Origin of the sequence: Micromonospora sp. KC721, assembly GCF_004348355.1 — a bacterium.
GTDB lineage: Bacteria > Actinomycetota > Actinomycetes > Mycobacteriales > Micromonosporaceae > Micromonospora.
In genome coordinates, this window is the sequence record NZ_SMJY01000027.1 from 1 (window position 1) to 41,611 (window position 41,611).

Annotated in this window: 25 protein-coding genes and 2 pseudogenes; 7 read left to right on the forward strand and 20 right to left on the reverse strand. The window is 72.7% G+C overall.

What is annotated here, in order from left to right:
* On the forward strand, positions 1-1,766 hold a 1,766-nt coding region (locus E1182_RS07565; RefSeq protein ID WP_207921308.1), incomplete at its 5' end, for a hypothetical protein.
* 122 nt (positions 1,767-1,888) lie between these two features.
* Here the strand turns inward: E1182_RS07565 and E1182_RS07570 are convergent.
* Both E1182_RS07570 and E1182_RS07575 read right to left on the reverse strand, forming a co-directional pair.
* Complete coding sequence (locus tag E1182_RS07570; protein WP_132262395.1) at positions 1,889-3,622, reverse strand: ABC transporter permease subunit; 1,734 nt, start codon at positions 3,620-3,622, stop codon at positions 1,889-1,891.
* Positions 3,619-5,109 carry an ABC transporter substrate-binding protein gene (locus E1182_RS07575; protein ID WP_132262397.1) on the reverse strand — a complete coding sequence of 497 codons (1,491 nt, stop codon included), beginning with the start codon at positions 5,107-5,109 and terminating at the stop codon, positions 3,619-3,621. Before E1182_RS07575 ends, E1182_RS07570 begins: the two co-directional genes overlap by 4 nt.
* A gap of 211 nt (positions 5,110-5,320) precedes the next feature.
* On the opposite strand from E1182_RS07575, the gene E1182_RS07580 reads away from it, so the two are divergent.
* Both E1182_RS07580 and E1182_RS07585 read left to right on the forward strand, forming a co-directional pair.
* On the forward strand, positions 5,321-6,835 hold the full coding sequence (locus E1182_RS07580; RefSeq protein ID WP_132262400.1) for an ABC transporter substrate-binding protein: 1,515 nt from the start codon (positions 5,321-5,323) through the stop codon (positions 6,833-6,835).
* A gap of 3 nt (positions 6,836-6,838) precedes the next feature.
* Complete coding sequence (locus tag E1182_RS07585) at positions 6,839-8,605, forward strand: ABC transporter permease subunit (RefSeq protein WP_132262402.1); 1,767 nt, start codon at positions 6,839-6,841, stop codon at positions 8,603-8,605.
* Between the two features lie 248 nt (positions 8,606-8,853).
* Here E1182_RS07585 and E1182_RS31990 read toward each other — a convergent pair.
* A pseudogene (locus tag E1182_RS31990) lies at positions 8,854-9,192 on the reverse strand (GNAT family N-acetyltransferase); the annotation flags it as partial.
* Positions 9,193-9,340: 148 nt separating this feature from the next.
* A complete protein-coding gene (locus E1182_RS07595; protein ID WP_207921309.1) occupies positions 9,341-12,262 on the reverse strand; it encodes a LamG-like jellyroll fold domain-containing protein in 2,922 nt (973 codons plus the stop codon).
* A 273-nt stretch (positions 12,263-12,535) separates the two neighbouring features.
* Here E1182_RS07595 and E1182_RS07600 point away from each other — a divergent pair, with 273 nt between their 5' ends.
* Both E1182_RS07600 and E1182_RS07605 read left to right on the forward strand, forming a co-directional pair.
* Positions 12,536-13,543 carry an SDR family oxidoreductase gene (locus E1182_RS07600; RefSeq protein WP_132262406.1) on the forward strand — a complete coding sequence of 336 codons (1,008 nt, stop codon included), beginning with the start codon at positions 12,536-12,538 and terminating at the stop codon, positions 13,541-13,543.
* A gap of 5 nt (positions 13,544-13,548) precedes the next feature.
* Complete coding sequence (locus E1182_RS07605) at positions 13,549-15,729, forward strand: glycogen debranching N-terminal domain-containing protein (protein ID WP_132262408.1); 2,181 nt, start codon at positions 13,549-13,551, stop codon at positions 15,727-15,729.
* Positions 15,730-15,754: 25 nt separating this feature from the next.
* Here the strand turns inward: E1182_RS07605 and E1182_RS07610 are convergent, their stop codons facing one another.
* The 10 genes from E1182_RS07610 to iolC form a co-directional block, all read right to left on the reverse strand.
* Complete coding sequence (locus tag E1182_RS07610) at positions 15,755-20,107, reverse strand: glycoside hydrolase family 38 C-terminal domain-containing protein (RefSeq protein ID WP_132262410.1); 4,353 nt, start codon at positions 20,105-20,107, stop codon at positions 15,755-15,757.
* 55 nt (positions 20,108-20,162) lie between these two features.
* Positions 20,163-21,308, reverse strand: coding sequence for a Gfo/Idh/MocA family protein (locus E1182_RS07615; protein ID WP_132262412.1), 1,146 nt, complete (start codon positions 21,306-21,308; stop codon positions 20,163-20,165).
* Positions 21,309-21,327: 19 nt separating this feature from the next.
* Positions 21,328-23,190 carry a phosphatase PAP2 family protein gene (locus tag E1182_RS07620; RefSeq protein WP_243706082.1) on the reverse strand — a complete coding sequence of 621 codons (1,863 nt, stop codon included), beginning with the start codon at positions 23,188-23,190 and terminating at the stop codon, positions 21,328-21,330.
* A 101-nt stretch (positions 23,191-23,291) separates the two neighbouring features.
* Positions 23,292-24,374 (reverse strand): Gfo/Idh/MocA family protein, encoded by a 1,083-nt coding sequence (locus E1182_RS07625; RefSeq protein WP_243706083.1) that lies wholly within the window; start codon positions 24,372-24,374, stop codon positions 23,292-23,294.
* The gene (locus E1182_RS07630; protein ID WP_132262416.1) at positions 24,371-25,270 is read right to left on the reverse strand and encodes a TIM barrel protein; all 900 of its coding nucleotides are present in this window, start codon (positions 25,268-25,270) and stop codon (positions 24,371-24,373) included. The genes E1182_RS07625 and E1182_RS07630 overlap by 4 nt, the downstream gene beginning before the upstream one ends.
* Before the next feature lie 79 nt (positions 25,271-25,349).
* The gene (locus tag E1182_RS07635; RefSeq protein ID WP_132262418.1) at positions 25,350-26,846 is read right to left on the reverse strand and encodes a CoA-acylating methylmalonate-semialdehyde dehydrogenase; all 1,497 of its coding nucleotides are present in this window, start codon (positions 26,844-26,846) and stop codon (positions 25,350-25,352) included.
* Positions 26,843-28,708: a 3D-(3,5/4)-trihydroxycyclohexane-1,2-dione acylhydrolase (decyclizing) gene (iolD, locus tag E1182_RS07640; RefSeq protein WP_132262420.1), complete on the reverse strand. Its 1,866-nt coding sequence runs from the start codon at positions 28,706-28,708 to the stop codon at positions 26,843-26,845. Before iolD ends, E1182_RS07635 begins: the two co-directional genes overlap by 4 nt.
* On the reverse strand, positions 28,705-29,541 hold the full coding sequence (gene iolB / locus E1182_RS07645) for a 5-deoxy-glucuronate isomerase (protein ID WP_132262422.1): 837 nt from the start codon (positions 29,539-29,541) through the stop codon (positions 28,705-28,707). Before iolB ends, iolD begins: the two co-directional genes overlap by 4 nt.
* Complete coding sequence (locus E1182_RS07650; RefSeq protein ID WP_132262424.1) at positions 29,538-30,440, reverse strand: deoxyribose-phosphate aldolase; 903 nt, start codon at positions 30,438-30,440, stop codon at positions 29,538-29,540. Before E1182_RS07650 ends, iolB begins: the two co-directional genes overlap by 4 nt.
* Complete coding sequence (gene iolC, locus E1182_RS07655; RefSeq protein ID WP_132262426.1) at positions 30,433-31,380, reverse strand: 5-dehydro-2-deoxygluconokinase; 948 nt, start codon at positions 31,378-31,380, stop codon at positions 30,433-30,435. The genes E1182_RS07650 and iolC overlap by 8 nt, the downstream gene beginning before the upstream one ends.
* A gap of 197 nt (positions 31,381-31,577) precedes the next feature.
* Here iolC and E1182_RS07660 point away from each other — a divergent pair, with 197 nt between their 5' ends.
* Positions 31,578-32,315, forward strand: coding sequence for a GntR family transcriptional regulator (locus E1182_RS07660; RefSeq protein WP_132262428.1), 738 nt, complete (start codon positions 31,578-31,580; stop codon positions 32,313-32,315).
* A 20-nt stretch (positions 32,316-32,335) separates the two neighbouring features.
* On the opposite strand, the gene E1182_RS07665 is transcribed toward E1182_RS07660, so the two are convergent.
* The 6 genes and pseudogenes from E1182_RS07665 to E1182_RS31995 all read right to left on the reverse strand — a co-directional run.
* Entirely contained in the window at positions 32,336-33,217 is an 882-nt protein-coding gene (locus E1182_RS07665) for a carbohydrate ABC transporter permease (RefSeq protein WP_132262430.1), read from the reverse strand.
* A gap of 1 nt (position 33,218) precedes the next feature.
* Positions 33,219-34,187: a carbohydrate ABC transporter permease gene (locus E1182_RS07670; protein WP_132262432.1), complete on the reverse strand. Its 969-nt coding sequence runs from the start codon at positions 34,185-34,187 to the stop codon at positions 33,219-33,221.
* A gap of 72 nt (positions 34,188-34,259) precedes the next feature.
* A complete protein-coding gene (locus E1182_RS07675) occupies positions 34,260-35,555 on the reverse strand; it encodes an ABC transporter substrate-binding protein (protein WP_132262434.1) in 1,296 nt (431 codons plus the stop codon).
* A 199-nt stretch (positions 35,556-35,754) separates the two neighbouring features.
* Entirely contained in the window at positions 35,755-37,533 is a 1,779-nt protein-coding gene (locus E1182_RS07680; protein ID WP_132262436.1) for a hypothetical protein, read from the reverse strand.
* A gap of 114 nt (positions 37,534-37,647) precedes the next feature.
* Positions 37,648-39,153 (reverse strand): alpha-N-arabinofuranosidase, encoded by a 1,506-nt coding sequence (locus E1182_RS07685; RefSeq protein WP_132262438.1) that lies wholly within the window; start codon positions 39,151-39,153, stop codon positions 37,648-37,650.
* A gap of 707 nt (positions 39,154-39,860) precedes the next feature.
* A pseudogene (locus tag E1182_RS31995) lies at positions 39,861-40,385 on the reverse strand (SIS domain-containing protein); the annotation flags it as partial.
* A gap of 220 nt (positions 40,386-40,605) precedes the next feature.
* On the opposite strand from E1182_RS31995, the gene E1182_RS07695 reads away from it, so the two are divergent.
* Positions 40,606-41,592 (forward strand): N-acetylglucosamine kinase, encoded by a 987-nt coding sequence (locus tag E1182_RS07695; RefSeq protein WP_132262442.1) that lies wholly within the window; start codon positions 40,606-40,608, stop codon positions 41,590-41,592.
* Positions 41,593-41,611: the final 19 nt, after the last annotated feature.

Here is a 41,611-nt window from a genome sequence, read left to right on the forward strand (position 1 = left end):
GTTCGGGGCGGTGGCGAATGAGCAGGGCATCGTGGCTCGGGCTGCTGACCGCCGCGCTCCTGGTGGCGTCCGGCGCCACCGTGGTAGACGCTGCCGACGGCCCGACGGGCGGCCGACCGACCGGATCGGCCCTGCTCGGTAGGCCTGGCGCGGGCTCCGCTCACGACCGCCTGGTGCCGGCCGGAACCAGGCCCTTCGCCGGCATCCGCCGGTGGGAGGCCGACCTGAACACGCGGCGCGCGGTCGCCGGTCCGCCTTCGCCGGTAGCCGGAGAACCGGAGCCGAGCCCGCAGGTGTGGAGCGTCGCGCTGCGTGCCGTCGACCGCGCCGGCCAGCCGGCCGTCGACGGACAGTCCGGGTACGCCGTCTACGACCTGCAGACCGCCCGGCAGGTCGCGTTCGGACGGTTCGCCCCGGACACGGTGGTCGAACTGCCGGCCGGCCGGTACGCGGTCCGGGCCACGATCGTGACGCCGGCGTCGGCGGACGGCGCGGAATCGTCGACCATGGCCCTGCGTCCGGAGATCACCGTGGCGGGCCCCGTGGACGTCGTGCTCGACGCCCGCCCGGCCAGACGGGTCACCGTACGGCTCGCCGACGTCGACGCGGTGCCGGTGAGCGCCAGCGTCACGGTCCTGCAGGAGGCGTCCAACGGCCGGTTCGTCAGGCACGAGTTCGGCGACGTGAACTTCGACGACCGTCCCGTCTTCGTGACCCCCACTGCCGGACGGGCCGACACCACCTCGTACGTCTACACCGTGTGGCAGGGCGCGGCGGGTCTGTACAACCTCGTCCACCGCACGGCGGGGCGGGTTCCGGACCGGCTCGACCTCCGGGTCCGCCGCGCCGACCTCGCCGCGGTCCGCACCAGGTACGCGGCGCAGACCACCGAGGCGTGCGGCGGCACCTACATCGGGCCGATCTACCGCAACGGGCCTGCCACGGTGTCGTTCGGCACCAGCTTCGCCCTGCCGACCCGGCGCACGGAGTACTACCTGCCCGACCCGGAGGTCGCCTGGTACACCGAGTTCGCCCAGGCCGCCGACTGCGGGTTCGCGGAACTGGACGTGCAGACGGGCGCACCGCGCACGTACCACCGCGCCGGGGCGTCGGAGGAGATCTGGAACGCCGCCCCGCTGACCCCGGCGGTCGCCGGACCCACAGGCGAGCCGCTGGCGACGCGGGACGGCGACGTGGTGACGGCGCGGGTGCCGCTCTACTCCGACACGCAACGCCGCCGCGTCGACTTCGGCGGCCCGTACGTCGGGGTCACCGGGAGCCTGGCCCTCACCGCCGCCGACATGACGCCGTGTGTGTCCGCGACGTTCGAGCCGTTGAGCTGCGTGGTGCCGCCGGGCACGCGCGACTTCCGGCTGACCGCCTCGGCGCGACGCGACGTACCGTGGTCGGCGTTGAGCACCCGGAGCGAGACGACGTGGATGTTCCGCACCGGCACCGGCACCGGCCGCCTGCCGCTCATCGGCACCCGCTACGACCTGCGGCTCGACGACCTCAACCGGGCACCGGCCGGGCGCCCGTTCGGGTTCACCGTCGCGACGGACCCGCCGGTACCGGCAGCGACGTTGTCCGCCTCGACCGACGGCGGTGTCACCTGGCGGACCGTTGCGCTGACCCCGAGCCGTGACGGGTGGCGCGCGTTGGTGGCCAACCCGGTGAAGGGCGGCGTGTCACTGCGGTTCACCGCGACCGACTCGTCCGGCTCCACGGTGACCCAGCAGGTGAACGACGCGTACCTGGTCGGCTGACCGGGCGGCATCGGCGACGGATGCTCGGCATCCCGATGATGAGGACCTCCCCGAGCAGATGTGGGCAGGCACACCTGCTCGGGGAGGTCCTCGCGCCCCACCGCCCTGATCGCCTCCTGCGCCTAGCGGGGGTGGGCACGGGCGGCGCCGAACGCGGTCGACGCGGTGATCGACACGGCGCCGAGCAGCACGAGTGCCGCCGCTGCGGTGAGCGCCGCCCACGGGGCACGCTCCACGTACGGCATCGCCTCGGCGAGGATGCGGCCCCACTCCGGCGTGGGCGGTTGGGTGCCGAGGCCGACGAAACCGAGCGAGGCGATGGCCAGCGCGACGCCGGGTAGGCGCAGCATCGCGTGCCGGACCACCGGTGGCAGCACGCCGGGCAGCACGTGGACGAGGAGCACCCGGATCCGGCTCGCCCCCAGCAGCCAGCACGCCTGCACGTACCCGCTGGCCAGTTCCTCCCGGACGAGGGCGGCCACGTGCAGGGCGAGCGGTGCCCACGCGGTCGCCGCCACCGCCACCGCCGCTCCCCCGGTGCTCGGACCGAACGCCGCCGCGGTGATCAGCCCGACCAGCACCGGCGGCACCGCGTTGGCCAACTCGGCCGCGCCCTGCGTCAGCCGTGGCAGCAGGCCGGCCGCCACCCCCAGCGCGAACGCGACCGCGCTGACCGCGACGGCGACACCCACGGTACGCAGAGCGCCGTGCGCGAGCCGGGCGAGCAGATCACGGCCGAGCGCGTCGCGGCCCAACGCGGCGTCCCACGACGGCGAGGCGAGCCGCAGGCCGGTGTCCACCTGGGTGGGGTCACGCAGCAGCCCAGCCAGCACCGCTGCCAGCAGCAGCCCGCCGAGGACGCCGGGGACCAGCCAGACCCGGCGGCCCGGCTGCCCGGGTTCCGGCGGCGGTGGCTGGAGCCCGGCGGCGTCCAGCGCCGGCCCCACGACCAGCCGCTGTGCCGTGGTGGCGAGGATGCTCGCCACCACGGCGAGCACGGCCAGGGCGAGCACCGCGCCCTGGACCACCGGCAGGTCCTGGGCCGCGGCGGCGCCGAGCGCGAGCCGGCCCAGGCCGGGGATGGCGAACAGCTGCTCGATCGCGACAGCGCCGCCGGTCAGCCCCACCACGACGATGGTGAGCTGCGGGAACAGCGCCGGCAGGCTACGGCGCAGCACCCCGTACGCGATGGTGCGCCGGGGCAGACCACTGGTGGTCCAGGTACGCACCCACGACTCCCGGAACGCGCCCGGGATCGCGTCGTCGGCCAATCGGCCGAGCAGCCCACCGGCCGGGATCCCGAGCGCGAGGGCCGGCAGCGCCACGTGCTGCGGACCGGACCAGCCGTACGGCTCCGCCCACCCCAGCCACACCGCCACGATCAGCAGCAACGCGGTCCCGAGGAGGAACTCCGGTGTCGACGTGAGCGCCGCACCCAGCGCACCACCGCGCCGGGTGGTGCCGCCGCGCCACAGCCCGCGCAGCACCAGCAGTGCGGCGACGACCAGCGCCACGGCCAGGGCCGCGCCCATCAGGGCCAGCGACACGCCGAGCGCGGACCAGACGCCGGGCGCCACCGGCGCACCGGTCACCCACGAGGTGCCGAGGTCGCCGCGGGGCACGCCGGCCAGCCACCGGCCGAACAGCACCAGTGGCCCGTCGTCGAGCCGCAACTTCTCCCGGATCGCTGCCAGCGCGACCGGGTCGGGGACGCTCTCGCCGTACTGGGCGCGCAGGATGCTGCGGGCCGGGTCACGCCCGGACAGCCACGGCAGCGCACCGACCAGGGCGAGGAGGGCGGCCAGCGCGACCACCCGCGAGCACACTGCCAGGAGCAGGCCGTTGGCGCGGGTCATTCGGTACGGCGGGTGGTGAGGCCGACCAGCAACCGCTCCCGCGGGTCGAACAGGGCGTCGACCACTCCCGGGGCGTTGCCCTGTGCCACCCGCTCGTGCAGCATCGGCACCGCGGCGTCGGTCTCCAGCACCGCCTTCTCGGCGGCCAGGATCAGGGCCCGCCGCTTGCTCAGGTCGCCTTCCACGGAAGCCGCCCTGATCGCCTGGTCCACGGCCGGGTCGCAGAGCTGCGCGATGTTGAACCCGCCTTCGCAGGTGAAGTCGCTGGCGAGGTACGCGACCGGGTCACCGGAGTCGAGCGTGGTGGCGCGGGACAGGATGAAGGCGTCGAACTGCCCGGCCAGCGCGTCGGCTTCGATGTGGGCGTACTCGCGCACCACCTGCTCGACCACGAAGCCGACTGCTTCGAGCTGCTGGGCGACGGTCGCGGCGACCTCGGGCAGTTCCGGGCGGTCGCTGAAGGTGGCCAGCACGATCTTCTTGCCGGTCGCGGGTCCGGCCGGCCGTTCGGTGCGTGCCGGCCGCTGCGCGGCCCACGGCAGCGCCGGTCCGAGCAGGCCGCGGGCGGCGTCGGCGTTGCCTTCGTACACGCCGGAGACCAGCGGGTCGCGCTGCACGGCGGCGCGGGCCGCGGCCCGGACGGCGGGGTCGGCGAAGGGTCCCTTGCGGCTGTTGAGGTAGATGGTGTTGGTGCGGGGCATCGACACGGTGCGGTACCGCTGCTTGTCCAGCACCGCCAGCTGGGACGCCGGTACGGCTTCGACGATGTCGGCGGTGCCGGTGCGCAGGGCGGCGGTCCGGGCGGTGCCGTCGGGTACGAACGAGACGTCGATGCCGGTCGAGGCGGCCTGGCCTCCCCAGTACTCGGCGTAGCGGTCCAGCTTGGCGCCCTGCGTGCCGTCCAGCCGGGTCAGTACGAACGGGCCGGTGCCGGCCCGGAGCGGGTTCACGGCGTCTGCCTGGTACGCCGCCGCGGCCAGGATTGACAGCTGCGGGCTGGACAGACGCTGCGGCAGCAGTGGGTCCGGTGCCGCGGTCCGGACGACGACCGCTCCGTTCTCCGCTTCGGCGGACAGCTCGACCCCGTCCAGGATTCGCGGCTTGGGTCGTGCCGCGCCCGCCCGCCGCAGTACGTCGACGACCCGGGCGGCGTCCAGCGTCGTACCGTCGTGGAACCGCACCGCCTCCCGCAGCGTGAACCGCCAGGTGGTGCCGTCGACCTGGGACCACGCGGTGGCAAGTCCCGGCTGGGGCGCACCGCCCTCGTCGAGGTTGACCAACGTCTCGGCGATGCCCAGGCGGGAGAGCTTGAACGCATCGTCGCTGAACGGCGACAGCCCGGACCGCGGCGGTAGCAGCATCACCACCCGCAGCCGCCCGTCGTCGGTCCGGTCGGCGACGGCGTCGCCAGCACACCCGGCGGTGAACAGGAGGACGAACACCGACGCGGCAAGTCCGGCACGTCGGGCGGCTGAGGCAGTAATCATGGCCGGGAGGTTATTGAGACCGGTTTTCATTCCTTGAAGAGGGGATGCCGAATGTAAGCCTCTTCACATCGCAGCAGGTCACAGTCCTCTGGGGCCGCGGCTTGCCGGCAAGCTTCCGGCGGCACCCGGCGAGTTCCTTCCTCGGCCGCAGGTTGAGACCTGCCTCACCCGCGGAAGCTTTGGTAAGGCTATCCTTATAAGCTCCCGCACCATGCGCACCACGTTCCGTCCCCTCCTCGCGGCGCTCGCCGTCACCCCGCTGCTGGCCGGCTGTTTCGCCACCGGCGAAGGCGGCTCGTCCCAGGAGGCCAGCGCCGGTCGGCTCCGGGTCGCCCTCGCGGTCCCGCCGGCGCAGGCCCTCTCCCCCTACAGCAACGACGCCACCGTGCTGAGCAAGCTCTCCGTGGCCGAAGGACTCACCGCGCTCGGCGAGGACGGGGCCGCCGCCCCGGCGCTGGCCAGCTCCTGGATGAGGAAGGACGCCACCACCTGGGTCTTCGAGCTGCGCAAAGCCACCTTCCAGGACGGCACCGAGTTCACCGCCGAGTCCGTCGTCAACGCGCTCGACCACGCCAACGCGGCCAAGACCAAGCCCCGCGTGCTCAGCGACGTGACGTTGACCGCCACGGCCGACGACGCCGACACCGTCACGATCAGCACGAAGAACCCCGATCCAGTGCTCCCGCTGCGACTCGCCAGTCCCGCACTGGCCATCCTCTCCGCCAAGGCGTACGCGGCGGACGCGACGGTCAGCCCGGTCGGCACCGGAACCGGCCCCTTCCGGATCACCAAGCTGACCGGGAAGACCGAGGTGACCCTGGACCGCTTCGACGGCTACTGGGGCGGCCGGGCCAAGGCGGCCGGCATCGACGTGACCTGGATCGCCGACGGCACCGCCCGGGCCAACGCGCTGCGCTCCGGCGAGGTCGACATCGCCGAATGGATCCCCACCGCCCAGGCGAAACTGCTGGACCCCGCGACCCGCCACGAGGTGCCCTCGGTGCGGACCGACAGCCTGATCCTCAACACCCGCGGCGGCGTCTTCGCCGACCCGGCGCTGCGGGGTGCCGCCCGCCAGGCGGTGAACGGCTCCGCCCTCGTCGACTCGGTCTTCGGCGGGTACGCCGACCCGGCGCAGGGTCTGTTCGGGCCCGCCGTGGCCTGGGCGGCCGGCAAGCGGGTCGAGGTGACCGGCCGCGCGCAGGCCGCCACCCCCGCCCAGGTCCGCTCGAAGACCAGGGGCCGGACGGTACGCCTGGCCACGTACACCAACCGGGCCGAGCTGCCCGAGGCCGCCAGCGTCCTGCAGCAGCAACTGGAGAAGGCCGGGTTCACGGTCCGGCAGGACGTCCGCGAGTACACCCAGATGGAGGCCGACCTGCTCGCCGGCCGGTACGACGCGCTCGTCTTCTCCCGGGTGACGCTCCTGGACACCGGCGACGCCGTCGCGTACCTCGCCAGCGACTTCACCAGCACCGGCGTCTACAACATCGCCGGGCTGAAGGACGCCAAGGTCGACCAGGCCATCGCCACGGCCGCGACGGAAGCCGACAGCGCGAAGCGGCAGCAGGACATCATGCGGGCCGAGGCGGAGATCCTGCGCACCGACGCCGTCGTGCCGCTGGTCCACGAGAAGGTGGTGCAGGGCGTCAGCCCGGACGTCGAGGGGGTGCTCCTCGACCCCCGCGAACGTTCGCTGATCGACATCGACACCCACCTGAAGTAGTCGATGAGCACCGCCACGTTGACTGCCGTCGACGCCCGCGCGGACCGGTGGCGCGCGGGCGTCGGCCGGGTCGTCGCCGGGGCCGCCCTGCTGGCGGCGGTCGCCCTGCTGCCCTGGCTGTCGGGGACGGACCCCGCACGGGCCGTCCTGCGCGCCCGTTCCGCCGACCAGGATCCCACCCCCGCCCAACTGGCCGCCGTCCGCGAGCAGTTGGGCCTGGACCAGGGCCCGGTCCGGCATCTCGCGACCTGGCTGGCCGGGCTGCCGCGCGGCGACGCGGGCACCTCCTGGGTCTCGGGTGAACCGGTCCTGCCCCAGGTGGCGACCGCGTTGGGGGTGTCCGTCACGGTGATGCTCGGCGCGCTCGTGGTGACCATCGTGGTGGCCGCGCTGGTCAGCGCCCGCACCCTGTTCCTCGGGTCCCGGCGGCGGCTGCGGCGGGGGCGCGCGGGCACCGGGGCGGCCGTGCTCGCCGCGCTGCCCAAGTTCCTCCTGGCCGCGCTGCTCGCCACCCTGTTCGGGGTGTGGCTGGGCTGGTTCCCGTCCAGCGGCTGGACCGGTCCGGAGTCGATGGTGCTGCCCGCGCTCGCTCTCGGCGTACCCTCCGGGGCGATGATCGGCGGTCTGCTCGACCAGGCGCTGCCCGCCGCCCTCAACGAGCCCTGGGTGCGGACCTGGCACGGTTGCGGATTCCCGCCCGGCTACCTCGCCCGGCACGCGCTACGGCGCACCCTGTCCGGGGTGCTCCCCCAACTCCTGCCGACCGTCGTCGCCCTCGTCGGCGGCGCGGTCGCGGTGGAGAAGATCTTCAACATCCCGGGGCTCGGCCGGCTCGCCCTGGACGCCGCCGTGGCGCAGGACCTTCCGCCGCTACAGACCGCGACCCTGGTCCTCGTCCTGCTCGGCGTCGCCGCCGGCCTGCTCATCCAGGCCCTGCGCCGGGCCCTGCTCGGCCCCGCCCTGCGCGACGGAGCCCTACCCGCCCTGCACGCGCCGACCCTGGCGCGCTCACGGGCCACCGGATGGGTCCTCGGATGCTGCGGGCTCGCCCTGCTCACGCTGGTCGTGGCCGGGCTGCTGCGCGATCCCCTACAGGTGGACACCGCGGCCCGGCTGCTGCCGCCGTCGGCCGCGCACCCGTTGGGCACCGACGCGCTCGGCCGTGATCTGCTGGCCCGCCTGGGCCACGGCGCGGTGCGTACGACCGCCGTGGCCGTCGCGGTAACGGCGATCAGCATCGTCGTCGGGCTGCTGCTGGCCACCGCTGGCAAGGTGAGCGCCGGCCTGACCGAGGTGCTGTCGACCCTGCCGGCCGTCCTCGTCGGCCTGCTCACCACCGCGATCACCGGACCGTCGGTGTGGGGTGCCGCCGGCGCGGTGTGCCTGGTGGCCTGGACCCCGTACGCCGCCCAGGCCGCGGCACTGCTGGAGCAGGAACGGGCGAGCGGACACCTGCACGCGGCGATCGCGCTCGGCGCCGGCCCGGCGCACCTGCTGCGCCGCCACCTGCTGCCCGCGGTGCTGCCCGCCGTGCTGCGCAACGCCCTGCTGCGGCTGCCCACCACGGTCCTCGTGCTGGCCTCGCTCGGCTTCCTCGGTCTCGGCGAGCAGCCGCCCACCCCGGAGTGGGGCCGCCTGCTGGTGGAGAACCAGCCGTACGCGGAACTGGCGCCCTGGACCGTACTCGGCCCGGCCGGCGCGCTCGTGCTGCTCTCCGTACTCGCCGTGTCCGGGGTGGCCTCGGGACGCCGGGCATCCCAGGCCGGGTAGAGGCCGTCGCGGCTTTGGCCGCGGGCGGCTTGCGGCAGATCGTGGCTTCTCCCGTCCGGGGCTCGGGGGCGGAGAGCGGGCTCCAGGTCGCGACGCATGCACACGCGGGGCCATCGGTCCAGTCCGTGTGCGGCCTCGCGGGTGCGGATGGCCCGTAGACCTGGGGTGAGGTCGCTGTCGTCGAGCGTGACGAACCCGAGCCGCGTGTAGTACGGGCCGTTCCACGGCACGTCGACGAACGTGGTGAGGGTCAGGGCCGGCACGCCGGTCGCCCTCGCGTGGTCCGCGAGATGGTCGAGCAGCCATCGCCCCACCCCACGGCGGGCGCGGCGGGGATGGACCGACACCTGCTCGATGTGCAGGTTGCCGTCGACCACGTCGGCGATGAGGTAACCGGCGGCCACGTCCATGACGTCAGTGGCGACCCAGGCGCGTCCCGCCTCGTGATAGCCGGCGAGCACGTCGAGGGACAGGGGCTCGTCCTCGGCTATCTGTGGCATGCCGATGTCGCGAAAGCATGCTCCGGCGGCACGCTCGATGTCCTGCAGGACGGGCAGCTCGGTCTGACGGACCGCTCGGATGCGCATCGCGCCATTGTCGCCGGCAGGATCAGGGGTGCTCGCGATACTTACCTACCCCGTACCCGGGCGCCCACTCCGTGTTACGCGAACAGGCCGGCGGCCCGGCACCGGTGCTTCCGGTGCCGGGCCGCCGCCCGGTGAGGGGGACCTGCGCTCAGCTGTTGCTGCTGGCCAGTGCGGCGATCTCGGACGCCGACAGGGCCGTCCGGTAGATCCGGAAGTTGTCGACCTCGCCGGAGAAGTACGGGTCCGCCGGGTACAGCGACTTGCCGATGTACCCGCCGAAGCCCTTCGTCGGGTCGAACAGGTCCGCCCCTTGGATGCCGATTCCGGCTGCCGTGGCGATCGCGGTGCCGTTGAGATACACCGTCATGGTCCTGCTGACCGCGTCGATGGTCACCGCGACGTGCTGCCAACTGTCACCCGGCAACGCCGCGTTGTGCACCAGGGAGTACTCGCCCCGGTTGCCGTCTGTGGTGACCGCCGTGCGCAGCAGTCCGGCGTTGTTACGCGGTGTGGTGAACAGATACCGGGTGGTGTCCGCTCCCAGCGCGCAGATCCACTGGTTGATCGTGGTCGAGGCGTTCCACTTCACCCAGTACGACACGGTGGTGCTGCCGACCCCGTTGAGCACGCCGTTGGGGATGGTGACGTACGGCGCCGTGCTGGAGTTGCTGGCGCCACCGGCCATCTTGAACGAGCCGCCCTGCACACCGGTGCCCCACGCCGGGGTCCGGTTGTACGTGCCGTTGAAGCCACGCCCCGACGAGTCCTGGACGACGGTGCCGCTGCTCTCGTCGAACTTGTAGTGCAGCAGCAGGTGCGACACCGGCTGGGACTGCACGGTCACCGTCGCGGTGACCCGCAGGTTGGCGTTGCCGATCGGGGTGCCCTGCACGGTGAACGTGCCGACCTGCGCGTACGCCGAGGCCGGCACCGCGTCCCAGGTCACCTGGGTCGCGCCGGTCGAGCCGTCGGCGAGGGTCGCCGGGACCGTGGCCGGCAGGACCGGCGCCTGGTTGACCCCGGTGGTCGCCGACACGTTCTGCGCGCTCACCGCCGCCTGGTTCGGCTGGTACGCGCTCAGCAGGCGGTTGTACTCGGCCGCCGTCACCGGCAGCACCGTGCCGTGACGCGGTTTGCCGGGCATCGAGTAGTTGGTCGACATCGTCCAGTTCCCGGAGGTGGGGTCGGTGGACTCGAACGGAACGTAGCCCCGGTCGACGAACTCGTCGATGAACAGGTACCACTTGTCCTCGGTGTTCGACTTGAACACCAGCGGCCCCTCGCCCGCCTTGATCGACGGCCGGCCGATGCAGTCCTTGACGAAGTCCCAGCTCAGGTTGCGCAGCGTGGTCGACTTCTGCTCGATGATGTACTTGCTGCACGGCGTGGACGAGGTGTTGTTGCGCTCGTCCTTGGTGAACCGGTAGTAGCTGCCGTTGTGCTTGAGCACGGTCGAGTCGATCACCGAGTAGCCCGGGTCCACCCAGATCTTCGGCTCGCTGAAGGTGTAGAAGTCGCGGGTGGTCGCGTACATCATCTTGTTGTAGGTGTTCGCGGTGTGGTTCGGGTCGCTCTCGGCGTAGAGCTTCGAGGCCCAGATGACCACGTACGCGCCGATCGTGTCGTCCCAGTACGCCTCCGGCGCCCAGGTGTTGCCCGCGGTGTCCGGCGAGATTTTCACCAGCCGGGGCGGGCTCCAGTTCACCAGGTCGGTCGACTCCCAGACCAGGATCGACTTGCTGCCGGTGCGCTGCGCGGCGTCCCAGTTGGTGCTGCCGATCCTCAGGTCGGTGGCGATCTGGTAGAACTTGTCGCCCTCCGGCGAGCGGACGATGTACGGGTCCCGGGCGCCCTTCTCGCCAAGGGCGGAGACCAGCACCGGGTTGCCGTTGTTCAACTGCCGGTAGTTGAGCGGGTCGTTGCCCTCGCTGAGCCCGAAGTAGACCTGCTCGGTCGGGGCGAAGTAGCTGAACAGGTAGCCCTTGAACGGCTCGACGGCGGGCCGCGGGGGCACCGTGGCGGTGAAGGTCCGGGTGGAGATCGCCGCGTTCTTCGTCACCGTCGCGGTCAACGTCACCGTGGCGCTCGCCGCGCCGGTGGCCGGCCGGTTGACCTCGCCGGTGGTGGTGATGACCTGCGGGTTGCTCGACGACCAGCTCACCGTGGTGCCGTCGGCGCCGGTGGTGGGCAGGGTCAGGTTTCCGCGTACGTCGTTGATGTTGCGGACGACGAGCGCCGCCGCGGCGGCGTCCGCGGTCTGCTGGTCGGCGGACTGGGCGACCTGCGCCACCTCGGCCGCGCTCAGGGCCCGGTTGTAGACGCGGAAGTCGCGCATCTTGCCCTTGAAGAGCTTGTCGGCCGAGTACAGCGAGCGGCCGATGTAGTCGGCGGTGGTGGTGCCGTTGCCGATGGAGCCGGGGGTGAGTGTCACGGAGGTGTTGCGGCCGACCTCCACGCCGTCCTCGTACAGGACGCCGGTGGTGCCGGTCTGGGTGTACGTGACGTGCTTCCACACGCCACGGGCCAGGTTGCGCGAGGGCGACGGCCGGGTGCTCTGCTCCCCCACCCAGTACGAGTTGGAGATCGCGGTACGGAAGTCGTCACCGGTGGTGAACAGGTAGCCGTTGCCCCGGGCTCCGCTGACGTTGCCGAACCCGTACAGGAAGTACGGCGCGCCCTGGGTGGTGTCGACGAAGACGTTGAACGCGACGCTGATCGAGTTCAACCCCGCCATGATGTTGTTCGGCGCCTGGATGTACGTGCTGCTGCCGTCGAAGGCCAGCCCCTCGGTGCCGCCCCACGTGGCGGTGCCGTTGACCGTGCCGTTTCGGCCGTTGCCGGAGGAGTCGACGGCGACCGTGCCGGAGGTCTCGTCGAGCTTGTACCGCAGCACGAGGCCGTTGGTGACCTCCGCCGCCTGTGCCGGTGCGGTGGCGACCAGCCCGCCGGCGACCAGAGCCAGGGACAGGGCGGCACGAAGACCGGCGACGCGGCGTCGGCGCGGGGTGGCGATGGCGCTGACGGGCAGAAGACGGGAACCGACCCGCCGATGCGATGTTAGCGCTAACAATCTGGGGAGCATATCGCCCCTTCTCTAGGACGAGCAGGGATGCCGCGCCGAGGCGGGGCACACCGTCGCGTGGCGCCGCCCCCCAGCGGCCGCCACGGTGCCTCGCCTCTGTGACGCAGTGGTTGCGAGAGTGTTAACCACCACATCTGCCCACGTCAAGGGGCTGGTAGTAACCCGCGCGGCCCTTCCCCGGCTCGTTGGTGTGTCCGAGCAGCAGCGGGGAAGTCACCCGCGCGGACCACCGGCCACCATGAGCCAGGAAGGAAGTGCGTCGTGCCCCGCTCACTGCCCGAGCAGGTCGTGGTCATCACCGGCGCGTCGTCCGGGATCGGCCGGGAGACCGCACTGCTGCTCGCCGAGCAGCACGCCACGGTGGTGCTGGCCGCCCGGAACACCGCGGCGCTGGACACCCTGTACGACGAGGTGACCCGCCTCGGCGGCACCGCCCTGGTCTGCCCCACCGACGTCGCCGAATGGGACCAGGTGCGCCGGCTCGCCACCACCGCCGTACGGCGGTTCGGGCGGATCGACACCTGGGTCAACTGCGCGGCCACCTCCCTCTACGGCCCCGTCCACCGCCTGACGTCCGAGGAGATCACCCGGGCGATCCAGGTGATCCTGCTCGGGCAGGTGTACGGGATGAAGGCTGCCCTCGACCAGATGCGCGCCCAGGGCCAGGGCGGCATCGTCAACGTGGCCAGCGGCCTGTCCGTGCAGGCGGTGCCGCTCCAGGCGGCGTACGTGGCCGCCAAGCAGGGCGTCCTCGGCTTCGCCGAGTCGCTGCGGATGGAACTGCGCCACGAGGGCAGCCCGATCACCGTCAGCACCCTGCTGCCGTCATCGGTCAACACCCCGCTGTTCCAGCACGCCCGGTCCAGGCTCGGGGTGCTGCCGCAGCCGATCCCACCGATCTACCACCCCCGGGTGGTCGCCGAGGCGGTGCGGCACGCCATCGTTCACCCGCAGCCACGGATGCTGGTCGGGGGCGGCGCGAAACTGCTCGAACTGGTCCACCGGGCGGCACCCCGACTGGCCGGGACCCTGCTGCTCACGGCCGGCCGGGTGGTGGACAAACAACACTCCGGCCGCCCGGACGACGGTGTCGACAACCTGTTCGCCCCCAGCGTCGGCCCCGGCGACACCGACGGGGCGTTCGGGCAACGCGTCAAGTCCACCAGCCTCTACACCACGCTCCTCGAACAGCATCCGCACCGCCTGCGCGCCCTGGCCGCCGGCGCCACGGTGCTCGCCGTGACCGCCCTGCGCCGGCGAGGACGGTGACCGGCGTGGAGCTACGCACCCGCCCCCACCAGCGGTTCGTCTACCGAGCGCAGACCATGCTGGTCACCAACCCGCTCGGGCTGGTGACCGGCGAGGGCGCCGAGGGCCTGTACGTCCACAACAGCCGCCTGCTGTCCCGGCTCACCTGGAGCATCGACGGACACCCGGTGGCGCCGTTCGCGGTCAGCGACGTCGGCCCCGACGCCATGCTGTCCTACGCCGAGGCGCCCGACGCCACCGCCCGTCACGAGAACGACGTCTACCGCGAGGCCAGCGCCGTCCACCTCGAACTCGCGGCGTTCCTCGACAACGGCCTGCGGCTGCGCGCCGACATCGTCAACCACAGCCACCACGACCGGTCGCTGACCCTCGGGCTGCACCTGGCGGCGGACTTCAGCGGCCCCGCCGAGGCCGACGACGGCCACCCGCAGCGCCTCGGCGGTACCGCCGTCGAGTGGGATCCGGCGCGTCGGCAGGTCCGGTTTCGCCTCGACCACCCGTACCTGAAACGTGCCGTACGGGTGCGGCTGGAGACCGAGGCGGACAGCGACTGGCGCGACGACGCCCTGCTGGTGTCGCTGTCGGTGCCCGCACGAGACCGCCGCCGGGTGGAGATCAGCGTGGCCGGAATCCTGGACGGCCGGGAGCACACCCCCGGCCCGGGGCGGTTCACCGTCGGCCCGCCGGCCGACGTCGTCGCCGAACGCCTCGGCGACGACCTGCCCGAGTTGCGGGTCGCCGACCCCGGTGTGCAGCGGACCTGGGACACCGCGATCCAGGATCTGGCCAGTCTGCCCCTCGGTCGGCCGCAGGGACCGACGGCGCTGGTCGCCGGAATCCCGCTGTACGACCAGTTCTTCGGCCGTGACACGCTGACCACCGGCTGGCAGGCCCTGCTCGCCCTGCGCAGCCCGCTGCGCGACGCGCTGCGGGCCAACGCCGCCCTTCAGGGCACCCGGATCGACGACTGGCGCGACGAGGAACCCGGTGCCATGATCCACCAGGCCGGTGACCCGCCCTCCTCGGTGCTCGGCGAGGACCCGTTCGACCGCTACTACGGCGACTACGCCACGCCCGTGGACTACGTCGCGATGCTGGGGCAGTACCACGCGTGGACCGGGGACACCGCCACCGCGCTCGAACTGCTTCCCGCGGCGCGACGCGCCCTGACCTGGCTGGACCGCTACGGTGACCTCGACCGCGACGGGCTGCTCGAATACCGGCAACGCGCCCCGCGGGGAGTGCGCCACCAGGGCTGGAAGGACGCCCCGGACGCCATCGTGGACGCCGACGGCCGCGAACAGAAGGACCCGATCGCCACCTGCGAGTTGCAGGCCTACTGGTACGGCGCGCTGCGCAACATCGTCCCCGTCCTCGTCGCCGCCGGCGACCGGGTCCACGCCGTCCGGCTGCTGGGCCAGGCCGCCCGCCTGCGGCGGCGCATCAACCAGCAGCTCTGGCTCGACGACCTCGACGGGTACGCCCTCGGGCTGGGCCCGGACGGCCAACTGCTGCGGGTCGTGTCGAGCAACGCCGGACACCTGCTGCTCGCCGCCGTCGCCACCGGGCAGCAGGGGCAACGGGTGGCGCGGCGGCTCATGCGACCCGACATGTTCTCCGGTTGGGGCATCCGCACCCTGAGCACCGACAATCCCGCCTACCACCCGTTCAGCTACCACCTCGGCAGCGTCTGGGCCGTCGAGCAGGCGAGCATCGCCGCCGGCTTCAGCCGCTACGGTTGCTGGCCGGAGCTGCACCGCCTCGCCCGTGGCTTCTTCGACCTCGCCGAACTGTTCCCCGCCCACCGTGTCCCGGAGGCCGTCGGTGGGCTGGCCCGCGACGCGGACCACCCGCATCCGGGCGTCTACCCGAAGGCCAACGCCCCACAGTCCTGGTCCGCCAGCGCCGTGGTGCTGATGGTCCAGGCACTGCTCAGCCTGCGCCCGTTCGCCCCCGCCCACCTGCTGCTGCTCGACCCCCACCTGCCCGACTGGCTGCCCGAGCTGCGTCTGCGCGGGCTGCGCGTGGGCGACGCCGTGGTCGACCTGCACGTCTGGCGGCACCGGGACCGTACCCGGTGGCGGCACCGGGTACGTCAGGGCCACCTGTTCGTGCGGCAGAGCCCGTCCCTGCGCGACCCCCGCGCCCGCCTCGGTCGCGGCCTGGCGCGGCTGCTGCCCGGGTGACCCGACGGGGCGGGGGTGTCGCTGCTCAGGACCGGCCGTCCGGCTCCGGCGGGATGCCCGCCGCGACGGTCAGGGCGACGGTCGGGGTGTAGCAGACCTGGCCGAAGCTGGTGATCCTGGCCAGGGCCCACCACCGGCCACCGGTGCGCGCGCCGGCCGGCGCGCGCACCGTGAAGTCGAGCGTGCCGCTGCCCCCCGCCGGCAGCTCGAACCCCTGGATCCAGGGGACGGTCGCCAGGTCGTCGCCCGGCTCGCCCCAGGTGCCGTACGGGCTGAGCAGCTGGGCCTCGCCACGGACCGGACCGGCGGCGCGGTTGTGCAGCCGCAGGGTGAGCGTCCTGCTGGCCCCCGGTGCCACCGCCAGCTCGACCGGTTCCAGCACCGCGTCGAGGTCGGCCGGTGGCTCCCCCGCCGTTGGGGAGTCCTCGAATTCCGCACCCACGGTGACGGTCAGGACGTCCTCGAGGACCTGGCCCAGCCCGTCGCGGATCCGCGCGGCCAGGAAGTACCGCCCGGGCCGGGCGTCGGGCGCGGTGACGTGCAGGTCGACGTGCTGGTACTCACCGGGTTCGAGGGTGTAGCGGTACGGGCCGGCCGGGGTGACCGCCAGGCCCGCGGGCACGTCGAGGTCGACCGACCCGGCAGCGGCGACGGTCGCGGAACCCACGGTGACCCGCAGCGGGGCCGTCGCCCCGTTGCCCGGCAGCACGGCCGTGGTGGGGTGCACGTGCACGCTGACGGGAAGATTGCCCACCGGCGCGGGCCCCTTGTTGTGCAACCAGTAGCGGGTGAAGACCGGCTGCACCACCTCGGTGACCGGTTCGCTGCGCGTGGCCGGATCCAGCCGGGCCGAGCCGGAGCCGACCGGCAGCGCCGCCACGGTGACCACGTCGGTCGCGCTCAGCTCGACGGTCAGGTCGTCGCCGTCGCAGCCGACCGACGGCTGCTGCGCCGGCCCGGCGGGACCCTGTTCGACCACGTCGATGACGGTCGGGTCGCCCAGCCCGCCGTGCAGCCGGACCCGCGCCGGTGTCGGTGATCCGGCCGACTCGTAGAGGCGCAGGGTGATGCCGTTCGCCGCATCGACGGCACCGGGTTGGCCGGCGGCGACCGGATTGCCGCGTGGCTTGAGCGCGGAGAGGATGACGGTGTCGGGTTCGACCGAGCCGAGGCTGGCCGACCGGGGCAACGGGCCGGGTGCCGCCGGAACGCTCTCGGCCCGCAGCCGGTGGTTCAGTTCCTGGGCGGCCCGCACGAAGCCGGCCCGCCGCCAGTCGCCGGGGCCGGCGAGCAGGCTGTACCGGAAGGTGTGGCTCCAGTGTTGCAGGGCGAACCCGGCCCCGTCGGGCGTGCCACGGCGAGGACCGTCGATCCAGACTCCGCTCGGCCAGCCGGTGCAGGCCCGCATCAGTGACAGGTGCAGCGTGCCGTCGTGGTGCGCCACGTAGCTGGGCGTGCCGTGGTTGACCAGGGCCACCGAGTAGTCGGTGAGCGGGTCGTCGGCGCCGGCCAGTTGCGCCGGTTGCCGTACCTCGATCGTCGCGTCGTCGAGATCCTCGGTGAGGGAGTCGACGGCCTGGCCGAGGTCGGCGGCGACGATGAGCACCGGCAGGTCGCGCGGGGCACGCAGGTCCGCGCCCGGTACCCACACCTGCGGGCGGGGCCGGGCGGCCGGGACGAACACCCGTCCGGTCGCGGCCAACACGGCACGGTAGGCGTCACCGGCTGCCGCGAGGACGGCCTCGGCGAACCGGTTCTGCGCGCCGAGCACGATCCGCACGTCGGGCAGGTTCGAGTCGGCGTCCAGCGCCCCGTAGCGCGGCCCGTCCGGGTAGGTGCGGCTGGCGGTGACGCCCTGCCGGGCCAGCGCGGTGAGCAGCCCGCGTACCCGCGCGGTGTGCTCCGGGTGGTCGTCGGCGACGAGCTCGGCGACGCCGATGGCGTGCTGGTGGACGCCGCCGTCGGCGTCGTGCAGCCGGATGCGGGCCGTCGACGACAGGCCGGCCCAGGTGTGTGCCGGGTTGTCCAGGGTCCAGAGGTGCTGCGCGGTGTCGGTCTCGGGGAACCCGAACGGGCGACCGATGGCCGCGAAGCCGACCTCCGCGACGGGCAGCGCGCCGGGCAGGGCGAGGTCGAAGCGGACCCGCAGCAGTCGGTCCCGGCCGATGGAACCGTCGACGTGGGTACGGAAGTCGATCCGTTCGACGTCGTGCCAGAGGATGACCTCGCGGGTGACCCGCAGGTCGTCGAGGGTGGCGACGGTGACCAGCCGGCTGCCGGCGGCGCTCTGCTCGACCCGTACCTCGGCGGGGCCGCCGAAGGCGCGGCCCGGCCCGGTCGGCAGCAGGTGCCAGGGGCCTTCCCCGTGGTGCGGGTGCTCCGGGTACTCGTCCTGGACGACCAGTTCGCCGCCGAGCCCGTGCGGGCGCAGCAACTCCCGGCCGCTGCGCCGGTCGAGGATGCGGCTGAGCGCGCCGCCGCGGCGCGGGTCGACGTCGATCCGGAAGACGGCGTTGCTGATCGAGTGGGATCCGGCAGCGGCCGTCCAGCCGGTGACCGGCCGCGCGGTCCCGGCGTCGGCCACCCGCAGCACCCGGTAACCCAACGCCGGCACCTCGCGGACCGGGACCGACAGGTCGATCTCCGCGATGCTGCCGTCGTCGTGGTACGTCACCCCCTCCGCCACCGCGGGCAGTTGCGCACCGTCGTCGTCGCGGACCACCACCCCGGACGGGCCGGGTGCGGGATAGCGCAGCCCGACCCGGGTGATCCCGTCCCGGGCCCAGGACAGCGAGTTGACCACCAGCACGGCGCGGCCGTCGCCGGCGGTGTCGGCGTGGGCCGCGAGCACACCGGCGGCCCCCCGCCAGGCGGCGTCGCCCAGCTCGTACGCCTCCCGCCAGCCGGCCAGCAGGTCGAGGTAGACCTGGTCGGACTCGGTGCCGGTGATGGCGTCGTGGTGGGCGCCGTAGGCGAGCAGCCGCCACGCCTTGTCCAGCGCCTCGCTCGGGTAACGGTCGCCGAGCAGCAGCGCCAGGGTGGCGAGGCGTTCGGCGTCCAGCAGCAGCGTCTCGGCGGCGCGTTGCGCCTGCTTGGTATCGGTGTAGGAGACGTCCTTGCCGGTGTAGACCGGGTTCATGTCCCGGGTCTGCGAGGAGACCGGCCGGCCGTCGGGGCGGGAACCGCCGGCCAGTTCGGCGCGGACCGCGGCGAAGAAGTCACGGGGCAGCCCCATCCGGAATCGGGGCCACTGGTAGCGGCGGGGCCAGGCGCGGTGGATTTCGGTGCACCACCGGGACGGGATGTTGTGGTCGTGACCCACCGGGAGCAGCACGTTGCGGGTGGCGGCGACCTTGCGCAGCTCCCGGTACTGGGCGTACGCCTCGGCCATCGCCTCGTCGAGGGTCTCCTTGCGTTCCATGTCCCAGCCGGCCACGTAGTGGTTGGCCAGGTACGCGGTGAGCAGACCACGGCCGGTGGGCGACACCCACTCGAACTCGCTGGGAAACTGCATCCGGGTGATGTCGCCGGTGTGCCGCTTGGCCCCGACCTGGTGGAACGGGCCGCGCGCCCACACGCTGGAGGTGAGCCCGGCGTCGGCCATCAGGCCCGGGAAGGACGGGTCGTGGCCGAACACGTCGAGCATCCAGGCGCTGGCCGGGTCGCCGCCCAGCACGTCGCGCTGGTAGCCGATGCCGTGCACCGCGTTGCGGATGGTCGACTCGGGGTGGGTCAGGTTGGTGTTGGGCTCGTTGTACATGCCGCCGACCAGTTCGATCCGGCCGTCGCGCAGCATCCGGCGCAGGTCCGCCCGGTCGTCGACGAAGACGTTCCAGTACGGCTGCAGATAGTCGACCTCGGCGAGCACGAACCGGTAGTCGTCGTCGTGGCGGGCGGCGTCGAGGTGGGCCCGCACCAGGTCGAAGGCGGTCCGGACGAACGGCGGTCGCAGCCGGTCGGCGCCGGGCACGTCGGGCAACTGCTGCCACAGTTCGGTGAAGCCGCGCTGGGTGTTCCACCAGACCGGGTCGTAGTGGAAGTGCGAGACCATCCACACGGTCCAGCCGGTGGCGGCGGCGCGCAGGTCGCCGTCGGCGCTGACCCGGTCGGTGGCGGTCTCCGCCACCGCCGTGATCCGGTGCCGGGAACCCTCCGGGGCCGGGGCGGCGACGTGTACGCCGACCTCCACCGTCACCGGTTCCCCGGCGGTCAGCGGTCCGGTGACGGCCGGTTCCGGGGTGCGGACGGTGGGCCCCTCGACCCGTACCCGGGCCGGTGGACTCGCGCTGGCGGCGGTGAGGGTGACCCGGACCACCTGTCGTGGCGCGTCCTCGGGGCCGAGGAACAGGTCGGTGCCCTCGATCTGGCTGATGCGCATGTGCTGTCCTTCGTGGTCGCCGATCCTGGTCACCTGGTGGGTGGTTGCCTCGTGGTCACCCGGTGGGTGGCTGCGGTGGTGGGGTCCACCGGAACGGCTCGGCGCGGGCCCAGTCCACGCCGAGTTCGCGGTACAGCCGACCGGTCCGGGCCGCCCGTCGGGTCAGCGCCGGCAGGTCGGCCAGGGACTCCTGCCCGACCGGCACCGGCGCCGGACCACGGTGGACCGCCTCGGCGACCTGGGTGAAGGCCAGGGTGTCCGCCAGCGGGACCAGCAGCGGCACCTGCGGGTCGGCGAGGTGGTCGAGCAGGTTCTCCAGCAGGTCCGTGCGGGGATGCGTACTGTCGCCGGCCGGGGTGCGCAACCGGTCCTCGGTGTAGTGCAGCACGGCGGTGCCGGCGCTGCCGAACACCTCGATGACCGGCTCGACGGGCTGCGGCGCGCAGAGCGTGACGGCGATCGTGACCGGGGTGCCGAGGGCGGTGCGGACCCGGGCGGTGGCGGTGTCGTGCGCCTGCGCCGCCCGGGTCCGGTAGGTGTCCAGCTCGACCTCGCCGACCGGCTGGTCGCCGCCGGAGCCGTCCAGCCGCAGCGCCAGGGCGACCCCGTGCGCGAACGGGTTGGTCAGGGCGCCGTCGTTGACGGTACGGCCATCCAGCCATCGGCGTCCCGCCCACGCCGACCGCGACCAGTACCCGTCGTCGCGCCACCAGAGCCCGGTGACCCCGATGTGGCGTACCCGGCCGAGCACGCCGGCGCGGATCTGCCGGGTCAGTTCACCGACGGCGGCGGAGCCGAATGCCTGGAAACCGACCTGGCAGACCCGGCCGGTGTCACGCTGGGCCGCGAGCAGCCGGGCGAGACCGTCCAGGGTGGGCGCCGGCGGCTTCTCCAGCAGGACGTGCGCGCCGGCTCGCAGGGCCAGCAGCGCGAGGTCCACATGGTTGTGCACCGGTGTGGAGATCACGACCAGGTCCGGTTCGACGGCGGTGATGAGCGCGGCGGCGTCGCCGTGGTGCACGGCGGCACCGGCCAGCGCGCGTGGCGCGGCGTCGAGCGGACGCGGGTCGGCCACCCCGACCAGGCGCAGCCGCCCGGCCGCGTGCAGGCACGCCAGCCGCTGCAGGTGGCCACGGCCGTAGCCGTGCGCGCCGACCAGCACGACGGTGGGCTGGTCGGCGCGTCCGGGGGTGAGCACCATGGTCGGAAGGCCGCCGGGTTCAGCCGCGCCGCACGCGGACGAGTACGGAGGTGCGGGTGTAGACCGGCTCGGCGCGGTATCCGGGGGTGCGTACCGTGATGGTGTCGAAGCAGCCCACCACCCGGGCGGCCCGCAGCACCGGGACGAGGTGCGCGTCGCCCTCGACGGTCACCTCCAGGGTGGCACCCCGACCGATCTGGGCCGTGCCGGCGACGGTCAGCGCGGCCCGCCCGCCGCGCCGCCCCACCACGGCGAGGACCCCGCCGCGCTGGCGGTAGTCGCCGTGCAGCGCGGCGGGCTGGGCCAGCCGCAGCGTGCCCGCGCGGACCTCGACGTCGCCGGTGCCCAGCGCGTCCGGCGAGCCGGCGGCCAGGGTGCCGCCCAGCACCCGCACACCGCCGCGGAACCGGTTCGCGCCGGTCAGGCCGAGGGTTCCGGTGCCGCGCAGGATGAGCCCCCCCGGGCCGTCGATGTCGTTGCGCCAGGTGTCGGTGGCGTGGAAGCCGCCGCCGGCCAAGTCCAGGGTGACCTCGACGTCGTCCTCGAACGCGCCGTAGCCGTCGGCCGCGGCGAACAGGTTGAGCCGGCCCCACTGCTCCGGCCCGTCGAGCAGGGCGTAACCGGCCGGCAGCGCGGTGGTCCGCAGCACCGCCCGCCGCTGGTCGGCGGTCAGGTACGGCTGGCGGGTCTCGAGCAGGACCTCGGCGCCCTTGGGCACGGTCAGCGGCGCGTCGCGGCCCTGCCGGGGCAGGACGTAGGTCAGCTTCGGGGTGACCAGCCGTTGGTTCGCCGCCCGGTCGGCGTACGGGTCGACGCTTGCGTCGGCGCGGTGCGCGTACCCGAGGAGGGTGTCGGCGGTGGTGCCGGTCTGCGCCCGCAGGTACGTGGCGGCCTGCTCCCGCGCGGCCACCTTCAGCTCGGCGTTGGCCGGGTCGTTGAGGGCGGCGGCGGCCAGCGCGGTGGCCAGCACCCGGCCGCCCACCACGTCCAGCGGCGAGTGCATGCCGGCGGTGATCCGGGTGTCGGACAGATCGAACGCGCAGGTCACCAGCTCCTGAAAGCGTTCGGGTACGGCGTAGGCGAACGCCAGGGCGGCCAGGTGCAGCGCGTTGGTGTGCCCGCTGGGGAAGCCACCGTCGTCGGCGGGGGTGCGACTGCGCTGGCGCAGCAGCTGCGGCGCGACGACGACGTCGGTGCGGTAGATCGGGTAGCCGAGGTCGTCGACCTCGCCGGTGTCGACGACCTCGCTGTCCTCGGTCATCCGCCAGGGGCGCGGGTACTGCACGGCGAACTTGCTGGGGTTGCTGGAGGCGAACGGGCCGCGCACGGTGTTCACCAGGGTCACGACCGCGCCCAGCGCCGAGTCGGGCGAGCCGGCGCCGATCGCGGAACCGGGCGGCGCGCCCGGCGGCACCGCGTCGCTGATCGTGGTCGGCGGGGTGCCGGTCGGCGCCTCGGTGATGCTGGTGACCGCGAGCGCGCCGGCCTTGTACACGTCGGCCAGCGCACCGAGACCGGCGATCACCGCGTAGCTCTGGTGCTGGCGGTCGCAGATGAACGCCCGGGCGGCCTGCGCCTCGGTGCGCGCCGCGGTCACCGCCGCGCAGTAGCGCACGTTGGCCCGCAGCACCTCGGGCGCCAGCGGCACGCCGGTGTCCCAGGTGGGTCCGGTCTGCCACAGCCGCTGCACCCCGGAGAGGATGCGCACCGCGGCGTTGGTGTCGACGGTGAGGTTGGCGGTGGTGTTGGTCCGGTAGTCGTCCACGAACGCCTTCGCCGCGGCGGCCACCGCGGGACCGGCGAGCCAGGACAGGACCGTCGGCCCGCCGAGCAGTCCGGCGGAGACGGCGGCGGTGTGGCGCAGCAGGCTCCGGCGGCTCACGGGTCGGAGGTGCGGTGCGGTGGCGCGCTCGGGCATCAGTGATCACTCCAGCGGGATCGGGGGACGGCGTACGACCGAGGCCGGTGCGGGGGCGGCACCGGTTACGGCTCGTACAGCTTGGGGCGGCTCGGCAGGTCGATGGTGACCGGCGCCCCGGTTTCGAGTGCCCGGACGCAGGCCTGCGCCAGATAGGTGGCGGCGAAGCCGTCCCAGGCCGTCGCGGCGGGCGAGAACGCCGCCGGTGCCACCAGCCGGACGCTGTCGACCCAGTCCTGCAGTTCGCGCCGGTACGCCTCGGCGAACCGGGGCCGCCAGTCCATCGCCAGCGGCCGGGCGATGACGCCCGCACGCCGCTGCACGGTCGGCGACGGCATACCCAGCTCCACCGTCCCCGACTCGCCGACCAGCTCGCACCGCACCTCGTAGCCGTACCCGGCGTTGACGAAGACCTCGATGTCCACCAGGGCGCCCGAGGCGGTCCGCAGGACCAGCAGCTGGGGGTCGGCGGTGCCGCCCGCCGCAGCCGCCGGCCGGGGGGTGTGCACGGTCGCCTCGACGATCTCCTCCCCCAGCAGCCACCGGCTGACGTCCAGCTCGTGCACCGCCGAGTTGGTGATCACCGCGGCGCTCGGCTGGCCGGGGCTGTTGGCCGGGTTGCGGTGCACACAGTGCAGCACCAGCGGCGCGCCGATCACACCGTCGTCCAGCGCCTGCTTCAGCTCCACGTACCCGGGGTCGTAGCGGCGCATGAAGCCCACGGTGACCAGCCGACTGCCGTACGCGGTCTCGGCGTCGATGATCCGCTGGCAGCCGTCCACCGTCGGGGCGAGCGGCTTCTCGCAGAGCACCGGCTTACCCACGGCGATGGCGGCCAGCACGTACGCCTCGTGGGTCGGGTCCGACGAGGCGACCAGCACGGCGTCGATGTCGTCGTCGGCGATCAGCGCGAACGGGTCGGGCAGCACCCGGGCGCCGGTCCCCTCCACCACCCGGCGGGCCCGGGTCTCGTCGACGTCGCAGACCCCGCCGAGTCGCGCGCCGGAAACCGACCCGCTGAGCAGCCGGGCGTGGTCGGCGCCCATGACACCCGCGCCAATCAATCCGACCGTGACCGGCCGGGTGTTGCGCCACACCGTCGATCCCGGTGCCGCCGACGAGAACCCGGCCCCACCGACCCGGCTCACCGGGCCACCCCCGGCAACTCGGCACCCACCGCGAGCAGGAAGTCCAGGCTGCGCCGTACGTCGTGCACCGGGCCGGCGCCCGCCTGCGGTACCTCGGACAGGGCGGCGTCCTGTTCCAGCACGTACCAGCCGCCGTACCCGGCCGCCTCCAGGTCGCCGACGATGGTGGCGATGTCGAGGTCCCCGTCGCCCAGCGGCGTGTAGAGACCGGCGCGCACGGCCGTGAGGTAGCTCGTCCCCCCCGTCGCCACGGCCGCGGCCACCGCCGCGTTGACGTCCTTGAGGTGCACGTGGGCGATCCGGTCAGCGGCCAGCCCGATCAGCTCGGCCGGCTGCATCCCGCCGATCATCAGGTGCCCGGTGTCCAGGCAGAGCAGGATGTCACTGCGCTCGACCAGCCGCAGCACCGAGGCGCGGTCCTCCACCGCGGTACCGACGTGCGGGTGCAGCGTCGGGGTCAGTCCCCGCTCGCGGGCCATCGCCTGCAACCGGTCGAGCGTGGCGAACAGCACGTCCCACTCCGCGTCGGTGAGCCGCACCTTGCGGTCGTAGCTGCCGTCGGTGGAGCGGGCGGCGAGCACGACGACCTCGGAGCCACCCGCCGCCAGAGTGTCCATGGCCGCGGCCGCCTCGGCGAGGTCGGCGTCGGTCGCGACGTGCATCGGAACGGGCAGGAACCCGCCGATCAGGCGCAGGCCGTTGGCCCGCAGCCGCTCCCGTACGTCGGTGGGGGCGGCGCCGAGGTAACCGGTCGGCCCGAGTTCGGTGGCCCGGAAACCGAGCTGGGCCATCTCGGCGAGGACCCGCTCGGCGGGCAGTTCGACGCCCCAACCCGGGGCCTCGCACACGCCCCACGAGATGGGCGCACCGCCGATCCGGTCGGCGAAGTTGGTCATACCGTCGTCTCCTTGAGGGGTCCGCGTCGCGGAAGGGTGACCGCCGGGGGGCGGGCGGCCGGAGGGGGTGACAGGGCCGTCAGGTGGCCGTCGGGAACTGGAGACTCGCCACGACCGGGTGCTCCACGTGCGGCCAGCGGGCGGTGACCACCTTGGCCCGGCTGTAGAACCGCACGCCGTCCGGTCCGTGGATGTGCGACTCGCCGAACAGCGAGTCCTTCCAGCCGCCAAAGGAGTGGTAGGCCATCGGCACCGGAATCGGGACGTTGATGCCGACCATGCCGACGGTGACCGACCGCTGGAACCGTCGGGCCGCCTCGCCGCTGGCCGTGAAGATGGCCGTGCCGTTGCCGTACGGGTTGGCGTTGATCAGTGCGATCGCGTCGTCGAGGGTGTCGACGCGGACGACCACCACGACCGGACCGAAGATCTCGTCCCGGTAGGCGTCCATCTCGGCGGTGACGTGGTCCAGCACGGTGGGACCGACGAAGAACCCGTCCTCGTGTCCGGGGACCGTCAGCTTCCGCCCGTCCACCACCAGCGTGGCGCCCTGCGCCTCGCCCGAGTCGATGTAGCCGATGATCCGCTCGCGCGCCTCCCGGGTCACCACCGGACCCATCTCACTGCTGTCGTCCCGGCCGGGGCCGACCCGGACCTGCGTGGCCTTGCCGCGCAGCACCTCGACGAGACGGTCACCGGCGGCGCCGACCGCGATCGCGACGGAGATGGCCATGCACCGCTGTCCGGCCGAGCCGAAGGCCGCCGCGGTCAGGTGGTTGGCGGCGAACTCCAGGTCGGCGTCCTCCAGCACCACCGCGTGGTTCTTCGCCCCACCGAGGGCCTGTACCCGCTTACCGGTGGCGGACGCGCGGCCGTGGATGTACCGGGCGATGGGTGTGGAGCCGACGAACGACACCGCGGCCACCTGCGGCGCGTCGAGCAGCGCGTCCACCGCCACCTTGTCGCCGTGCACCACGTTGAAGACGCCGTCGGGCAGCCCGGCCTGCGCCCACAGCCGCGCGACCAGCAGCGACGCGGACGGGTCCCGCTCGCTGGGCTTGAGCACGAAGGTGTTGCCGCAGGCGATGGCGACCGGGTGCATCCAGCTCGGCACCATCACCGGGAAGTTGAACGGGGTGATCCCGGCGACGACCCCGAGCGGCTGGCGGAAGGTGTAGGAGTCCACCCCGCCGGAGACCTGGTCGGAGTAGTCGCCCTTGAGCAGCTGCGGGATGCCGCAGGCGAACTCCACCACCTCCAGCCCGCGCTGCACCTCGCCACGGGCGTCGGCCAGCACCTTGCCGTGCTCGTCGGAGACGATGCCCGCCAGCTCGTCCAGGTGGTCGTACATGAGCTGCCGGAAGGCGAACAGGATGCCGGTGCGGCGGGACAGCGAGGCGTCCTGCCAGTCCTCGAACGCCCGGGCCGCCGCGGCGACCGCGGCCCGCACGTCGGCCTCCTCGGCGAGCAGCACCTCGGCCTGTGGCACGCCGGTCGCCGGGTTGAACACCGGGGCGGTGCGGTGGGAGACCCCCGCCGTCGCCGCGCCGTCGATCCAGTGCTGGATGGTTCTCACAGGTAGCTCCTCTGCGCCTTCTTGGCCGTCAGGTACGCGCTCCGCGCGGACCTGACGGTGTCCAGGTCCGACACCTCGGCGACGGGGACGTCCCACCACGCGTCGCTCGACGGCGCGTCGACGCCCGGGTCGGCGTCGACGTGGATCACCGTCACCCGGTCGGCGGCCTTGGCCTTCGCCAGCGCGTCGCGCAACCCGGCCACCGTGGCGACCCGGAGCACGTCGGCGCCGAGGCTGGCCGCGTTGGCGGCCAGGTCGACCGGGAGGACGTCGCCGTCGAGGCGTCCGCCGTCACCCCGGTAGCGGTAGGCGGTGCCGAACCGCTGGGCGCCCACCGACTCCGAGAGCCGGCCGATCGACGCGAAGCCGTGGTTCTGCACCAGCACCACGATGAGCTTCACGTGCTCCTGCACGGCGGTGACCAACTCCTGCGCCATCATCAGGTACGACCCGTCGCCCACCAGCACGAACACGTCCCGGTCCGGGGCGGCCAGCCGCACCCCGAGGCCACCGGCGATCTCGTAGCCCATGCAGGAGTAGCCGTACTCGACGTGGTAGCTCTTCGGGTCCCGGGACCGCCACAGTTTGTGCAGGTCACCGGGCATCGACCCGGCGGCGCAGACGACCACGTCGCGGGCCTCGGCGCAGTCGTTGACCGCCCCGATGATCTCCGACTGGGCGGGCAGCGGCCCGTGTCCGAGGTGGTAGGCCCGCTGCACCACGGCGTCCCACTGCGCCGCCAGGTGTCCGGCCGCCTCCTGGTACGCGGCGTCGGTGCGGTACCCGGACAACGCCTCGGTCAGCGCCTCCAGGGCGGCTCGGGCGTCGGCCACCAGCGCGACACCGGAGTGTTTGGCGGCGTCGAACGCGGCGATGTTCACGTTGACGAAGCGGACCCCGGGTGCGCCGAAGACGCTGCGGGAGGCGGTGGTGAAGTCGCTGTACCGGGTGCCGATGCCGAGCACGACGTCGGCCTCGCGGGCCAGCGCGTTGGCGGCGGTGGTGCCGGTGGCGCCGATCGCGCCGACGGACAGCGGGTGGTCGTACCGCAGCGCGCCCTTGCCGGCCTGGGTTTCGGCCACCGGGATCCCGGTCGCCTCGGCGAACCGGCGCAGTGCCTCGGTGGCCTCCGCGTAGATCACCCCGCCGCCCGCGACGATAAGCGGTCGCCGGGCGCCGCGCAGCACCTCGACGGCGCGAGACAGGGCGGCCGGCTCGGGCACCGGACGGGGCACGTGCCAGACCCGCGTGGCGAACAGTTCCTCCGGCCAGTCGTACGCCTCGGCCTGCACGTCCTGTGGCAGGGCGATGGTGGCCGCCCCGGTCTCGGCCGGGTCGGTCAGCACCCGCATGGCGCCGAGCAGGGCCGCCGGCAGCTGCTCGGGCCGCCAGACCCGGTCGAAGAAACGCGACACCGGGCGGAAGGTGTCGTTGACGCTGATGTCACCGCCGCGCGGGTCCTCGAGTTCCTGCAGGACCGGGTTGGCGACCCGGGTGGCGAAGACGTCGCCGGGCAGCAGCAGCACGGGCAGCCGGTTCACGGTGGCCAGGGCGGCCCCGGTGACCATGTTCGTCGCGCCGGGCCCGATGGACGCCGTGCAGGCCAGCGTGGACAGCCGGTTGCGCATCCGGGCGAACCCCACGGCGGCGTGCACCATGCCCTGTTCGTTGCGGGCCTGCCGGTACGGCAGCGCGCCGGGGGTGGCGAGTTCCGCCTCCAGCAGCGCCTGCCCGAGGCCGGCCACGTTGCCGTGGCCGAAGATGCCGAAACAGCCCTCGAAGAGCCGGTGCTCGACACCGTCGCGTTCGGTGCGTTGGGCGGCCAGGAACCGCACGGTCGCCTGGCCCACGGTGAGCCTCATCGCCCTCCTCCGTCCACCGTCGGGGAACCGCCCTGCGGGGTGAAGGGCAGTCGCGGGTCGACCACCTGGTCGACCCAGGTGTCGCGCACCCAGGCGTGGGCCGGGTCGTCGCAGATGAGCCAGGACCGGGCGCCGGGCCCGGCCATCACGTTGAGGTAGTAGAGGTCGTAGCCGGGCGCGGCCATCGACGGGCCGTGCCAGCCGTGCGGAATCAGCACCACGTCGCCGCTGCGGACCTCGCGCAGGATGTCGATCGGCCGCTCGTCGGTGCCGTACACCCGTTGGTAGGCCGGACCACCCCGGGCCACCTCGTAGTAGTAGATCTCCTCCAGCACCGACTCGCCCGGCCGTTCCTCGTCGTGCTTGTGCGGCGGGTACGACGACCAGTTGCCGCCGGGGGTCAGCACCTCGCAGGCGATGAGGCGGTCGGCCTCCAGCACGTCCGGGGTGGCGAAGTTGTTCACCTGGCGGGAGCAGGAACCGGCTCCGCGCAGCTCCACCCGCACCTGCGCGAGCGGCACGTGGCGGAACGGCAGCCGGCGGCGGGCCCGGGCGGTGGCCAACGCGAACCGACCACCCGGCGTGCCGGTCAGGGTCAGGCTGCTGTCCCGGGGGACGTACGCGACGTCGGTGGGGCCGGCGAAGACGCTCTGCCGGCCGGCGAGGTCCGCGCGGTGCCCGTCCGCGGTCACCGTGGCGGACCCGGCCAACGGCACCACCACCACCTCGTCCTCGCCGGTGTCGCAGCGGAACGTCCCCGCGGAGGGCAGCTCGACGATGCGCAGACCGGAGTAGCCCCAGCCGGCGTTCTCCGGCGTCACGTCGGGGGTCATGCGGCGACCTCCGTGTCGGCACGTACCAGGCCGACCGCGGCGTCGACCGCGGCGGCCACGTCACCATCGGGCGGGTAGAGCAGGGCGCGGCCGACCACCAGGCCGCGCACCCCCGGTACGGCGAGCGCCTGCCGCCACCGGGCGTAGGTCTCCTCCGGGTGCTCCACCGGGTCTCCGCCGAGCAGCAGGGCCGGCAGCGTGGTGGCCGCCATCACCGCCGCCATGTCCGGCACGACCGGCAGCTTCAGCCAGGTGTACGCGCTGGTGCCGCCGAGGCCGCTGGCGATCGCGACCGACCGGGCCACCGCCGCGGGGTTCAGGTCGTTGACCACCCGGCCGGTGGCGTCACGCCGGGACAGGAACGGCTCGACCATGGCGATGAGCTGGTGGGCGGCCAGTTCGGAGACGGCGTTGGCGCTGGCCTCCAGGGTGCTGACGGTGGCGCTGTCGTCGAGGTCGATCCGGGTGAGCATCTTCCCGCCGTCGAACCCCATGGCCGCCAGCCCGGCCGCGTCGTACCCGGTGAACCGGTCGTCCAGTTCGAAGACCGAGCCCTGCAGGCCGCCACGGTTCATCGAACCGATGGCCACCTTGCCGTCCAGCTCGCCGAGGAGCAGCAGGTCCTCCAGGACGTCGGCGGTGCCGACCACGCCGTCGACGCCGGGACGTCGCAGCGCGGTGGCGAGCCGGCGCAGCAGGTCGTACCGGTCGGCCATGGCGGCACCGTTGCCGCGGACGCCGAGCGCGCCGCGCGCGGGGTGGTCCGCCGCGACCAGCATCAGCCGGCCGTCCGGGCCGAGCAGCGGCCGCCGGATGCGGGCGGCGGCGGCCTCCCGTACGGCTTCCGGTCGGGTGGCGCGCAGCTGGCGCAGCTCGGTGAAGTCCAGGTCGTCAGCCATGTCGCACTCCCAGCAGTTCCTCCACCTCGGCGGTGGTCGGCATCGCGGTGGAGCACTCCAGCCGGGAGGCGACGATGGCCCCGGCCGCGTTGGCGAAGCGCAGGGTCCGCTCCAGTGACCAGCCGGCGAGCAGCGCGTGGCAGAGGGCGCCGCCGAACCCGTCACCGGCGCCGAGTCCGTTGACCACGTCGACGGGGGTGGGTGGCACCTCGACCGACTCGTGCCGGGTGCGGGCGAGCACACCCCGGGGGCCCTGCTTGACCACCGCCAGCTCCACGCCGGCGTCGAGCAGCGCCCGGGCGGCCCGGTCCGGGTCCGTCTCGCCCACCGCGACGGCGCACTCCTCCTGGTTGCCGACGGCCACGGTGACGTGCGGTAGTGCCTGCCGGATCTGCTCGCGGGCGGCCTCGGCCGACGCCCAGAACATCGGCCGGTAGTCCAGGTCGAGCACGGTCAGCGGACGCCGGTCGCGGGCGGTCCAGGCAGCGTGGTGCGCGGCGCGGCTGGGTTCCTGCGACAGGCCGGTGACGGTGGACCAGAACACGCCCGCCGCGGCGATCGCGGCGGTGTCCAGTTCGTCGGGCTCGATGGCCAGGTCCGGTGCCTTCGGCTCCCGGTAGAAGTAGAGCGGGAAGTGGTCCGGCGGAAAGATCTCGCAGAAGGTGACCGGCGTGGGCAGACCGGGGACGGCGGTCACGTACCGGTTGTCCACGCCCAGTTCGGCCACCGCGCGCTGGACGAACTCACCGAACGGGTCCCGGCCGGTCCTGGTGATCACCGCCACCCGTCGGCCGTGCCGGGCCGCCGCGACCGCGACGTTGGTGGCGCTGCCGCCGAGGAACTTGCCGAACGTCGACACGTCCGGAAGGCCGACGCCCGTCTGGAGGGGATAGAGGTCCACCCCCACCCGGCCCATCGAGATGACGTCGAAGCGTTCCATCGGACTCCCCAGGATGTTTCCGTCGCAGGTCCGGCCGGTTGCGCCGGGATCGTGGCGGCGTTTCGGCCGGGCACCGCGGTGCGTGCGAGCAAGCTTCGGTCGTGGTGTCGCGACACGTCAAGCTTTTGTCTTGACATTCTTTCTAACTGGGTGACAAAGTGCGTCGATTGTCAGCCCGGAAGGGAAGGTGCCCCTCCATGCCCATTCCCCGCATCACCATCGACCGGCACAGCCCCATCCCGCTGTACTTCCAGATCTCCCGCCGGCTGGCGGAGGCCGTGGAAGCCGGTGACCTGGTGCCCGGCGAACTGCTGCCCAACGAGATCGAGCTGGCCGCGTCGCTGAACGTGTCCCGGCCGACCATGCGCCGGGCCATCGAGGAACTGGTCGAGAACGGGATGCTCAGCCGCAAACGCGGGGTCGGCACCCGGGTCAACGACACCCCGGTGCGCCGGCGGGTGGCCCTGACCAGCCTGCACGACGACCTGACCGCCGCGGGCCGGCAACCGGAGACCCGGGTGCTGCGCTTCGACGCCGACTGCGTGGACCGGCACGCCGCCCGGCAACTGGGTGTGCCGACCGGCGAGCGGCTGTTGTACTGCGAGCGGCTGCGGCTGGCCGACGGGGTGCCGCTGGCCATCCTGCGCAACTGGCTGCCGGCGCGGTTCGACGACATCACCGCCGCCGACCTCGCCGAGCAGGGCCTCTACCGGCTGCTCGGCGAACGCAACGGCCGGCCGGCGATCGCCCGGCAGAAGATCACCGCGCGGTCGGCGAGCAGTGCCCAGGCCCGGCTGCTGGACATCGGCCACAACGCTCCGCTGATCAGCATGCAGCGCACCGCGTTCGACGGCGAGGGACGCGCGGTCGAGTACGCCGACCACCTGTACCGGGCCGACCACTACGCGATCGAGGTCACCGTCTACAACCGCTGACCGGCCCGGACCCATCGGGCTCAGTCCTTCAGCCCGGCGTTGATGTCGGCGTCCATCACGTACTTCTGGAACAGCAGGTAGATGGCGACCAGCGGGACCATCGACAGCACCGAGGCGCCGAGCAGGACCGACCAGTTGACGTTCTGCGCGCCCACGATGGACGCGACGCCGATCTGGAGGGTGAACTTGTTCGGGTCGTTGAGGACCACCAGCGGCCAGATGTAGTCGTTCCAGCGCCACTGGAACGAGAAGATCGCCAGGGTCAGCATGATCGGCCGGGACAGCGGCAGCATGATCCGGACGAACGTCGACAGCTCGCCCGCGCCGTCGATGCGCGCCGCCTCCAACAGGTCGTTCGGCACGGTGAGGAAGAACTGCCGGAACATGAAGGTGCCGGTCGCGGTGATCACCGCCGGCACCACCACGGCGGCCAGGCTGTTGTAGAGACCCATATCGCGCACGACGAGGAAGAGCGGCGCGAGGATGACCTCGCCCGGCAGCATCGTGGTGGCCAGCACGCAGACCGTGAACGCCCTGACCCACCAGTTGTTGTACTTGGCCAGCGCGTAACCGCAGGCCGCGCTGGCCACGATGGTGAGGACCGTGGCCGAGACCGCGACGATCAGGGTGTTGACGAAGTACGTGGCGACGTCGAAGCTCGTCCACGCCTGGGTGTAGCCCTTGATCGTCGGTTGGTCCGGGAAGAACGTCAACGGGTACGAGAACAGCTCGCCCGCGGGCTTGAACGAACTCAGCAGGAACCACAGGACCGGGAAACCGTACGCGACGACCAGGAGCCACATGACGCTGGTCGCCCAGAACCTCTTGGACAGCTCGCCCGGCGCGTTGGGCCGTTTCCGGCGCAGCGCCGACGGGCGGGGGGTGCTCGTGGTGACCGCCATCTCAGGACTCCTTCCGCCGGCCCATGGCGAGCTGCACGAGCGCGACGACCATGAGGATCAACATCAGCACGAACGACGCGGCGCTCGCGTAGCCGACCTGGGCCCGCTCGAAGCCCTTCGTGAAGATGTACTGGACGAGCAGGTGGTTGGAAGTGCCCGGACCGCCGTCGTTGAGCGACGCGAACAGCGCGTACTCCTTCATCGAACCGAGGATGCTCAGCAGCACCACGATGAAGGTCGTCGGCGCGATCGCCGGCAGCGTGATGTTGCGGAACTTGTCCCACGAACCCGCCCCGTCGAGCGACGCCGCCTCGTAGTACGCGGTCGGCACGTTCTTCAGCGCCGCGACGAACAGCAGCATGTTGAACGCCGTGTTGCCCCACGCCGCGGCGATGATGACGACGAACAGCGACAGGTTCGCGTCGGACTGCCAGGGCACCGCCTCGCCGCCGAGGGAGATGATGACGTAGTTGACGAACCCGAAGTTCTCACCGAACAGCCAGCGCCAGATGACGCCCGCGATGATCGGCGAGATCAGCCAGGGCAGGAAGAAGATCACCCGGGCCACGGTCTTGCCCCTGGTGTAGTCCGTGACGAGCAGAACCGCCGTACCCAGGGACAGGACGATGGTCAGCGGCACCACACCCGCCGTGAAGATCAGCGTACGGGTCAACGCGGCGTAGAACGCCTCGTCCTCCAGCAGCCGCTGGTAGTTGTCCAGCCCGACGTAGGGCGCTGGGCCGACGCCGGTGTAGCTGGTGAACGAGTACACCAGGCCGGTGACCGCCGGCCAGACGAAGAACGCGACGAACAGCAGCAGGTTGACCGAGATGAGCACCAGCGGCGCACCGGTGTACCTGTTCAGCCGTCGCCGGCGCCATCGGCTCTGGCGCGGTCGCGCCGGCTCCGGTCCCCGCCGCACGTCGACGACCCGCGGTGCCTCGGCCGGCGGGTGGATGCTGTCCACCATTGGTGCTCTCCCCTTCCCGACGTGCGGTGCCCGCCGGCATCCGACGATGCCGGCGGGTGCCGCGACGAGGCGTCAGCTCAGTTGTGCGTTGAGTCCGTTGACGATGTTCTCGACGGTCTTGTTGACGTCCTGCTCACCGTTGAGGAACTTGGCCATCTCGTCCTTGGTCGGGTCCTTCTGGATCGCCTTGCCGTCCAGGTTGAGCTTGGTGCCGGCGGCCTGACCGGAGGCGGAGATCGGGTCGGCGAGCTCGATCTCCTTGTTGTAGAGCGCGAAGGCGTCCAGCGCGGCCTTCTGCTTGAACGGGTAGTTCAGGCTGAGGCCGGACGCGACCGGCAGGTACCCGTTGGCCTCCGACAGCTTGGTGTAGTTGTCCCGCTGGAAGAGGAAGTCCACCCACTTCTTGGCCGCTGCCGCGGCGTTGCCGTTGTTGAACGCGACCACCTTGCCGCCACTGTTGATGTCGGTCGCGTGTACCGGCTGGGCCGGGGTCGGCGCGGCGGCCCACTCGAAGTTGGTGATGCCCTCGGCGAAGTCGGCGACCTGCCAGACGCCGGAGTAGTAGGCGACCACCTGGCCGCTCTTGAACAGGGCGTTCGGGTCGCCGCCGGAGGTCCAGACCGACTTCGGCATGACCTTGTCGTCGTTGAGCGACTTGAACTTGGTCAGCGCCTGCACGGTGGCGGCGTCGGGGGTGGCGTACTTGCCGTCCTCGCCGAGCTGGAAGCCCTTGCCGCCGTGGGTGTAGATGAAGGCCCGGATCCGCGCCGGAGAGGCGTCGTAGACCAAGTCGTACTTGGCGTTGGTCGTGGTGCGCACCTTCGTGGCCGCCGCGAGGAACTGGTCCCAGGTCCACGCCTGGGACGGGTCGGTCGGGTAGCTGACCTTGGCCTTGTCGAACAGGCTCTTGTTGATGAACAGCCCGGCCACGGTGACGTCGGAGGGGATGGCGAGGACCTTGCCGTCCTTCTCGCTCACCAGCTCCTTCTTGATTTTGTTGTCCGGGTTGTTCGCGGTCCCGCTCAGGTCCTGGAGCTGGTTCATCCAGATCGGGTCCAGCGACGGCACGCTGGCCACGTCGGGCAGCGAGTTGGCCTGCGCGGACTGCCGCAACTTGTCCTGGTAGCCGTCGTAGGGGACGTTCACGATCTCGACGGCGACGCCCTCCTTGGCCTCGAACTGCTTGGCGAGGTCGTTGTAGCCGTCGAGCTGGGCCGAGGTGGACAGCCAGAAGGTGATCTTCTTGGCTCCCGAGCCACCGCTGTCCGCCTCCGATCCGCAGGCCGTGAGGGCGACAGCCATGGCCACGCCGATCGGCAGCCACCGCCAGCGCCGCAGTCCTCTCCTGGCCGTCCGGGATATATTCATGACTGTCTCCTTGGTGATCTACGCCCTAGTGGCGACGGACGTTAACGGGCAAGCGCTTACCCGTCAATGGCAGGATGTACAGCTCTCGACGGTTGTCCTATTGTCCTGACAAATGAACGTCCTACGCGGGCGGCTGGCGGTCCCGGGTGGTCGTCGCCCGGACGCGCCGCAGCCCGGCCGATGATCGACGGAACATGGCCTAGGCCGGCCGGTCCGCGCTGATCAGCATCCGGAGGCGGGCCGGAACCCGCCCCACGAGGTACAGCCGCGTCCCGGTGGCGGCATCCGTGCCCCCGAGGAAGCGATACTCCTCGCCGGGCTCGTACGACGGTGCCGAACAAGCGGCTGACCAGGCACCATCCTGCCCGTCCGAGGCCTCGACCAGGTCGATCGTGATCTCGTCACGGCCGAATCGATAGCTGGCGGTGACCGGCGCCGCCCCGACCCTCGCCGGCACGTCGAGTTGCCACCGGTCGTCGTCGAGCCGGCGGGCTCCGGTCAGGGTGCCCCCGGGCCGGAACGCCAGTTCGAGCGCCCAGTCCACCACGGCGCCGGTCAGGTCGAGCGTCAGCTCCACCCCGGCCGCGGTCAGCCTGGCCCGGACGACGGTGGTCAGCGCGACGTCGTCGCGGCCGCGCCGGCCGAAGTCCATGGCCGCGCTGAACCGCCCCTCGTCGACGAGCCGGTACGCGCCGCGCGAGTCGCGGTCCGGGGAGGCCAGCGGCTGGTAGTAGGAGGCGGTCACGGTCTCGGCCAGAGTCACGGTCGGTTCCCCCGCGGGATCGGGCTCGACCGTGAGGCCGCCCGCCCGGAACGGACCTTTGCCGAAAAAGGTACGAGAGAGGCGTACGCTCTCCAGCACCGCCGCCCCGGCGAACAGCCGGAGGAACGTCGGAGAGTTCGCCAGCCCCGAGCGGATCCGCTCGTGGCGTGCATGGTCCGAACCGCCGAACAGCACGGTCGTGCTGTTCGGACGATGGTCCACCAGCAGGCCGGCGGCCTCGAATACGCGCCGACGCGGGCGCTCCGGCCGGACGGGCGCGGGCAGCACCCGGGCGATGTCGGGATCCAGCACCAACCGCGCGGCCGCGTCGGCCGGCAAGGTAACCCCCTGTTCCAGCGCCAGCCCGGCGGCCCAGGCCAGGTCACCGCGACCCCGCAGCAGCGCCATCCGGCGGAGCGGAATCAGGTAGGCCGACAGCGGGAACGCGTGGTTCTGGTCCTGCCGCCGGGACATCACCGTCTCCACCGATCCGTCCGGCAGGAGCAGGTCGAGGGTCGCGTCCAGGTTTCGTTCGACGGCGTCGACCAGGTCCGGACGGTCGAAGACCGCGGCGATGGTGAGCAGGGAGGGATTGGACACGTACGCCGCGTAGTTGGGGCTGCGCTCCGAGTAGAGCCCGTCCGCGTCGATGTCGATCCCCTCGGCCAGCCACTGGTCGACCCGTGCGGCCAGTGCCGGTTCCGGGGAGACCAGGAACAGCCGGGCGAGGGCCGCGGAGAGTTCCCAGCGGTGATTCGGCGTGTGGACGCCGCCGCTGACCAACGCCGGGACCGCAGCTGTCAGCAGCCGTTCCAACAGCTCCGCGAGGGTCCGGTCGCCGGCCGACGGGGTGTCCGCGCGCAGCAGCAGCAGTGCCTCGGCCAGGTCGTTGACGCTGAAGGCCGAGTCGGGCGGGGAGTCGACGTTGTCGCCGCCGGTGAACAGGCCGCTCGCGCCCTGCAGCTCGCCCAGCCGGACCGCGAGTCGCCGGGCGGGACCGAACAGGTCGGTGCCGGCCCAGGTCCCGTCCGGGTCGTTCACCGGGTGCGTCGCCGCCACCAGCGCCTTGATCCGCTCGGCGAGCTGGCGGTGCTGCAGGTCCCGCCACCCGCTCCCCTCGGCCTCGGCCTCCGCCTCGGCGAGGATCGAGCGGACCTGCGCGGCCAGGGCGGCACGCACCCGGACGACGAACGTGTGATCGATCGGCGCCGTCACCGGGCGCGCCCCGGGCCGGGCCGGCAGGTCGTCCGCGTCATCCGCAAGCCCCCTAAAACGATCTTCCTGGGTGGTGGTGTGCGGGGAACGCTACCGAGGTGAGGCCCGTCGATGTCAGGCGACCGTCACCGCGGTCCACGACGCCGGAGGCAGCTCGATGGTGAGCGTCCCGTCGGCGAGCGCCGCGGTGTCGTTGCTCCGCAGCCCCACCCGCTCGGGGTGGCGCAGGTCGTTCACGGCGTGGACGTCCTCGTCCCAGACGCCCCGCGCCGCGACCACCCGCGACGGCATGAACCTGCCCAGGTCGACCGTCACCGAGGTCGCCTCGGTCAGGTTCCGGTTCTGCAGGAACACCGACACCGAGGAACCGTCGAAGGTCGCCGCCGCGGCCACCACGGGCACGTCACCGTACGCGGCAGTGGTGACCGGGTCGGCGTCGAGGGCGACCCGGAGCGCGCTCCCCTGAGCCGCCCGTGCGGTCACCGAGAACGGGAAGAACGTCGTCTGCCGCCAGGCCGGCCCGCCCGGCTCGGTCATGATCGGCCCGATGACGTTGACCAGCTGCGCGAGGCTTGCCGAGGCGACCCGGTCGGCGTGATTGAGCAGCGAGATGAGCAGGCCACCGACGGTCACCGCGTCCGCGACCGAGTACACGTCCTCCAGCAGGCGCGGCGCCACCGGCCAGTCGTCGACGGTGAAGGTCCGGGACTGCTCCAGCCACCGGGACAGGTACCAGACGTTCCACTCGTCGAACGAGATGTCGATGCGCTTGTCCGAACGCCTGAGCGCGCGCACGTGGTCGGCGGTCGCCACCACCGATTCGATGAACGCGTCCATGTCGACACCCGAGGCGAGGAAGCTCGCGAGGTCACCGTCGCGCTCCTCGTAGTAGGCGTGACACGAGATGTAGTCGACGTCGTCGTACGTGTGCTCCAGGACGACGCGCTCCCACTCGCCGAACGTCGGCATACTCCGCGACGACGACCCGCACACCACCAGTTCCAGGCGCGGGTCCACCTGGCGCATCGCCTTGGCCGTCATCGAGGCGAGCTTGCCGTAGTCCTCGGCGTTGCGGTGCCCGAGCTGCCAAGGGCCGTCCATCTCGTTGCCGAGGCACCACATGGTGATCCCGAACGGCTCCTGCCTGCCGTTGGCGGCGCGCTGTGCGGTGCGTGCGGTGCCCGCCGGGACGTTCGCGTACTCGACCAGCTCGAGGGCCTCCTGCGGCCCTCGGGTGCCGAGGTTCACCGCGAGCATGAGTTCGCTGCCCACCAGCTCGAGCCAGTGCTGGAACTCGTGCAACCCGACCTCGTTCGTCTCGGTGGAGTGCCAGGCCAGATCGAGCCGGCGGGGACGTTCGGCGACCGGGCCGACACCGTCCTCCCAGTGGTACCCGGAGACGAAGTTGCCGCCCGGGTACCGGACCGTCGTCACACCGAGCTCCTTGACCAGCTCGACGACGTCGCGCCGGAAACCGTCCGGGCCGGCACTCGGGTGCCCGGGCTCGTAGATGCCGTCGTACACGTGGCGGCCGAGGTGTTCGACGAACCCGCCGAACAGCCGCCGGCGGACCGGTCCGATGGTGAAGGCCGGGTCGAGGGTGAGGTGCGCACGGGCCATGGCGGGCTCCCTGGGTGGCTGGGGTCTGGATCAGGTACCTGCCGCACGGCGCGCGCCGTGCGGCTGGACGGGCCGGGTGACGGTGGCACCGGTGGTCTTGCTGCCGAGCAACCGGTGGAAGTCCGGGAACGGGTCCGCCTCGGGACGCAGGCCCCGTGCCCGGGTGAGCGCCAGGGCCAGCAACTGCAGGGGGACCACCGCCGGCAGCACCTGCTCGGCGCGGGGTCCGCCGGCAGCACCTGCTCGGCGCGGGGTCCGCCGGCCGCCGGCAGGGCGACGGCGGCGTACGCCGGCTCCACCACGTCCCGGCCTCCGGCGCGGACGTCGAGCACCCGGGCGCCCAGCGAGCGCACGAACCTGACCAATGCGTCGGCCCGCCGGCCACGGGGATCCTGGTCGCCGACCACGACGAGCAGACTTCCCGGGCTGAGCCGCCGGTGCGGGCCGTGCAGGAACTCCTCGACGTCCCACACCTCCACCGGCAGAAGTGAGGTCTCCAGAATCTTCAGCGCGCCCTCGTCGGCGACCGGTCGCCAGACGCCCCAGGTCACCACGTGCACCGCGCCGGGCGTACCGGCCGCGGTCAGCCGCTCGGCCGCGACGCTGCCCCGAACCAGCAGGTCCGACAGCAGCTCCGGCAGCTCCCCGCCCACCGCGCGTGGGACCTGGTCATCGACGCCGTCCAGACCGCGCCCGAGCGCGAGCAGCGCCAGCACGGTCGCCGTGAAACCCTTGGTCTTGGCCCCCACGGGTTCCGGGCCGCACCCCACGTCGAGCACCGCGTCGAACGGTGGCGGGACGGCCGTCGGCTCTCCCGTGACGAGGACGGTACGCGCTCCCGCCGCCCGCGCCCGGTCCAGCACGCCGAGGGTGCCCGTGCTGCCGCCGGACTGGGACACCCCCACGACGAGCAGGTCGGGGCCGGGATCCAGGTCCGGGGCGTAGGCCGCGTCCGAGGGCACCATCGCGCGCACCTGCCGCCCGGCGGCCGCGAACGCCTCGGCGGCGATCCGGGACGCGTGATGCGACGTGCCGGAGCCGACCAGGAGCACCCGGCGCAGCAGCGACGGGTCGCCGAGGCGGACCCGCGCCCGGGCCACGGCCGGCCCGAGCACGGCACCGGCCCGACGCGCCGCGGCCGGCTGTTCCTGCACGAAACCGGCGACCGTGGCGACCCCCGTGGGCTCGGCCCTCGTCCGGCGCGCCGGGCGAGAAGAGTGCTCGTGGTCCACCCGTCAGTCCCTCCGGCCGGAATCGAGGTCGGAACCCATGATTCAGGGCGGGGCGATCCGGGACAACACGACCAGCGGGATGATCGACATCACAACTTGCCGACGTGGGGACCGCCTGGTGGTATCTCTGGTCCTCACGCCTGGTCGCCGGGGCCCCGGGGGATGCCGTCGGTGGTGTCGGCGAGACTGATGGCCCGTCGCACGAAGGGTTGGGTCCACCGTGTCCGAGGACCGCACCGAGGTCGCCGCCACACCGCCCGATCCCCGGGCGCGACGTGATGCAGCCGACCACCCGCTCGTCGGCGTCGACGTCGGCGGCACCAAGACGCACGTCGCCGTCGTCGGCCCCGACGGTGAGCGGCGCGACGTGGTGGTTCCTTCCGCCGACTGGCGCCGGGGGTCGCTCTTCTCCGATCCGACCAACCACGACCGGCTCGCCGCCCTCGTCCGCGAGGTGGCCCCGGAACACCGCCAGCCCCGGGTCGTCGTCGGCCTGCACGGCCTGGACACGGCCGAGCAGCGCGCCGTCGCCACCGCCGAGCTGACCGCGCGCCTGCCCGGCTCGGTCCGCGTCGTCAACGACGCGGAACTGCTCGGGCCGGCCGCCGGGCTGGAGCACTGTCTGCAGCTCATCGTCGGCACCGGCGCGATCGCCATCGGAACCGACGACCGGGGAACGGTCGTCACCGCCGACGGGTACGGCGCCCTGCTCGCCGATGACGGCAGCGCCCCCGCTCTGGTCCGCGACACCGTGCGCCGAGGGCTGCGGCTGGCCGACGAGGGCGGCCCTGACGCGGCCACCGCCGATCCGGCGATGGCCCTGCTCTGCGCGGCGTACGACGTCCGGACGCCGGCGGAGCTGGCGCTGGCGGTGTCCGAGGAGGGCCCGTACGCCTGGGGGCGGCACGCGAAGCTGGTGTTCGACGCGCTGCACCAGGGTTCACCGGTCGCCCGCGCGGTCGTCGAGGAGGCCGCGGACGTCCTGGCCCGCAACCTGGCGGCCGTGCGGCGGCGCGGCGCGCGCGGATCGGACGTCGTCGGCGCCGGCGGGGTGCTCACTGCGCAGCCCTCGCTGCAGACCCGGATACGGCAACGGTTGCGGGTACACGCGCCGGAGCTGACCCTGCGGGTGCTCACCAATCCCCCGGTCGACGGTGCCCTCGTCCTCGCCGCGCGACAAGCCCCGACCACCGAAGGAGCCGCCTGATCATGACCCCGCCCACCAC

Excerpts from the sequence above, each read along its gene's own strand:
- E1182_RS07660 (WP_132262428.1), top strand. The coding sequence starts at position 31,578 with ATGCCCATTCCCCGCATCACCATCGACCGGCACAGCCCCATCCCGCTG.
- E1182_RS07650 (WP_132262424.1), bottom strand. The coding sequence starts at position 30,440 with ATGGCTGACGACCTGGACTTCACCGAGCTGCGCCAGCTGCGCGCCACC.
- E1182_RS07630 (WP_132262416.1), bottom strand. The coding sequence starts at position 25,270 with ATGACCAACTTCGCCGACCGGATCGGCGGTGCGCCCATCTCGTGGGGC.
- iolC (WP_132262426.1), bottom strand. The coding sequence starts at position 31,380 with ATGGAACGCTTCGACGTCATCTCGATGGGCCGGGTGGGGGTGGACCTC.
- E1182_RS07575 (WP_132262397.1), bottom strand. The coding sequence starts at position 5,109 with ATGATTACTGCCTCAGCCGCCCGACGTGCCGGACTTGCCGCGTCGGTG.
- E1182_RS07585 (WP_132262402.1), top strand. The coding sequence starts at position 6,839 with ATGAGCACCGCCACGTTGACTGCCGTCGACGCCCGCGCGGACCGGTGG.
- E1182_RS07610 (WP_132262410.1), bottom strand. The coding sequence starts at position 20,107 with ATGCGCATCAGCCAGATCGAGGGCACCGACCTGTTCCTCGGCCCCGAG.
- E1182_RS07670 (WP_132262432.1), bottom strand. The coding sequence starts at position 34,187 with ATGGTGGACAGCATCCACCCGCCGGCCGAGGCACCGCGGGTCGTCGAC.
- E1182_RS07675 (WP_132262434.1), bottom strand. The coding sequence starts at position 35,555 with ATGAATATATCCCGGACGGCCAGGAGAGGACTGCGGCGCTGGCGGTGG.
- iolD (WP_132262420.1), bottom strand. The coding sequence starts at position 28,708 with ATGAGGCTCACCGTGGGCCAGGCGACCGTGCGGTTCCTGGCCGCCCAA.
- iolB (WP_132262422.1), bottom strand. The coding sequence starts at position 29,541 with ATGACCCCCGACGTGACGCCGGAGAACGCCGGCTGGGGCTACTCCGGT.
- E1182_RS07665 (WP_132262430.1), bottom strand. The coding sequence starts at position 33,217 with ATGGCGGTCACCACGAGCACCCCCCGCCCGTCGGCGCTGCGCCGGAAA.
- E1182_RS07570 (WP_132262395.1), bottom strand. The coding sequence starts at position 3,622 with ATGACCCGCGCCAACGGCCTGCTCCTGGCAGTGTGCTCGCGGGTGGTC.
- E1182_RS07580 (WP_132262400.1), top strand. The coding sequence starts at position 5,321 with ATGCGCACCACGTTCCGTCCCCTCCTCGCGGCGCTCGCCGTCACCCCG.
- E1182_RS07615 (WP_132262412.1), bottom strand. The coding sequence starts at position 21,308 with ATGGTGCTCACCCCCGGACGCGCCGACCAGCCCACCGTCGTGCTGGTC.
- E1182_RS07685 (WP_132262438.1), bottom strand. The coding sequence starts at position 39,153 with ATGGCCCGTGCGCACCTCACCCTCGACCCGGCCTTCACCATCGGACCG.